This is a genomic window from Rhizobacter sp. Root404, assembly GCF_001425865.1.
Classification (GTDB): Bacteria; Pseudomonadota; Gammaproteobacteria; order Burkholderiales; family Burkholderiaceae_C; genus LMDS01.
In genome coordinates this window covers 111400-167698 of the sequence record NZ_LMDS01000004.1, presented here as the reverse complement: position 1 = coordinate 167698, position 56299 = coordinate 111400, and the positions used below count along the sequence as shown (strand labels likewise).

Annotated in this window: 55 protein-coding genes and 3 tRNA genes (2 of these 58 running past the window's edge); 40 read left to right on the top strand and 18 right to left on the bottom strand. The window is 69.0% G+C overall.

The genetic code is table 11. The annotated features are described in order from the left end of the window. From trpB to ASC76_RS05275, 15 genes are all read left to right on the top strand, one after another. Positions 1-320: the 3' end of a tryptophan synthase subunit beta gene (trpB, locus tag ASC76_RS05345; RefSeq protein WP_056463620.1), read on the top strand. 946 nt of this gene lie to the left of the window's left edge; 320 of the gene's 1266 nt are visible here — the last part of the coding sequence; the start codon falls outside the window, past its left edge; the stop codon is at positions 318-320. After that, on the top strand, positions 317-1114 hold the full coding sequence (gene trpA / locus ASC76_RS05340; protein WP_056463615.1) for a tryptophan synthase subunit alpha: 798 nt from the start codon (positions 317-319) through the stop codon (positions 1112-1114). The genes trpB and trpA overlap by 4 nt, the downstream gene beginning before the upstream one ends. Positions 1115-1124: 10 nt before the next feature. Further along, the gene (accD, locus tag ASC76_RS05335; RefSeq protein WP_056463612.1) at positions 1125-1997 is read left to right on the top strand and encodes an acetyl-CoA carboxylase, carboxyltransferase subunit beta; all 873 of its coding nucleotides are present in this window, start codon (positions 1125-1127) and stop codon (positions 1995-1997) included. Further along, positions 1997-3319, top strand: coding sequence for a bifunctional tetrahydrofolate synthase/dihydrofolate synthase (gene folC / locus ASC76_RS05330; protein ID WP_056463609.1), 1323 nt, complete (start codon positions 1997-1999; stop codon positions 3317-3319). The genes accD and folC overlap by 1 nt, the downstream gene beginning before the upstream one ends. Positions 3320-3436: 117 nt before the next feature. Further along, entirely contained in the window at positions 3437-4168 is a 732-nt protein-coding gene (locus ASC76_RS05325) for an SPOR domain-containing protein (protein ID WP_056463606.1), read from the top strand. A 7-nt stretch (positions 4169-4175) separates the two neighbouring features. Beyond that, entirely contained in the window at positions 4176-4685 is a 510-nt protein-coding gene (locus ASC76_RS05320) for a CvpA family protein (protein WP_235580362.1), read from the top strand. A 36-nt stretch (positions 4686-4721) separates the two neighbouring features. Continuing rightward, positions 4722-6242: an amidophosphoribosyltransferase gene (purF, locus tag ASC76_RS05315; RefSeq protein ID WP_056463601.1), complete on the top strand. Its 1521-nt coding sequence runs from the start codon at positions 4722-4724 to the stop codon at positions 6240-6242. Beyond that, positions 6239-7483 carry an O-succinylhomoserine sulfhydrylase gene (locus ASC76_RS05310; protein ID WP_056463598.1) on the top strand — a complete coding sequence of 415 codons (1245 nt, stop codon included), beginning with the start codon at positions 6239-6241 and terminating at the stop codon, positions 7481-7483. The genes purF and ASC76_RS05310 overlap by 4 nt, the downstream gene beginning before the upstream one ends. Further along, positions 7483-8901 carry a glutamate--tRNA ligase gene (gene gltX, locus ASC76_RS05305; RefSeq protein ID WP_056463595.1) on the top strand — a complete coding sequence of 473 codons (1419 nt, stop codon included), beginning with the start codon at positions 7483-7485 and terminating at the stop codon, positions 8899-8901. Before ASC76_RS05310 ends, gltX begins: the two co-directional genes overlap by 1 nt. A gap of 108 nt (positions 8902-9009) precedes the next feature. Then, positions 9010-9085, top strand: a tRNA-Ala gene (locus tag ASC76_RS05300). 47 nt (positions 9086-9132) lie between these two features. Then, positions 9133-9208, top strand: a tRNA-Glu gene (locus tag ASC76_RS05295). A gap of 148 nt (positions 9209-9356) precedes the next feature. Next, positions 9357-9773: a hypothetical protein gene (locus tag ASC76_RS05290; protein ID WP_056463592.1), complete on the top strand. Its 417-nt coding sequence runs from the start codon at positions 9357-9359 to the stop codon at positions 9771-9773. A gap of 229 nt (positions 9774-10002) precedes the next feature. After that, a complete protein-coding gene (locus tag ASC76_RS05285; protein WP_056463590.1) occupies positions 10003-11406 on the top strand; it encodes a TolC family protein in 1404 nt (467 codons plus the stop codon). 11 nt (positions 11407-11417) lie between these two features. Continuing rightward, entirely contained in the window at positions 11418-12788 is a 1371-nt protein-coding gene (locus tag ASC76_RS05280; protein ID WP_056466907.1) for a multicopper oxidase family protein, read from the top strand. 87 nt (positions 12789-12875) lie between these two features. Next, positions 12876-12952 (top strand) — tRNA-Asp (locus tag ASC76_RS05275). A gap of 67 nt (positions 12953-13019) precedes the next feature. Here the strand turns inward: ASC76_RS05275 and arsH are convergent. The 5 genes from arsH to ASC76_RS05250 form a co-directional block, all read right to left on the bottom strand. After that, positions 13020-13757 (bottom strand): arsenical resistance protein ArsH, encoded by a 738-nt coding sequence (arsH, locus tag ASC76_RS05270; protein WP_056463587.1) that lies wholly within the window; start codon positions 13755-13757, stop codon positions 13020-13022. Next, positions 13729-14832, bottom strand: a complete 1104-nt coding sequence (arsB, locus tag ASC76_RS05265) for an ACR3 family arsenite efflux transporter (RefSeq protein WP_056466905.1) — start codon at positions 14830-14832, stop codon at positions 13729-13731. Before arsB ends, arsH begins: the two co-directional genes overlap by 29 nt. Positions 14833-14834: 2 nt before the next feature. Then, positions 14835-15341, bottom strand: a complete 507-nt coding sequence (locus tag ASC76_RS05260; RefSeq protein ID WP_056463584.1) for an arsenate reductase ArsC — start codon at positions 15339-15341, stop codon at positions 14835-14837. A gap of 19 nt (positions 15342-15360) precedes the next feature. Continuing rightward, a complete protein-coding gene (locus ASC76_RS05255; RefSeq protein ID WP_056463581.1) occupies positions 15361-15687 on the bottom strand; it encodes a helix-turn-helix transcriptional regulator in 327 nt (108 codons plus the stop codon). Positions 15688-15748: 61 nt separating this feature from the next. After that, entirely contained in the window at positions 15749-16477 is a 729-nt protein-coding gene (locus ASC76_RS05250) for a TetR/AcrR family transcriptional regulator (protein ID WP_056463578.1), read from the bottom strand. Between the two features lie 101 nt (positions 16478-16578). Here ASC76_RS05250 and ASC76_RS05245 point away from each other — a divergent pair, with 101 nt between their 5' ends. The 14 genes from ASC76_RS05245 (at position 16579) to ASC76_RS05180 (ending at position 30219) form a co-directional block, all read left to right on the top strand. Beyond that, on the top strand, positions 16579-17763 hold the full coding sequence (locus ASC76_RS05245) for a lipid-transfer protein (RefSeq protein WP_056463575.1): 1185 nt from the start codon (positions 16579-16581) through the stop codon (positions 17761-17763). Between the two features lie 2 nt (positions 17764-17765). After that, a complete protein-coding gene (locus ASC76_RS05240) occupies positions 17766-18209 on the top strand; it encodes a MaoC family dehydratase N-terminal domain-containing protein (RefSeq protein WP_056463572.1) in 444 nt (147 codons plus the stop codon). Positions 18210-18214: 5 nt separating this feature from the next. Then, positions 18215-18682 (top strand): MaoC family dehydratase, encoded by a 468-nt coding sequence (locus ASC76_RS05235; protein WP_056463569.1) that lies wholly within the window; start codon positions 18215-18217, stop codon positions 18680-18682. Beyond that, a complete protein-coding gene (locus tag ASC76_RS05230) occupies positions 18679-19506 on the top strand; it encodes an SDR family NAD(P)-dependent oxidoreductase (protein ID WP_056463566.1) in 828 nt (275 codons plus the stop codon). The genes ASC76_RS05235 and ASC76_RS05230 overlap by 4 nt, the downstream gene beginning before the upstream one ends. Before the next feature lie 13 nt (positions 19507-19519). Beyond that, positions 19520-20674, top strand: coding sequence for an acyl-CoA dehydrogenase family protein (locus ASC76_RS05225; protein ID WP_056463563.1), 1155 nt, complete (start codon positions 19520-19522; stop codon positions 20672-20674). Between the two features lie 5 nt (positions 20675-20679). Then, on the top strand, positions 20680-21495 hold the full coding sequence (locus tag ASC76_RS05220) for an ABC transporter ATP-binding protein (protein WP_056466902.1): 816 nt from the start codon (positions 20680-20682) through the stop codon (positions 21493-21495). Further along, positions 21492-23462 carry a long-chain fatty acid--CoA ligase gene (locus ASC76_RS05215; RefSeq protein WP_235580361.1) on the top strand — a complete coding sequence of 657 codons (1971 nt, stop codon included), beginning with the start codon at positions 21492-21494 and terminating at the stop codon, positions 23460-23462. Before ASC76_RS05220 ends, ASC76_RS05215 begins: the two co-directional genes overlap by 4 nt. Beyond that, complete coding sequence (locus ASC76_RS05210) at positions 23459-24343, top strand: branched-chain amino acid ABC transporter permease (RefSeq protein ID WP_056463560.1); 885 nt, start codon at positions 23459-23461, stop codon at positions 24341-24343. Before ASC76_RS05215 ends, ASC76_RS05210 begins: the two co-directional genes overlap by 4 nt. Then, positions 24343-25395 (top strand): branched-chain amino acid ABC transporter permease, encoded by a 1053-nt coding sequence (locus ASC76_RS05205; protein WP_056463557.1) that lies wholly within the window; start codon positions 24343-24345, stop codon positions 25393-25395. The genes ASC76_RS05210 and ASC76_RS05205 overlap by 1 nt, the downstream gene beginning before the upstream one ends. 40 nt (positions 25396-25435) lie before the next feature. Beyond that, positions 25436-26671, top strand: a complete 1236-nt coding sequence (locus tag ASC76_RS05200; RefSeq protein WP_056463553.1) for an ABC transporter substrate-binding protein — start codon at positions 25436-25438, stop codon at positions 26669-26671. A gap of 6 nt (positions 26672-26677) precedes the next feature. Further along, a complete protein-coding gene (locus ASC76_RS05195) occupies positions 26678-27484 on the top strand; it encodes an ABC transporter ATP-binding protein (protein WP_200947109.1) in 807 nt (268 codons plus the stop codon). Positions 27485-27507: 23 nt separating this feature from the next. Then, entirely contained in the window at positions 27508-28314 is an 807-nt protein-coding gene (locus tag ASC76_RS05190; protein ID WP_056463551.1) for an enoyl-CoA hydratase-related protein, read from the top strand. 3 nt (positions 28315-28317) lie between these two features. Then, the gene (locus ASC76_RS05185; protein ID WP_056463548.1) at positions 28318-29910 is read left to right on the top strand and encodes an AMP-binding protein; all 1593 of its coding nucleotides are present in this window, start codon (positions 28318-28320) and stop codon (positions 29908-29910) included. Positions 29911-30021: 111 nt separating this feature from the next. Further along, positions 30022-30219, top strand: coding sequence for a hypothetical protein (locus ASC76_RS05180; protein ID WP_200947164.1), 198 nt, complete (start codon positions 30022-30024; stop codon positions 30217-30219). Positions 30220-30240: 21 nt separating this feature from the next. Here the strand turns inward: ASC76_RS05180 and ASC76_RS05175 are convergent, their stop codons facing one another. Together ASC76_RS05175 and ASC76_RS05170 are read right to left on the bottom strand one after the other, a co-directional pair. Beyond that, positions 30241-31053: a TenA family transcriptional regulator gene (locus tag ASC76_RS05175; RefSeq protein ID WP_082548799.1), complete on the bottom strand. Its 813-nt coding sequence runs from the start codon at positions 31051-31053 to the stop codon at positions 30241-30243. A gap of 107 nt (positions 31054-31160) precedes the next feature. Then, complete coding sequence (locus ASC76_RS05170; protein ID WP_056463542.1) at positions 31161-33410, bottom strand: ATP-binding protein; 2250 nt, start codon at positions 33408-33410, stop codon at positions 31161-31163. 148 nt (positions 33411-33558) lie between these two features. Here ASC76_RS05170 and ASC76_RS05165 point away from each other — a divergent pair, with 148 nt between their 5' ends. From ASC76_RS05165 to ASC76_RS05150, 4 genes are all read left to right on the top strand, one after another. Continuing rightward, positions 33559-34437, top strand: coding sequence for a DMT family transporter (locus tag ASC76_RS05165; protein WP_056463540.1), 879 nt, complete (start codon positions 33559-33561; stop codon positions 34435-34437). A gap of 154 nt (positions 34438-34591) precedes the next feature. Then, complete coding sequence (locus ASC76_RS05160; RefSeq protein WP_056463537.1) at positions 34592-35215, top strand: OmpW family protein; 624 nt, start codon at positions 34592-34594, stop codon at positions 35213-35215. A gap of 7 nt (positions 35216-35222) precedes the next feature. Next, positions 35223-36317, top strand: coding sequence for a fatty acid desaturase (locus tag ASC76_RS05155; protein WP_082548796.1), 1095 nt, complete (start codon positions 35223-35225; stop codon positions 36315-36317). Between the two features lie 11 nt (positions 36318-36328). Then, positions 36329-37105 (top strand): ferredoxin--NADP reductase, encoded by a 777-nt coding sequence (locus tag ASC76_RS05150; protein ID WP_056463534.1) that lies wholly within the window; start codon positions 36329-36331, stop codon positions 37103-37105. A gap of 9 nt (positions 37106-37114) precedes the next feature. Here the strand turns inward: ASC76_RS05150 and ASC76_RS05145 are convergent, their stop codons facing one another. The 8 genes from ASC76_RS05145 to ASC76_RS05115 form a co-directional block, all read right to left on the bottom strand. After that, positions 37115-38290: a YihY/virulence factor BrkB family protein gene (locus ASC76_RS05145; RefSeq protein WP_235580360.1), complete on the bottom strand. Its 1176-nt coding sequence runs from the start codon at positions 38288-38290 to the stop codon at positions 37115-37117. A 108-nt stretch (positions 38291-38398) separates the two neighbouring features. Then, entirely contained in the window at positions 38399-39598 is a 1200-nt protein-coding gene (locus ASC76_RS05140) for a putative zinc-binding metallopeptidase (RefSeq protein ID WP_082548793.1), read from the bottom strand. An 85-nt stretch (positions 39599-39683) separates the two neighbouring features. Beyond that, positions 39684-39911 carry a hypothetical protein gene (locus ASC76_RS25070; protein WP_157615322.1) on the bottom strand — a complete coding sequence of 76 codons (228 nt, stop codon included), beginning with the start codon at positions 39909-39911 and terminating at the stop codon, positions 39684-39686. A gap of 82 nt (positions 39912-39993) precedes the next feature. Then, positions 39994-40908: a DMT family transporter gene (locus tag ASC76_RS05135; RefSeq protein WP_235580434.1), complete on the bottom strand. Its 915-nt coding sequence runs from the start codon at positions 40906-40908 to the stop codon at positions 39994-39996. Positions 40909-40928: 20 nt separating this feature from the next. After that, positions 40929-41471 (bottom strand): methylated-DNA--[protein]-cysteine S-methyltransferase, encoded by a 543-nt coding sequence (locus ASC76_RS05130; protein ID WP_056463531.1) that lies wholly within the window; start codon positions 41469-41471, stop codon positions 40929-40931. Further along, the gene (locus ASC76_RS05125; RefSeq protein ID WP_056463528.1) at positions 41468-42958 is read right to left on the bottom strand and encodes a DNA-3-methyladenine glycosylase 2 family protein; all 1491 of its coding nucleotides are present in this window, start codon (positions 42956-42958) and stop codon (positions 41468-41470) included. Before ASC76_RS05125 ends, ASC76_RS05130 begins: the two co-directional genes overlap by 4 nt. 68 nt (positions 42959-43026) lie before the next feature. Beyond that, complete coding sequence (locus ASC76_RS05120) at positions 43027-43830, bottom strand: crotonase/enoyl-CoA hydratase family protein (RefSeq protein ID WP_056463525.1); 804 nt, start codon at positions 43828-43830, stop codon at positions 43027-43029. Then, complete coding sequence (locus ASC76_RS05115; protein ID WP_056463522.1) at positions 43827-44447, bottom strand: TetR family transcriptional regulator; 621 nt, start codon at positions 44445-44447, stop codon at positions 43827-43829. Before ASC76_RS05115 ends, ASC76_RS05120 begins: the two co-directional genes overlap by 4 nt. A gap of 149 nt (positions 44448-44596) precedes the next feature. Between ASC76_RS05115 and ASC76_RS05110 the strand changes: the two genes are divergently transcribed. The 7 genes from ASC76_RS05110 (at position 44597) to ASC76_RS26045 (ending at position 53159) form a co-directional block, all read left to right on the top strand. After that, positions 44597-45472 (top strand): branched-chain amino acid ABC transporter permease, encoded by an 876-nt coding sequence (locus ASC76_RS05110; protein WP_056463519.1) that lies wholly within the window; start codon positions 44597-44599, stop codon positions 45470-45472. Positions 45473-45743: 271 nt separating this feature from the next. Continuing rightward, entirely contained in the window at positions 45744-46820 is a 1077-nt protein-coding gene (locus tag ASC76_RS05105) for a branched-chain amino acid ABC transporter permease (protein ID WP_056466887.1), read from the top strand. Then, on the top strand, positions 46817-47620 hold the full coding sequence (locus ASC76_RS05100; RefSeq protein ID WP_056463516.1) for an ABC transporter ATP-binding protein: 804 nt from the start codon (positions 46817-46819) through the stop codon (positions 47618-47620). The genes ASC76_RS05105 and ASC76_RS05100 overlap by 4 nt, the downstream gene beginning before the upstream one ends. Continuing rightward, positions 47617-48396, top strand: a complete 780-nt coding sequence (locus ASC76_RS05095) for an ABC transporter ATP-binding protein (protein WP_056463513.1) — start codon at positions 47617-47619, stop codon at positions 48394-48396. Before ASC76_RS05100 ends, ASC76_RS05095 begins: the two co-directional genes overlap by 4 nt. 8 nt (positions 48397-48404) lie before the next feature. Then, on the top strand, positions 48405-50261 hold the full coding sequence (locus tag ASC76_RS05090) for a long-chain fatty acid--CoA ligase (protein WP_056463510.1): 1857 nt from the start codon (positions 48405-48407) through the stop codon (positions 50259-50261). Positions 50262-50299: 38 nt separating this feature from the next. Further along, positions 50300-51478, top strand: coding sequence for an ABC transporter substrate-binding protein (locus ASC76_RS05085; RefSeq protein WP_056463507.1), 1179 nt, complete (start codon positions 50300-50302; stop codon positions 51476-51478). A gap of 121 nt (positions 51479-51599) precedes the next feature. Then, a complete protein-coding gene (locus tag ASC76_RS26045; protein WP_056463504.1) occupies positions 51600-53159 on the top strand; it encodes a methyl-accepting chemotaxis protein in 1560 nt (519 codons plus the stop codon). Here ASC76_RS26045 and ASC76_RS05075 read toward each other — a convergent pair. The 3 genes in view from ASC76_RS05075 to ASC76_RS05065 are tightly spaced (each overlapping or abutting the next) and all read right to left on the bottom strand, a layout consistent with a single transcriptional unit that may run on beyond the window. After that, the gene (locus ASC76_RS05075; RefSeq protein ID WP_056463501.1) at positions 53156-53629 is read right to left on the bottom strand and encodes a thioesterase family protein; all 474 of its coding nucleotides are present in this window, start codon (positions 53627-53629) and stop codon (positions 53156-53158) included. The two genes, ASC76_RS26045 and ASC76_RS05075, sit on opposite strands and share 4 nt — an antisense overlap. After that, positions 53626-54762, bottom strand: a complete 1137-nt coding sequence (locus tag ASC76_RS05070; RefSeq protein WP_056463497.1) for an acyl-CoA dehydrogenase family protein — start codon at positions 54760-54762, stop codon at positions 53626-53628. The genes ASC76_RS05075 and ASC76_RS05070 overlap by 4 nt, the downstream gene beginning before the upstream one ends. Then, positions 54759-56299: the 3' portion of a biotin carboxylase N-terminal domain-containing protein gene (locus tag ASC76_RS05065; protein WP_056463494.1), read on the bottom strand. Its footprint extends 439 nt past the window's final position; the window shows 1541 of its 1980 coding nt (coding positions 440-1980); the start codon falls outside the window, past its right edge — the gene reads right to left on this strand; the stop codon is at positions 54759-54761. The genes ASC76_RS05070 and ASC76_RS05065 overlap by 4 nt, the downstream gene beginning before the upstream one ends.

Sequence of the window (56299 nt, the reverse complement as noted above, 5' to 3'; positions counted from 1 at the left end):
CGGAGCACGCCTACCTGAAGGACATCGGCCGCGCCGAGTACGTCGGCATCACCGACCAGGAAGCGCTCGATGCGTTTCACCGCCTGTGCCGCACCGAAGGCATCATCCCGGCGCTCGAGTCGGCGCACGCCGTGGCGTATGCGATGAAGCTGGCGCCGACGATGCGGTCCGACCAGCACCTTTTGGTCAACCTGTCCGGCCGCGGCGACAAGGACATCGGGACGATCGCCGACCTGTCGGGGGCCGACTTCTTCTGCCGCCCATCGTGCCAGGGGCAGTCGGCCAAGGGCGGCGACGCGATCGTGAAGGGGCCGAAATGAGCCGCATCAAGACCACCTTCGATGCGCTGCAGGCGAGCGGCCGCAAGGCGCTGATCCCGTACGTCACCTCGGGCGACCCGTTCGGCGACGCCACGGTCGACATCATGCTGGCCATGGCGAGCGCGGGCGCCGACGTGATCGAACTCGGCGTGCCGTTCTCCGACCCGATGGCCGACGGCCCGGTGATCCAGAAGGCCGGCGAGCGCGCGCTGGCGCGCGGCATCGGTATGCCGCAGGTGCTGGACTTCGTGCGCGGCTTCCGCAAGACGAACGACACCACGCCCGTCGTGCTGATGGGCTATGCGAATCCGGTCGAGCGCTACGGCGTCGACCGGTTCGTGGCCGACGCCAAGGGGGCGGGCGTCGATGGCGTGCTGGTGGTCGACTACCCGCCCGAAGAGTGCGAGGATTTCGCTGCGAAGCTGCGTGCCCAGGGGATCGATCTGATCTTCCTGCTCGCGCCCACCTCGACCGAAACGCGGATGGCGCAGGTCGGTCGGATCGCCAGCGGCTACGTCTACTACGTGTCGCTGAAGGGCGTGACAGGCGCCGGGAACCTCGACACCGCCGCGGTGGCGGCGGCGGTGCCGCGCATCAAGACGTTCGTGAAGCTGCCGGTCGGCGTCGGCTTCGGCATCCGCGACGCGAAGACGGCGCAGGCCGTGGCCGCCGTGTCGGACGCCGTCGTGATCGGCACCGCCCTGGTGCAATTGCTGGAAACGCAGACGCGCGAGAATGTCGCCACTGCCGCGGGCCGCTTCATCGGCGAGATCCGCGCCGCGCTAGATTCCTGAAAGGACCGCCATGAGCTGGTTGGAAAAACTGCTGCCCCCGAAGATTCAGCCGAACGAGAGGGGCGAGCGCCGCACCGTGCCCGAAGGCCTGTGGATCAAGTGCCCGCAGTGCGAGACGGTGCTCTACAAGACGGACCTCGAGCAGAACATCAACGTCTGCCCGAAGTGCAGCCACCATCACCGCATCGGCGCGCGGGCGCGGCTCGATGCGTTCCTCGACGCCGAGGGCCGCTACGAGATCGGCCAGGAGGTGCTGCCGGTCGATGCGCTGAAGTTCAAGGACAGCAAGAAGTACACCGAACGCCTGAAGGACGCGCTGGAGAACACCGGCGAGACCGATGCGCTGGTCGTGATGGGCGGCTCGGTGCTGAGCGTGCCGGTCGTCGCCGCGTGCTTCGAGTTCGAGTTCATGGGCGGCTCGATGGGCTCGGTGGTCGGCGAGCGCTTCGTGCGCGGCGTCGAGACGGCGATCGAGCAGAGGACGCCGTTTGTCAGCTTCACCGCCACCGGCGGTGCGCGCATGCAGGAGGGCCTGCTGAGCCTGCTGCAGATGGCCAAGACCAACGCCGCGTTGACGCACCTGGCGAAGGCGCGCCTGCCCTATATCAGCGTGCTGACCGACCCGACGATGGGCGGCGTCTCGGCCAGCTTCGCGTTCGTCGGTGATGTCGTCATCGCCGAGCCGCAGGCGCTGATCGGCTTCGCCGGCCCTCGGGTGATCGAGAACACCGTGCGCGAGAAGCTGCCCGAGGGCTTCCAGCGCGCCGAGTTCCTGCTGCAGACCGGCGCGATCGACACGATCGTCGACCGCCGGGAACTGCGGGGCGTGATCGCCCGCGCGATCGCGATGCTGCAGCGCCAGAGCGCCGACGCGGTGACCTGATGCCCGCATCCGACCCGGCGGGCGTGCCGCCGCGCACGCTCGCCGACTGGCTGGCGCACTGCCTGCGCCTGCACCCGAAAGAGATCGACATGACGCTGGCGCGCGTGCGCCGCGTCCGCGAGCGCCTGGGCCTCCATTTCGCGATGCCCGTGATCGCCGTGGCGGGCACCAACGGCAAGGGATCGACCTGCGCGATGCTGGAGGCGATCGCGCTGGCGGCTGGCTACCGCGTCGGGCTCTACTCGAAGCCGCACCTGGTGCACTTCGAGGAGCGTTGCCGCGTCAACGGCACGATGGTCGATGCGGCAGCGCTGTTGCCGCACTTCGAGGCCGTCGAGCAGGCGCGCGGCGATACGGCGCTGACGTACTTCGAGTTCACGACGCTGGCGATCTTCCGCCTGCTGTCGCAACAGCCGCTCGACCTCGCGATCCTCGAAGTGGGCATGGGCGGTCGGCTCGACGCCGTCAACGCGTTCGATGCCGACTGCGCGATCATCACCAGCATCGACATCGACCATGCCGAGTTCCTCGGGCCCGACCGCGAGACGATCGCGATCGAGAAGGCCGGGATCATGCGCGCCGGCGCGCCGGTGATCGTCAGCGACCCGCGGCCGCCGCAGAGCCTGGTGGACACTGCCGCACGCGTCGGCGCCGACCTGTGGCTGGTCGGGCGCGATTTCAGCTTCGGCGGCGACAAGCAGCAGTGGAACTGGACCGGACGCACGCGCCGCTACAACGGGCTGGGCTATCCGGCGCTGCGCGGCGCGAACCAGTTGCTCAATGCGGCCGGCGTGCTCGCCGCGTTCGAGGCATTGCGGGGACGCGTGCCGATCACCGCGCAGGCGGTGCGGCAGGGCTTCGCCACGGTCGAACTGCCGGGCCGGTTCCAGATCGTCGCCGGCCAGCCGACGCTGGTGCTCGACGTCGCGCACAACCCGCACGCGGTCGCCACGCTGGCGCAGAACCTCGACCAGATGGGCTTCTTCCCCCGCACCCATGCGGTGTTCGGCGTGATGGCGGACAAGGACGTCGACGCGCTGCTCAAGCGCATGGCGCCGCTGGTCGATCATTGGCACTTCACCGACCTGCCGCTGCCGCGCGCCGCGACGGCTGCGCAGCTGGCCGCGAAGCATGCGGCGCTGGGGCTCGCCGGCCCCGGCCCGGTGACGGTCCGGACCCACGGGAGCCCGAAGGAAGCGCTCGCGGCAGCCCTGGCTGCGGCCGACCCCGCTGATAGAATCGTCGTCTTTGGATCGTTCAACACCGTCGGTGGCGTGCTCGCAGACGGCGTGCCCCGTCTGACGGGACAACACGCGGTCTGAGGGCTGCGCAGGCGGCTCGAAGTCCGTCGATCGAGGCGCCTGCGCGGTCATGGCGCATGCCGCGCGACGGGGCAACCTCGCCCGCTCATCTCAGGCCCTCACTGGAACTCGCATCGCATGGGTTTGCTGTCCGTTTTCAAGCGCCGCACCGACACTGCGGCAACCAGCAGCGCAGCGAGCGATACCGCCGACGCGGTCCAGCAGGCGCGAGTGCGTGCCCGCCAGCGGCTGATTGGCGCCGCGGTGCTGGTGGTGATCGGCATCGTCGGCTTTCCGCTGGTGTTCGAGACGCAGCCGCGGCCGATCCCGGTCGACATCCCGATCGAGGTCCCGCGCAAGGAAGGCGCGCCGCCGCTGGTGATGCCGTCGAAGGCGCCGGTCGTGACCGCCCCGGCGTCCGCTGTCGCGCCCGCACCGGTCGCGACGTCGTCCAACGACGTCATCACGGAAACGCGCGAGGAAGCAGGGCGCACCGTCGCGCCCGCTGCGGCGCCCGCACCCAAGCCCGTCGAGGTCAAGCCCGAGTCGAAGCCGGAACCCAAGACGGAGCCCAAGCCCGAGCCGAAAGCCGCCGCCAAGCCCGCGCCCAAGGAAGAGCCGAAGCCGACGGCGGCCGACGCAGGGCGCTTCGTCGTGCAGGTCGGTGCGTTCGCCGACGCGGCCGCGGCGCGCGAGACCCGCGTCAAGGCCGAGAAGCTCGGGCTGAAGACCTACACGCAGGTCGCCAGCACGCCGTCCGGCAACCGCATTCGCGTGCGCGTCGGCCCGTTCGCTTCACGCGACGAAGCGGCCAAGGCGCTGGCCAAGGCCAAGGCCGCCGGCCTGACCGCCGTCGTGCTGACCCTCTGAGGCGCCGGTGAACATCGAGCTCGGCTGGGTGGACATCGGTCTGGCGGCGTTCCTGCTGCTGTCGGTGCTCGTCGGCCTGATGCGCGGGGTCGTGTTCGAGTTGTTGTCGCTGGTCGGCTGGTTCGTCGCCTACTTCGTCGGCCTGTGGCTCACGCCGATGTTTGTGGCGTACATCCACATCGGCGCGCCCGGGTCGATGCTGAACTACGTCGTCACCTTCGCCTGCGTGTTCCTGGTCGCGCTCGTGGTCTGGAGCATCGGCGCCCGGCTGGTGCGCGCGCTGATCCGCGCGACGCCGCTCAGCCCGCTCGATCGATTGCTGGGCGCCGGCTTCGGCTTCGTGCGCGGGCTCGTCGTGCTGCTGATCGTCGCGACGGTGGTCGGCATCTCGCCGTGGGGGCGATCACCGGCATGGCAGAGTTCGCAAGGCGTCGCGTGGCTGAATGCCGTGGTGCATGAACTGCGTCCGGTGTTCACCAACGAGGTTCCTTCTTCACCTTCTTCTTCGACAGCATGACGACTCGCTCGGCGCGCTGAACCAAGGCATCAAATCATGTGCGGCATCGTCGGCGTCATCTCCAAGGGCGCGGTCAACCAACTGATCTACGACTCGCTGCTGCTGCTGCAGCACCGCGGGCAGGACGCGGCCGGCATCGTCACGATGCAGGGCACGAAGTGCTTCATGCACAAGGCGCGCGGCATGGTCCGCGACGTGTTCCGCACCCGCAACATGCGCGGGCTGCCGGGCACCGTCGGTCTCGGACAGGTGCGCTATCCGACCGCCGGCAACGCCTACAGCGAAGAGGAGGCGCAGCCCTTCTACGTCAACGCGCCGTTCGGCATCGTGCTCGTGCACAACGGCAACCTGACCAACGCGCTCGCGCTGAAGCGGGAACTGGTTGACATCGACCGCCGCCATATCAACACCACCAGCGACACCGAGGTGTTGATCAACGTCGTGGCGCATGAACTCGCGCTCGCGACGCGTGACCGGCCGCTGACGCCGGACCTCGTGTTCGACGCGGTGCGCGCGGTGCACAAGCGCATCAAGGGGTCGTATGCGGTGGTCGCGCTGATCGCCGGCCACGGGCTGCTCGCGTTCCGCGATCCGTTCGGCATCCGGCCGCTGTGCGTGGGCGAGGGTGTCGGGCCCGAGGGCCGCGAGGTGATGGTCGCGAGCGAGTCGGTCGCGATCGAGGGCACCGGCCACCAGGTGCTGCGCGACGTGGCGCCCGGCGAGGCGCTGTTCATCGATCTCGAAGGCACCGTGCATGCGCGCCAGTGCGCCGAGAACCCGAGCCTGAACCCGTGCATGTTCGAGTACGTGTATCTCGCCCGTCCCGATTCGATCATGGACGGCATCTCGGTCTACCAGGCGCGCCTGAACATGGGCGAGACGCTCGCGCAGCGGCTGATCTCGACGATCCCGCCGAACGAGATCGACGTGGTGATCCCGATCCCCGAATCGAGCCGGCCGTCGGCGATGCAGCTGGCGCAGCGCATCGGCAAGCCGTACCGCGAGGGCTTCGTCAAGAACCGCTACGTCGGCCGCACCTTCATCATGCCGGGGCAGGGCGCGCGCAAGAAGTCGGTGCGCCAGAAGCTGAATGCGATCGGCGTGGAGTTCAAGGGCCGCAACGTGCTGCTCGTCGACGACTCGATCGTGCGCGGCAACACCAGCAAGGAGATCGTGCAGATGGCGCGCGACGCCGGGGCACGCAAGGTCTACATGGCCTCGGCCGCGCCGCCGGTGCGCTTCCCGAACGTTTACGGCATCGACATGCCGACCAGCGAGGAGCTGATCGCCCACGGCCGCACGATCGAGGAGATCCGCCAGTTCATCGGCGCCGACGCGCTGATCTACCAGGACGTCGACGCGATGAAGCGCGTGGTCGGCGCGTTGAACCCCAAGCTGCGCAGCTTCGAGGCCTCGTGCTTCGACGGCCACTACATCACCGGCGACGTGAGCGCCGCCGATTTCACCGCGATGGCCGAGCAGCGCAAGGCGCAGGTCGATGAGGAAGAGAGCGACGACCGCACCCGGCTCGCACTGCAGAACGGCGAACCCGCATGACGACACGAGACGATGAGAGCCGCCGCATCGCGCGCGCGGTCCTGCCCGAGGGCCTGCGCCGCGAGACGCTCGCGGTGCGCACCGCACTCGCACCGAGCCAGCACGGCGAGAACTCCGAAGCGCTGTTCCTGAGCAGCGCCTTCGTGCAGCCGGATGCCGCGACGATGGCGCGGCGCTTTGCCGAATCCGAGGACTTCACCTACGCGCGCACCAGCAACCCGACGGTGCGCAGCTTCGAGGCCCGCCTCGCGGCGATGGAGGGCGCCGAAGCAGCGATCGCGACGAGCACCGGCATGAGCGCGATCCTGCTGCTCGGCATGGGTCTGCTGAAGGCCGGTGACCACGTGATCTGCTCGCGCTCGGTGTTCGGCTCGACGATCAACCTGTTCGCGAAGGAGTTCGCGAAGTTCGGCGTGCGCACCACCTTCGTCTCGCAGACCGACCTGGGCGCGTGGCGCGCTGCGCTCGACCCGGCCACGCGGCTGCTGTTCGCCGAGACGCCGACCAACCCGCTGACCGAGGTATGCGACATCCGTGCGCTCGCCGAGATTGCGCACGACGCCGGCGCGATGCTCGTCGTCGACAACACCTTCTGCTCGCCGGCGCTGCAGCGTCCGATCGAGCACGGTGCCGATATCGTGATGCACGCCGCGACCAAGTACCTCGATGGCCAGGGTCGCGTGATGGGCGGGGCGCTGGCGGGCCCGGCCAAGGTGATCAAGGACGTGATGGGCCCGGTGATGCGCACCGCCGGCATGGTGCTCGCCCCGTTCAACGCCTGGGTGCTGCTCAAGGGCATGGAAACGCTCGACATCCGCATGCGCGCGCAGAGCGCCAACACGCTGCAAGTCGCGCAATGGCTCGAGCAGCAGGCCGATGTGGAGCGCGTGTACTACCCCGGCCTTGCGTCGCACCCTCAGCACGCGCTCGCGATGCGCCAGCAATCCGGACTGGGCGGGGCGCTGTTGTCGTTCGACGTGCGCGGCGCCTCGCCCGAGGCCGCGCGCGCGAATGCGTTCCGTGTGCTCGACAGCACGCGCGTGCTATCGGTCGCGACCAACCTGGGCGACACCAAGTCCATCATCACGCACCCGGCGACAACCTCGCACGGGCGCCTCACCGAAGACCAGCGCCGCGCTTCCGGCATCGGCCAGGGTCTGGTCCGTCTGGCGGTCGGCCTCGAGCACCCGCTGGACGTCATCGACGACCTGCAACGCGGCCTCTCCACCTTGACCTCCTGATGAGTTCCATCGTCCGCACCCGCATCGCCCCGTCGCCTACGGGCTTCCTGCACCTCGGCACGGCCCGCACCGCGCTCTATTCGTGGGCCTACGCGCGGCATTTCGGCGGCCAGTTCGTGCTGCGCATCGAGGACACCGACGTCGCCCGCTCCACGCAGGATTCGGTCGACCAGATCCTCGCATCCATGCAGTGGCTCGGTCTCGACTACGACGAGGGCCCGATCTACCAGATGCAGCGCCTCGAGCGCTACCAGGCGGTCGTGCAGCAGATGCTCGCGGCCGGCACCGCGTACCGCTGCTATTGCACGCCCGAGGAACTCGAGGCGATGAAGGCCGCGCAGGAAGCGCGTGGCGAGAAGCGTCGCTACGACGGCACGTGGCGCCCACAGCCCGGCAAGGTGCTGCCGCCGGTGCCGGCCGGCGTCGATCCGGTCGTGCGCTTCTGCAACCCGCCGGACGGCGACGTGAGCTGGGAAGACCTGGTGAAGGGCCGCATCACGATCTCCAACCGCGAGATCGACGACCTGATCATCATGCGACCGGCCGCTGGCGGCGGGCCCGATGCGCTCGGCGTGCCGACCTACAACTTCGCCGTCGTCGTCGACGACTGGGACATGGCGATCACGCACGTCTTCCGCGGCGACGAGCACGTCAACAACACGCCCTGGCAGATCAACATCTTCAACGCGCTCGGCGCGCCGCTGCCTCTGTTCGGCCATCTGCCCGTGATCCTCGGCGACGACGGACAGAAGCTCTCGAAGCGGCGCGGCGCGGTGAGCGTCACGGCCTACGAGGAGAACGGCTACCTGCCCGAGGCGATGGTGAACTACCTGGCGCGGTTGGGCTGGAGCCATGGCGACGAGGAACTGTTCAGCCGCGAGCAGATGGTGCAGTGGTTCGACGGCGAGCATCTGTCGAAGAGTCCGGCTCAGTGGGATGCGGCCAAGCTGGCGTGGGTCAACGCGCACTACCTGAAAAACACCGACGACGCGACGCTCGCCCCCCTCGTCGCCGCCCAGTTCGCGCGACGCGGCATCGCGGCGGCAATCGACGACGTGCTGGCGCGTCGCTGCGGTCTGTTCAAGGACCGCTGTGCGACCACCGTCGAACTTGCCGATTGGCTGACGATGTATTTCGCCGACGTGACGCCCTCGACCGACGACCTCGCGGCGCACGTCACCGACGCCGTGAAGCCCGCCGTGCAGACGCTGCGCGGCAAGCTCGAAGCGGCCGAGTGGACCAGGCCCGCGATCGCCGCGGCCATCAAGGAAACGCTGGCCGCCCATGGCCTGAAGATGCCGCAACTGGCGCACGCCGTGCGAGTGCTGGTGTGCGGTCGCGCGCAAACGCCGTCGCTCGATGCGGTGCTCGAACTGTTCTCACGACAGCAAGTGTTGGAGCGTTTGCAGAGCCGCTAAAAAGCTGGCTATAATCGCAGTCTCGCTTGAAATTGCGACGGCTGGACCGGAAGTTTGGAGCAGCGTGTGAATCGTCGATAAGACGTGTTCATGCGATGCAAAGGATCAGGGGGTATAGCTCAGCTGGGAGAGCGCTTGCATGGCATGCAAGAGGTCAGCGGTTCGATCCCGCTTACCTCCACCAACAGGCCAAGGTAAGCCGCCGCAGATCAAGTCGCGATGAAGGTTCAAGTCCCCTTCGTCTAGAGGCCTAGGACACCACCCTTTCACGGTGATTACAGGGGTTCGAATCCCCTAGGGGACGCCACGTTGCACAGCGCGCTGCCGATTTCTCACGAGATCCCAGCCCTGTGAGGCGAGGTCAAGAGTTGAAAGCAAACGGCGCCTCGTGCGCCGTTTCGCTTTTCCGGGCGCTGCAGGTCGCGGCCTCCGCTGCTGCGCAATAATCGCGCGTCGTGCGCTCCTTCCGTCTCATCATCCTCGTCCTGCTGTGCGTGTTGCTCCCGGTGCGGGGCGCCATGGCCGCGACCTTGCTCTGCCCGGGCGGGGCCGGGGCGTCGGTCGCCGCCGCCAGTGCCGCACACGCGCACCACGCCGTGCATGACCATCACGCCGAAGGCACGATGGCGGCCGACCACGCGGCGCATCACCCCCACGCCAGTCCTGAGGTGCCGACCACGGACGGCGCATCCGGCGATCACCCGACCACCTGCCACTTCTGCGCGAGCGGGTGCTGCATGGCGTCCCTGCTCGGTACCGTGCCAACGCTCGGCGAGCCGGTCGTGACGGCGCGTGCCATCTTCCCCACGCTGACGGCGCCCGTCGCGGCCTTCCAGTCGGACGGCCAGGAACGCCCCCCACGAACCAGCTGACCCCTCCAGGCCTCTGCTGAGAGGCCGAATCGGGCTCGCGCGTCCAGCGCGCGAGGATCCGCCGCGACTCCGATGCGGCGGCGAATCAGATGGAAGTGAAACGATGAAGCACATTCGATCAGCCTGGGCGCTCGCCCAGGCGGCCTGCGTGCCCGCTGCCGCTCCGGCGCAGCCGGGCCACACCGATGGAGGGCGGCCGCCACGGTCACCATCTTGTCGGAGACAAGACATGCTGCGCCTGACCGCCACGGCCCTGGCTGCGCTCGTGCTCGGCGGCTGCGCGTCGTTCTCGCCGGACGGGGGCTTCGACCAGGTCGCGCAACTCACCCGCGAGCGCATCGGACAGGCGCCTGTCTATCAGCGCACCGGCGAGCCTGCCGAAACGACGCGGGCGCGCATCGCCGCGCTGCTCGCACAACCGCTCGATGCCGACAGCGCGGTGGAACTCGCGCTGCTGAACAACCGCGCGCTCCAGGCGAGCTACGCCGAGCTCGGGATTGCCGAAGCCGAGTTCGTGCGCGCGGGTCGCCTGGCCAACCCGCGGTTCACCTTCGGGCGCCTCAGCGGCGGCGGTGGCGTCGAGATCGACCGGGCCGTGATGTTCGACGTGCTGAGCCTCTTCGCGATGCCGTGGGCGCGCCAAGTCGAGCAACGGCGCTTCGAGCAGACGCAGTACCAGGCCGCGTTCGACACCGTCGGCGTCGCCGGCGAGGCGCGCCAGGCCTTCTTCGAAGCCGCGTGCGCGCAGGAGCTGGTCGTTTATTTCGAACAGGTCAAGGACGCGGCCGATGCGTCCAACGAACTGGCCAGGCGCATGGTCGCCGCCGGCAACTTCAGCGCGCTCGCACAGATGCGCGAGCAGTCGTTCTACGCCGACGCGACCGCCCGGCTCGCGCGTGCACGGCACCAGGCCGTGGCGGCGCGCGAGCGGCTGAGTCGTGTCCTGGCGCTGTCCGGCGACCAGCTCGCTTTCCGGTTGCCCGAACGCCTGCCCGATCTGCCGGCCGCGCCGGCCGACCTGCGGGATGCCGAACAGGTCGCAATGGACAAGCGCCTGGACGTGCTGATGGCCAGGCGCGCCACCGAAGCCACCGCCAGATCGCTCGGGCTCTCACGGGCGACGCGGTTCGTCAACGTGCTCGACGTGGGCTACCAGAACCAGAGCCAGACCGGTGAGCCGCGCAAGAACGGCTACGAGATCGAACTCGAGCTGCCCTTGTTCGACTTCGGCACCACGCGCGTGGCCAGGGCCGAGTCCACCTACCTGCAATCCCTGCACCGGACCGCGCAGATCGCGCTCAACGCCCGCTCCGAAGTGCGCGAGTCCTATTCGGCCTACCGCACCGCCTACGACCTCGCGAAGCACTATCGCGACGAGGTCGTGCCGCTGCGCCAGCGCATCTCGGACGAGAACCTGCTTCGCTACAACGGCATGCTGCTCAGCGTGTTCGACCTGCTCGCGGACGCGCGCGACCAGGTCGCGAGCGTGACCGGCGCCGTCGAAGCGCTGCGCGACTACTGGATCGCCGAGACGCAATTGCAGGCCGCACTGACGGGTCGCTCACCCGTTTCGGCGCCGACCAACCGTGGCGCAGGCGCGGACGCTCCCTCGGCGCGTCCGGCCGCCCATTGAAGGACATGACCATGACCCATCGCAGGACATTCTTCAAGGCCGCCGGCGCCACCATGCTGGGTGCCGCCGCGGTCAGCCGTGTCGGCGCGGCGCTGCTGCCGGAGGCGGCGACGCAGCCGTCGGCGGCCATGCAGCTCCCGCCATTGCCGCCCAACGGGCGCCCGTACCAACCCATCGTGACGCTGAACGGCTGGTCGTTGCCGTGGCGCATGAAGGACAACGTCAAGGAGTTCCACCTCGTCGCTGAGCCCGTGGTGCGCGAGATCGCGCCGGGCATGAAGGCCAACCTCTGGGGCTACAACGGTCAGAGCCCGGGGCCGACGATCGAGGCGGTGGAAGGCGATCGCATTCGCATCTTCGTCACCAACAAGTTGCCCGAAGTCACCAGCGTCCATTGGCACGGTGTGCTCGTGCCGTCCGGCATGGATGGTGTCAGCGGCCTCACGCAGCCGCCGATCGGCGTCGGCAAGACGTTCCTCTACGAATTCGTGCTGCAGCGCTCCGGGACCTTCATGTACCACCCGCACGCCGACGAGATGACGCAGATGGCGATGGGCATGATGGGCCTGTTCATCGTGCACCCCAGGGACGCGCGGCAGTTCAGGGTGGACCGCGACTTCGGCTTCATCCTGAACACCTACGACATCGATCCGGGCAGTGCGACGCCCAAGGTCAACACGATGCTCGACTTCAACCTCTGGACATGGAACAGCCGCGCCTTCCCGGGCATCGATCCGCTGGTGGCGCGCACCGGGGAGCGGGTCCGGATCCGCGTCGGCAACCTGACGATGACCAACCACCCGATCCACATGCACGGGCCTCATTTCGAGGTGACCGGCACCGACGGCGGTTGGGTGCCGAAAAGCGCGCGCTGGCCCGAGGTGACGACCGACATCGGCGTCGGCCAGATGCGCGCGTTCGAGTTCGACGCGCTCGCCGGCGACTGGGCCTTGCATTGCCACAAGTCGCACCACACGATGAACGCGATGGGCCACGCCGTGCCGACGATGATCGGCGTCGACCAGCGTGAAGTGGCGAAGCGGATCTCGAAGCTGGTGCCCGACTACATGGTCATGGGCGACAAGGGCATGCACGACATGGCCGCCATGGCGATGCCGATCCCCGAGAACACCTTGCCGATGATGACCGGCACCGGTCCGTTCGGGCCGGTGGGGATGGGCGGCATGTTCAGCGTCGTGAAGGTGCGCGACAACGTTGCGCGCGGCGACTTCAGGGATCCCGGGCCCTACCAGCATCCCGCGGGCACGCTGGCCTCCGAATACGTGGCGACCGCCATGCCCGCGACAGTCCGCGCGCCCGCCCCGAAGGCCGACGCCGAGACCTTGCGCGTTCGCAAGCCGTCTGGGCATCACGAGCACTGACGCCGCAGCGGTAGGCAAGAAGCGTCCAAAGCTGTGCTAAAGTAGAGGGCTCGGGTCAAGACCGCCCGAGACGGTCTTGCAGACCATGGAGTGGTAGTTCAGTTGGTTAGAATACCGGCCTGTCACGCCGGGGGTCGCGGGTTCGAGCCCCGTCCACTCCGCCAATATCTCTAATGAAATCAGGCACTTAGCGGTGCCTGTTTTTCTTTGGACTCGCGCCAGGCGGCCGGTTCAGATCGAGCGTTGGTTCACGCGCCTGGACAGTTCATCCGCTGTTTCCCTGCGTTCGCTGTAGCGGTCGACCAGGTAACCCGCGACGTCGCGCGTCAGCAGCGTGAACTTCACCAGTTCCTCCATCACGTCGACGACGCGTTCGTAGTAGGCGGACGGCTTCATGCGCCCGGCCTCGTCGAACTCGAGGTACGCCTTCGCGACCGACGACTGGTTCGGGATCGTGATCATGCGCATCCAGCGCCCGAGCACACGCAACTGATTCACCGCATTGAACGACTGCGAGCCGCCCGACACTTCCATCACCGCCAGCGTCTTGCCCTGCGTCGGGCGGACGGCGCCGACGCTCAGCGGAATCCAGTCGATCTGCGCCTTCATGATGCCGGTCATCGCGCCGTGGCGTTCGGGTGAGGTCCAGACCATGCCCTCGGCCCAGGCGGCGGCTGCGCGCAACTCCTGCACTTTGGGGTGCGTATCGGGTCCGGCGTCGGGCCATGGCAGTCCGGCGGGGTCGAAGATGCGCACCTCGCCGCCCAGCGCGACGAGCAGGCGCGCTGCTTCGAGCGTCAGCAGTTTGCTGTACGAGCGTTCCCGCAGGGAACCGTAGAGCAGCAGGAAGCGCGGCGCGTGGGTCGAGGCGCCGGCGCCGCCCAGCCGGGCGCCGGTCGGCGTGTCGAACAGCGCCATGTCGACATGGGGCAGGTCCGGATCAAGAGGCGACACGGCGGCCTTTCGCATCGTTGGTGGGCTGTCCGGCTTCATACCAGGACTTGCTGTTATTCACGACCTTCACGACCAGGAGCATGACCGGCACCTCGATCAGCACGCCGACCACCGTGGCGAGCGCGGCGCCGGACTCGAAGCCGAACAGGCTGATCGCCGCGGCGACCGCCAGCTCGAAGAAGTTGCTCGCCCCGATCAGCGCCGAAGGGCAGGCGACCGCATGCGATTCGCCCAGGCGCCGGTTCAGCCAGTACGCGAGACCGGAATTGAAGAAGACCTGGATCAGGATCGGAACGGCCAGCATCGCGATGACGAGCGGCTGGTCCAGGATGGCCTGGCCCTGGAATGCGAAGAGCAGCACCAGCGTCGCGAGCAAAGCGGTCATCGACCACGGGCCGATCCTGGCGAGTGCGGCGTCGAATGCCGCCTGGCCGCGCCCGAGCAGCGCCTTGCGACACAGTTGCGCGATCACCACCGGGATCACGATGTACAGGACGACCGACGTGATCAGCGTCGCCCACGGCACCACGATGGCCGACATGCCGAGCAGCAAGGCGACGATGGGCGCGAACGCGAACACCATGATCGCGTCGTTGAGCGCCACCTGCGACAGCGTGAACAGTGCATGCCCGCCGGTCAACCGGCTCCACACGAACACCATCGCCGTGCAGGGCGCGGCAGCGAGCAGGATCAAGCCGGCGATGTAGCTGTCGGCCTGGCCGGCCGGCAGGTAGGGCGCGAACACATGGCGGATGAAGATCCACCCCAACAGGGCCATCGAGAAAGGCTTCACCGCCCAGTTGACGAACAGCGTGACGCCGATGCCGCGCCAATGCTGCTTGACCTGCGACAGCGCCGCGAAGTCGACCTTCAGCAGCATCGGGATGATCATGACCCAGATCAGCAGGCCCACGGGGACGTTCACCCTGGCGATCTCCATGCGGCCGATGGCCTGGAACGGCCCCGGCAGCAGTTGCCCGAGGGCGATGCCGACGACGATGCAGAGCAGCACCCACACGGTCAGGTAGCGCTCGAAGACGCCCATGGGAGCCGACGAGGCGCTGGGTGAGGGCAGGGCGGTGGGCGTCATCATCAGCTGCGACCGATGTCCACCAACGCGGCTTGCAGTGCAGCACGGTCCATGGTGTCCAGGGGCAGTGCGAGCAGCTGCAGCATGCGGTAGCCGAGGGCCTGGCGCGTCGATTCGAAGGCCCGGCGCTGACCGTCCTCGCCGCCTGCCGCGTTCGACGGATCGGGGTAGCCCCAGTGCACCTTGACCGGCTGACCCCCGGTGCCGCCGAAGAAGACCGGGCAGGTCTCCGAGGCAGCGCTGTCACACACGGTGATCACGATCGACAGGGGCGGCGCGCCATCCCGGCTGAATTCGTCCCAGCTCTTGCTGCGGCAGGCGTCGGTGTCGATGCCGGCGTTGTTCAGCGCTTCGATGGCGAACGGGTTGATGCGACCGCTGGGTGCGCTGCCGGCACTGAAGGCGCGCACGTCGCGGCCGAGCCGGGAGGCCCACGCATTCAGCATGCCCTCGGCGAGCACGCTGCGCGCGGAGTTGTGGGTGCACAGGATGAGGACGTTGGTGGTCATGGGGTCGTGGGGGTGAGTCTCAGCAGTCGGCACAGTGCGCTGCCGGCGTTGCCGCGCACGTTGTCCCCTGGCAGCAATGGGCGGTGAGGTAGCCCATCAGATCGTTCATCTGCGTGATCGACGGCCGGTAGATCAGGTGGCGGCTTTCGCGCTCCTGCGTCACCAGGCCGGAGTGGGTCAGTTCCTTCAGGTGGAACGACAGCGTCGAGGCAGGAACGTCCAGCAGGGCGGACAACGCACCTGGTGTCATTCCGCTCGGCCCCGCGCCGATGAGGGCGCGAAATATGCGCAGGCGAACCGTCTGTGCGAGCGCGGCGAGCGAAACGATGGCGGCTTGTTCTTCCATGTTTCCATTTTCATGGAAAAGTGGCGTCCGGTCAACCGGCCTTGTTGTGTGGGCCAACCGGTCAGCGCTGCGCGGTCTTCCGGCGTCGGGGCGCCAGACCCTCGCGAAAGATCGCGAACAGACGCTCCCCGACGTCGTCGGCACTGAGTTCGCCATCGGCGCGAAACCACGACGTCATCCAGTGCAACGTGCCGAAGAGGCTGAACGCCGCCAGCTTGGGGTCGCACGCTGCGATGGACCCGTCGTCGATGCCAGCGGCAATCATGCCGCGCACGGCCTGATCGATACGCCGGAAGGCGGGTGCCACCTGGGAGCGGCTGTCCGGGTCCAGCGGGGTGGTCCCTGACAGCACCAAGCACTTGCCGAAGTCGCCCGTCAACACCTGCACGTAGCTGCCGACAAAGATGCGCAGTTTCTCGAGCCCGTTGCTCCCGGTCTCTTCGGCCAGGGTGATGGCGGGCTCGATCTGACCCATCGCATGGTGCAGGATCTGCAGCAGGATGTCGTCCTTGCTCTTCACGTAGTAGTACAGGCTCGGCTTGGTGACGTTCAGCAAGGTCGCCAGGTCGTTCAGCGAGGTGGCATAGAAGCCCCGCTCGTTGAACAACCGCGCGGCCGTACGCAGGATCGCCAAGCGCTTCAGCGCCGACTGCTCCTCCTTGTTCTGGACTTCGTAGCCCCATCGCGCGGGTGACTTGCGGCTGTCGACGGCGATTGTCGACGCGGCCGCGGGCGTTGCTTTCGAGCGCGCCTTGGCAGGGCGGTGGGGCAGGGCAGTCTTGGTCGTCATGGTCGCATTGTAGGTACTCGGGAAACTACTGAACGTTTTCTATTGGACAAAGTTACCGACCGGTAAGTACCATTGCCTCAGATTAGAAAAAGGATGCGGCAATGGAACACAAGGCGAGAGTGGCGGGCGTCGGAATGGTGCAGTTCGCGAAGCCCGGCGCGAGCGACTCCTACGACGTGATGGGTGCGGCGGCGGTGCGCCAGGCGCTGGCCGATGCGGGCGTCGGCTACGAGCTCGTGCAGCAGGTCTACGCCGGCTATGTCTACGGCGACTCCACCTGCGGACAGAAGGCGGTCTACGGCGTCGGCCTGACGGGCGTGCCGATCGTCAACGTGAACAACAACTGCTCGACCGGCTCGACCGCGCTGTTCCTCGCGCGCCAGGCCATCGAGGGCGGCGCGGCCGAGTGCGTGCTGGTGCTCGGCTTCGAGCAGATGCAGCGCGGCGCGCTCGGCTCCGCATGGCCCGACCGGCCGACGCCGTTCGTCGACTTCGACACGCTCACCGCCGAGCTCGTTGGCGACGTGGACGTGCCCTTTGCGCTCAAGTATTTCGGCGGTGCCGGCCAGAGCCACATGCGCAAGTACGGTACGCCGCTCGCCACCTTCGCGAAGATCCGCGCCAAGGCGAGCCGGCACGCCGCCAACAACCCGCTGGCGCTGCTGCGCACCGTGCTGACCGAGGACGACGTGCTGCAGTCGCCCGCGCTCTGGCCCGGCGTGATGACCCGGCTGATGGCGTGCCCGCCGACCTGCGGTGCGGCTGCAGCGCTCCTGGTGTCGCCGGCCTTCGCACGCCGCCACGGGCTGCGCGCCGACGTCGCGATCGCGGCGCAGGCGATGACGACCGACACGCCCATCAGCTTCGAATCGCGCGACATGATGGACGTGGTGGGCCATGACATGGCGCGCCGTTGCGCCGCGATGGTGTACGAGGCTTCCGGCATCGGCCCGCTGGACGTGAAGGTGGTCGAGCTGCACGACTGCTTCGCGCAGAACGAACTCATCAGCTACGAGGCGCTCGGGCTGTGCCCGCCCGGCGGCGCCGAGAAGTTCGTCGACGACGGCGACAACACGTACGGTGGCCGCGTCGTCACCAACCCGTCCGGCGGATTGCTCTCGAAGGGCCACCCGTTGGGCGCGACCGGCCTCGCGCAGTGCTACGAACTGACGCACCAACTCCGCGGCACGGCGGAGGCACGCCAGGTGCCCGGCGCCAAGGTGGCGCTGCAGCACAACCTCGGGCTCGGCGGCGCGTGCGTCGTCACGATGTACCAGGCGGCCTGACGATGATCGACAGCAAGCACATCGGCCGCGCGTTCGCGGCCAGCCGCGCCGAAGTGGAGAAGGGGCGCCTGCGCTTCTTCGCGAAGGCGATCGGCGAGACCGATCCGGTCTACACCGACGAGGCCGTGGCGCGCGCCGCCGGCCACGCCTCACTGCCGGTGCCCCCCACGTTCCTGTTCAGCCTCGAGATGGAAAAGCCCGATCCGTTCGCGTGGATGGACGAGATCGGCATGGACCTCACGCGCATCCTGCACGGCGAACAGAGCTTCACGTACCACCGGATGGCGTACGCCGGCGACACGCTCACCTTCGAGTCGCATGTCGCGGACGTCTACGACAAGAAGAACGGCGCGCTGACCTTCGTGGTGCGGGCCGTGAAGGTCACCGACCAACGCGGCGCGCACGTCGCCGACCTGCGCAGCAGCATCGCGCACCGCAACACCTGACCCCGATGAACGCACGCCATTCCCCCGCGCCACCGGCTGCCCCGGCGTTCGACGCCGTCAGCGTCGGCGACGCGCTGCCGCCGCTCGAATTGCCACCGATCAACCGCACGACGCTCGCGCTGTTCGCCGGCGCGTCGGGCGATCACAACCCGATTCACATCGACATCGATGTCGCGCGCCGCGCCGGCATGCCGGACGTGTTCGCGCAGGGCATGTTGTCCGCCGCGTACCTCGGCCGCCTGCTGACCGGCTGGGTGCCGCAGCGTTGCCTGCGCCAGCTCAACCTGCGCTTCACCGGCATCACCCACCTGGGCCACCGGCTCACCTGCACCGGACGCGTGACGGAGAAGGCCGAGCGCGCCGGCGAACGGCTGGTGCGGGTCGAAGTCGCGACGACCACCCAGTACGGCGACAAGAAGATCATCGGCGACGCCTGGATCGCGCTCGATGCACCTGGAGATACCGCGCGATGAGCACACTGCAAGGCAAGGTGGCGATGGTCACCGGTTCGGGTCGCGGCATCGGCCGCGCAATCGCGCTCAAGCTGGCCGGGGAGGGCGCGCGTCTGGTCGTCAATGACCTGGACGCTGAGCCGGCGGAGCAGGTCGCGCAGGAGATCCGCGCGCTGGGCGGCGAGGCCGCGGTGTGCGTCGGCAGCGTGACGGCGCCCGACTTCGCCGAGCGCTTCGTCAAGACCGCGGTCGACACCTACAGCGGCATCGACATCATCGTCAACAACGCCGGCTACACCTGGGACGCGGTGATCCAGAAGATGACCGACGAGCAGTGGTACGCGATCCTCGATTGCCACCTCACCGCGCCGTTCCGCATCCTGCGCGCCGCGCAGCCGGTGATCCGCGCGCTGCACAAGGCCGAGGCGGCCGAGGGCCGGGCGGTGTTCCGAAAGGTCGTCAACATCTCGTCGATCGCGGGCCTGGGCGGCAACGCGGGCCAGGCCAACTACGCAGTGGCCAAGGCCGGCATCACGGGCCTGACCAAGACGCTGTCGAAGGAATGGGGCCGCATGCTGGTCAACGTCAACACCGTGGCCTACGGCTTCATCCGCACCCGACTCACCGAGGCGACCGAGGCCGACACGTCCGTGACGATCGAGGGCCGCGACATCAAGGTCGGCATCAACCCGGGCCTGCTGAAGACGATCGAGTCGGGCGTCCCGCTGGGCCGCGGCGGCACGCCGGCGGAAGCCGCGGGCGCGGTCTACCTGTTCTGCATCCCCGAATCGAACTACATCTCCGGCCAGACGATCGTCTGCGGCGGTGGGTTCACGATGGGCTGAGGTCGCGGACGTCATGGATACCACCACCCGCCCCGCCTGGATGAGCGAAGGCCACGAGCTGCTGGCCGACACGGCGCGCCGCTTCGTGCGCGAGGCCATCGAACCGAACGACGCGCGCTGGCGCGCCCAGCACCGGGTCGACAAGTCGGCGTGGCAACGGGCCGGCGAACTGGGCCTGCTGCTGACCGACGTGCCGGGCGCGTACGGCGGCATGGACGGCGATTTCGGGCACGAGGTCGCGATCTACCGCGCGCTGGCCGAGTCGCCGGAGATGGGCTTCGCCGCCGGGCGCATGGTCCATGCGATCGTCGCGCACTACGTGCTCGCGTGCGGCACCGAGGCGCAGAAGGCGCACTGGCTGCCGAAGATGGCCGCGGGCGACTGCATCGGTGCGATCGCGATGACCGAGCCCGGTGCCGGTTCCGACCTCAAGGGCATCCGCACGACCGCGGTGCTCGACGGCGACCACTACGTCGTCAACGGCTCGAAGACCTACATCTCCAACGCGCTCAACATGGGGCTGCTGGTGCTGGTGGCGAAGACCGATCCGGCGGCCGGCTCCAAAGGCGTCTCGCTGCTGCTGATGGACCCGCACGCGACGCCCGGCTTTCGCTGCGGCCAGGTGCTCGACAAGATCGGCATGCACGCGCAGGACACCTGCGAGCTGTTCTTCGATGATTGCCGCGTGCCGGCCGCCAACCTGCTAGGCGACGCCGAGGGCCGCGGCATGTACCAGCTGATGGACCAGCTGCCCTACGAGCGCGCCTTGATCGGCGTCTACTCGGCGGCGCTGATGGAGCGCGCCGTCGCGCTCACGGTGGACTGGTGCAAGCAGCGCCAGGTCTTCGGCAAGCCGCTGATCGAGCTGCAGAACACCCGCTTCCAGCTGGCCGAGGCGAGCACGCGGACCGAGGTGGCGCGCGTCTTCGTCGACGACGTCATCCGTCGCCTGATCGACGGCTCGCTCGACGGCACCACCGCGTCGATGGCCAAGTGGTGGGTCACGCAGACCTACGGCGAGGTGGTCGATTCATGCCTGCAGCTGTTCGGCGGCGCCGGCTACATGAACGAGGTGCCGATCGCGCGGATGTACGCCGACGCCCGCGTGATGCGGATCTTCGGCGGCACCAACGAGATCATGAAAGAGCTGATCGCTCGCGCGCTGTGATGACGATGGCCACGCTGCAAGCATCGCCGCATGTCGCCGCCGCACCGGTCGGCGAGGCTCACGTGCTCGAGGCGCGCTCGGTCACGCTGCGCTTCGGCGGCGTCACGGCGCTCGAGGGCGTGTCGATCGGCGTGCGCCCCGGCGAACTGGTCGCGCTGATCGGCCCGAACGGCGCAGGCAAGAGCTCGTTCCTCAACGTGCTCTCGGGCTTCTATCACCCTCAGGCCGGCGCGGTGCACTACGCCGGGCAGGACGTGACGCGCTGGCCGGTGCACCGGATCGCCGCGGCCGGCGTGGCGCGCACGTTCCAGGGCACGCACCTGCTGGCGCACATGAGCGTGCTCGACAACATCCTGATCGGCCGCTACGCGCACATGCGCACCACGCTGCTCGAGGCCTTCGCATGGTGGCCGTTCGCGCAGCGCGAGGAAGTGTCGCACCGCGCGGTCGCCGAGGAGATCATCGACTTCCTGGAGATCGAGCACATCCGTCACCAGCCGGTCGGCACGCTGGGCTACGGCATGCGCAAGCGCGTCGACCTGGGCCGCGCGCTCGCGATGGAGCCGAAGGTGCTTCTGCTGGACGAACCGATGGCCGGGATGAACGCCGAGGAGAAGGAAGACCTCGCCCGCTTCATCCTCGACATTCGCGAGTTCAAGCAGACGCCGGTCGTGCTGGTCGAGCACGACATGGGCGTGGTGATGGACATCGCCGACCGGGTCGCGGTGCTGAACTTCGGCCGCAAGATCGCCGACGGCACCCCGGCGGAAGTTCAGCGCGACGCCGGTGTGATCGCCGCTTACCTCGGGAGCGGCCATTGAGCGCGCGCGATGCTTCAAGCCTGTCGAGCGACGGTCCGCGAACCGTACCGCAATGGCTCGCGCACAACGCCCGCGAACGTGCCCGGCTCGTCGGGCACCGCTACAAGTGCCGCGGGATCTGGCGCGAGTTCAACTGGGCGCAGATCCACGACCGGACGGTGGGCATCGCGTTCGGCCTGCTCGCGCTCGGCGCGAAGGCTGGCGACACCGTGATGCTGATCGGCGAGAACCGGCCCGAGATCTTCTGGGCCGAGTGGGCCGCGATGGCGATCGGCGCCAAGACCGTGACGCTGTACCCGGACGCCTCGGAGCAGGAGCTTCGCTACATCGCCACCGATTCGCAGGCGGTCTGCATCTTCGCCGACGACCAGGAGCAGGTCGACAAGGCGCTGCCGGTCGCTGCCGGGCTCGACGGCCTGGCGCACGTCGTCTACTGGGAGCCGGGCGGGATGCAGGCTTACCGCGATCCCGCGCTGCGCAGCCTCGAGCAGATGATCGAGTCGGGGGCGGCGCTGCGGCTCGCCGAACCCGGACGCGTGGACGCCTGCATCGCAGCCGGCCAGGCGGACGACATCGCGTTGCTGGCGTACACCTCGGGCACCACCGGCAACCCGAAAGGCGTGATCACCACGCACCGCGCGTTGCTCGGTTGCGCCGAGCAGTTCCAGAAGGCGCTGCAGGTCGAGCCGCACGGCGAGTACCTTTCGTACGTGCCGCTGTCGTGGATCACCGAGCAGTGGGTCGGCGTGGTGATGGGAATGATGCTGCCGCTGCGCGTCAACTTCGCCGAGCGGCCCGACCAGGTGCAGGAGGCCATCCGCGAGCTGGCGGTCGACGTGCTGTTCCTCGGCCCGCGCCAGTGGGAGAGCCTGGCCGCGGGCGTCCACACCCGCATGATCGACGCGGGCCCGGTGCGGCAGGCGATGGTGAAGTGGGGCCTGGGCATCGGGCGCGCCGTCCACGTGGCGCGCATCGAAGGCCGCGAGCCGCCGCGCTGGCCCCGCCTGCTGCTGCCGCTCGCCGAGATGCTGGTGCTCGGGCCGCTGCGCGACCAGCTCGGCCTGAAGCGCGTGCGCATCGCGATGACCGGCGGCGCCGCCACCGCGCCCGACGTCGTGCGCCTGTTCGCGGCGATGGGCGTGCGCATGCGCAACATCTACGGCTGCAGCGAGTACGGCCTCGTCTCGGCACACGTCGGCGACAGCTACGACCCCGAATCGGTGGGCACGCCCTGCGTCGACGCCACGCGGATGGCCGGGCCGCTCGAGTACCGCATCACCGACGAAGGCGAACTGCAGCTGCGCGCCGGCCTCGGCTTCGCCGGCTACTGGAACCGCCCCGACAAGACGGCCGAGAAGTTCGACGGCGAGTGGTTCCGCACCGGCGACGCCGTGAGCCGCACGCCGGCCGGCGCACTCGTCTACTACGACCGCCTCGAGCACATGAGCGCGCTGACGACAGGCGAGCGCTATCCCAAGCAGTACATCGAGATCCGCCTGCGCTTCTCGCCGTACATCAAGGAGGTGCTGGTGATCGGCGACGCCCGCCACGGCTTCGTCACGGCGCTCGTCAACATCGACGACGTCGTGTTCGCCCGCTGGGCCGAGCAGCGCAACCTGGGCTTCACGACCTTCACCGACCTGTCGCAGAAGCCCGAGGTGCTGACGCAGATCGCGCTCGAGATCGCGCAGGTCAATGCGCGCCTGCCGGGAAATGCCAAGGTCCGGCGCTTCGCCAACCTGCCCAAGCCGCTGGACGCCGACGAAGGCGAGCTGACCCGCACCCGCAAGCTCAAGCGCGAGTTCATCGAGGAGCGCTACCGCGCGCTGGTCGACGGGCTGTACACGGGTCTCTCGACCGTGGACGTCGCGATCCCCGTGAAGTACCAGGACGGCCGCAGCGGCGTTCTGGCCGCGAGCGTGCGGATCGGCGATGTCGACGCCGAGGCGCTGGAGATGCAGCCATGAACGACTTCCTGAACTACGTGCTGAACGGCGTCTTGCTCGGCCAGCTCTACGCCTTGCTGGCGCTGGGCTTCGTCGTGATCTACCGCGCCAGCAAGGTCTTCAACTTCGCGCAGGGCGAGCTGATGCTGGTCGGCGCGTTCACGGTCTGGACACTGACGCTCGGCCTGGGCCTGCCGACGCCGATCGCGCTGGTGCTGGCCTTCGTCAGCGCGATCGCGTTCGGCTACCTCATCGAGCGGTTGTTCTTCACGCGGCTGATCGGCGAGTCGGTGTTCTCGATGGTGATGGTCACGGTCGGCCTGGTGATCCTGATCCGCGGGCTGATCCTCGTCATCTGGGGCTCCACGGAACGCCAGTTCCCGGCGCTGCTGCCGGTCGCCCCGATCATCGCCGGCGACTTCATCTTCCCCACCTCCCTGGTCGTGGGCGCCGGCTTCACGGCCGTGCTGGCGATCGGGCTGTGGTGGTTCTTCAACCGGTCTCGCTTCGGCCTCACGCTGACCGCGGTGGCGGAGGACCCCCAGACCGCCATCGCGATGGGCATCTCGGTCAAGCGCGCGACCACGCTGGCGTGGATGCTGGGCGCCGTCATCAGCACCGTCGGCGCGATCGTCTACCTGAACGGCCGCACGCTCAGCCTCGTCTCCGCGGAGATCGGCCTGGCCGCGCTGCCGGTGGCGCTGTTCGCGGGCCTGGAATCGATCCTCGGCCTGCTGCTGGCCGGCGCGATCATGGGCATCCTGCAGACGCTCGTCGCGGCCTATGTCGACCCGCTCATCGGCGGCGCGGCGTCCGGCATCGTGCCGTACGTGTTCATGCTGCTGATGCTGTTCGTCCGACCGACCGGCCTGTTCGGCTGGCGCAGCATCGAAAGAGTCTGATGGACCCGTCCGGCATCTTCTTCACCCGCTACGCGGCCGACCGCTCGCTGGTGCGCACCAAGTGGCAGCTGGCCGCGCTGCTCGCGTTCCTGGCGCTGCTGCTCGTGCTGCCCGCGTTCGTCGGCGGGCGCTGGGTCAACATCTGCTATTCGATGTTCATCACCGCCATCGCCGTGATGGGCCTGCAGATCTGCACCGGCTACGCGGGCCAGATCAATCTCGGGCAATCGGCCTTCATGGGCGTCGGCGCGTTCGGCTGCGCGATCGCGATCGGCTACTGGCACTGGCCGGTGCTGCCGGCCATCCTGTTCGGCGGCATGTCGGCCGCGGCGTTCGGCGCGCTCTTCGGATTGTCCGCCGCGCGCATCAAGGGCTTCTATCTGGCGCTGACGACGCTGGCCGCGCAGGCGCTGTTCCAGTTCCTGATCCTGAACCTGCCGGCGGCGTGGTTCGGCGGCGCGGGCGGCGTGCACATCGAGGACGTGGCGATCTTCGGCATCAGCCTCGAGAACGACGTCGCGCTGTACTACCTGACGCTGGCGGTGCTGATCGTGATGCTGGCCGGCGCGTTCGGCATCGTTCGCTCCCGGCACGGCCGGGCCTTCGAGGCGGTGCGCGACGACGACGTGGCCGCCGGGATGATGGGCATCGACGTGCTCGTCGCGAAGATGCGCGCGTTCCTCGTCGGCGCGTTCTACGGCGGCATCGCGGGCAGCCTCTGGGTCGTCGCGCTGCGTCATGTCTCGGTCGAGCAGTTCACGCTGTTTAACTCGATCTGGTTGATCGCGATGATGATCGTCGGCGGCCTCGGCTCGATCGTCGGCGCGCTCGTCGGCACGGTGCTGATCCAGCTGGCGCGCGAGGGCGTCGTCACGCTCGGCCCGGCGCTCATCACCGTGCTGCCGTCGATCGGCCAGGACTTCGTGTTCGCGGGCATGAACGTGCTGCTCGGCGGCATCGTGATCCTGTTCCTGCTGTTCGAGCCGAAGGGACTGATGCACCGCATCGCCATCCTCAAGGGCGCCTTCCGGCGCTGGCCTTTCCCGTACTGAGACTGCGCTCTCTCGCAGCAACCCCTCCAGGAGACACACCATGATCACGAGACGACAGGCCACGCTGGCCATCGCGGGCGTCGCGACGCTTCCGAGCTCGATGCGCGCGTTCGCCGCGGCACCGAAGACGACGACCTATCTCGTGCCGTCGCTGTCCGATTTCTCCGGCCCCTTCGCGTCGGTGATGCCGCTGTTCGCGGGCGGCCGCGAGGCGGTCGGCAAATGGTGGAACACCGAGGTCGGCAGCAAGATCGGCGTGCAGTTGGACATCAAGGCCTACGACACCCGCTACGACACCGCGCAGACCGCGAGCCTGTGGCCCGGCATCCTGGCGGCCAAGCCGCTGATCGGCTTCGCGCTCGGCGGGCCGGACACGGCAGCGCTGCAGCAGCGCCTGCCCAACGACAAGGTCGTGATGATCCTGGGGTCGGCCAGCAACGGGTTCGCGTGGCGGCCCAACCAGTGGGTGCTGTCGACGCGCCCGACCTTCGTGCACGAACTGAGCGGCTTCGTCGACTGGTTCCAGAAGAACAAGGCCGGTGGCACGCGGCCGGTGAAGATCGCCATGGTCACGACCGAGGCCTCGCCGACGTTTGCCGACATCGGCCGCGGGATGGTCGCCTGGGCCAAGGCCAATCCGAAGACCGTCGACCTGCTGGAGGTGATCTATGCCGAGCCGGCACCGGCCGACCTGACGCTGCAGATCCGCCGCGTCGTCAACGCCGGCGCCGAGGCGATCCTCGCGCCGGCCTCGCCGCAGCAGGCGGTAGCGGTCAAGCGCGCAATGACGGCGCTCGGCAAGAGCGTGCCGATCGTCTACAGCATGCACAACTCACCGACCTTCCTCGCCAAGGCGATGGGCGGCATCGAGACCGCGGAGGGCGACTACGAAGCGCAGTCGGGCGTCATCACCTCCGCCGATCCGACCGAGGCGAAGAAATTCTTTGACATGCTGACCGAGAAGTACGGCCTGAAGACGGGCTGGTCGTCGATCGTCGGCGCGGGCATCGGCCAGGCGCTGCTGATCTGCCGCGCGGTCGAGGTGGCCGCCAGGAAACACGGCCCGGACAAGCTCACCGGCGAAATCATGCACCAGACGCTGATGGAGAACACGTTCACGTCGAAGGACCTGTTCGGCTTCGCGAACGACATCACCTATTCAATCTCGGCGCCGTTTCCCGTCTACACGCCGAAGGTGAACATCGGACAGGTCAAGGGCGGCAAGATGACGACGGTGGCGACGGGCGTGGCGATCCCGAAGCTCGAACGCTGGTAGGCCGGCATGGCCCCGACCTCCATCCTCGCGGTCGAGAACATCGAGGTACTCTACTCGGAGGTCATCCTGGCCTTGAAGGGCGTGAACCTGCGCGTCGACGCCGGTCGGTGCACCGTGCTGCTCGGGCCGAACGGTGCCGGCAAGAGCACCACGCTGAAGGCCATCTCCGGCATCCTGCCAGTGGAAGACGGCGCGATCTCCGCCGGCTCGGTGCGGCTCGACGACGAGCCCGTCACCGGCAGCAACGCGCAGCACATGGTGCGGCGCGGCGTGATCCATGTTGTCGAAGGCCGCAAGGTATTGCGCCACCTGACCGTCGAGCAGAACCTGCTGATCGGCGGCCATTCGCTTGCCGGTGCGGCGCGCGTGCGGGAACGGCTGGCGAGCATCTACGAGACCATCCCGCGCCTGGCCGACCTGCGGCAACGCACTTCCGGCTACCTGTCCGGTGGCGAGCAGCAGCAGCTGCTGATCGGCAGGGCGCTGATGAGCGAGCCGCGGCTGATGCTGATCGACGAGCCGTCGCTCGGACTCGCCCCGCTGATGATCGAGGAGATCTTTCGCCTGCTGGCCACGCTCAAGGCGCAGGGCATGTCGCTGCTGATCGTCGAGCAGAACGCGCAGGCGGCGTTGGCGCTCGCGGATCACGGCTACGTGATGGAGGGTGGCCGCGTCGTGCTGGAAGCGCCGGCGGAGCAGTTGCGCGGCAATGAGGACATCCGCGAGTTCTACCTCGGGATGGGCGAGGCGGGCGAGCGCAAGAGCTACCGCAACGTCAAGCACTACCGGCGGCGCAAGCGCTGGCTCGGCTGAACGCACGCGAGGAGAGGGCGGCGATGAACACGATCGATCGGATGGTGTCCTGGCGCATCGAGGACGACATCGCGTTCCTCGTGCTGGAGCGCCCCGACCACGCCAATGCGATCGGCCTGGTCATGGCGCGTGCCCTGGCGCGCGCGATCGACGAGGTCCTGGCGGCGCAACCGCGCGTCATCGTGCTGCAGGGACGCGGGCGCGTGTTCTGCGCAGGCGGCGACATCACGGAGTTCTCCGCGGCGGCAGACGATCTGGGAACGCTGGTCGATGCGATCCTCGACGTGCTGCACCCGGCGTTCCTGCGCCTGTGCAACGCACCGATGCCGGTCATCGCCGAGGTCGGTGGACCGATCGGCGGCGCGGGCGTGGGCTGGGCGTTGGCCGCCGATTTCGTGCTCGCCAGCCCCGCGATGAAGCTGCGGACCGGCTACGCCGCGCTCGGGCTGTCGCCGGACCTGGGCAGTTCGTGGTTCCTGGCCCGGCGCGCCGGCGCGGTGCGCGCCCAGCGCCTGCTGATGCTCAGCGAGCCAGTCGACGCCGAGCGTTGCCTGGCCTGGGGCCTGGTGGACGAGCTGCACGCGCCAGACCAGCTGGCCGCGGCCGCGCTGCAGCTCGCACGGCGGTTGGCGGCGTCGTCCAGGCCATCCATCGCGGCGATCAAGACGCTGTGCCGCGGCCCGGCCTGGGCGGGCCTCGAGGCCCATCTCGCCCGCGAGCACCGCCTCCTGCTGGCGTGCGCCAGCGGGGCCGATGGCAGGGAAGGCGTCGGCGCCTTCATGCAGCGGCGTGCGCCAGAATTCGCGCGTCACCCCGATTCCGAAGACTGAATCATGTACAGCCAGCTCGACAACCCCCGCGCCTGGATCCTGCCCGCGGCACTGGCGGAGATCGCCGGTCGCGCGCCCGACCGACCGTGGCTGGCCGACAGCGAGGGCGGCACGCTCACGTTCGGCGAAGCCCTGTCGCACAGCCGACGGGCCGCGGGCTGGTTCCAGGCGCTCGGAATTGCGCGCGAGGAACGCGTCGGCGTGTTCCTGTTCAACGGCTGCGACTTCGTCACGGCGTGGCTGGGCCTGGGCCACCTGGCCGCGACCGCGGTGCTGTTCAACACCGAACTGCGCGGCAGCTTCCTGCGGCATCAGATCGCGGACTCCGCGGTGCGCTGCCTGGTGATCGACGCCGAGCTGGTCGACACGCTGGCGCAGATCGCGGACGAGTTGCCGGCACTGCGCACGGTGATCGTGGTCGGCCCGCCTGCCGCGGCCGCCGCCTTGCCGGGGCTTCAGGTGCTGAACTGGCCGGCGTGGCAAGACGTGTCGGACTGGTCCGGGCCCGGCCCGTCGCCCGAGGACATCGCCTGCGTCATGTACACGTCGGGCACCAGCGGACCGAGCAAGGGCGTCCTGATGCCGCATGCGCACTGCGCGCTGTACGGCATCGGCACAATCGAGTGCCTGCAGCTCGCGCAGGGCGATCGTTACTACATCTGTCTGCCCTTGTTCCACGCCAACGGACTTCTGATGCAACTCGGAGCCTCGTTGCTGGCGGGCATTCCGGCGTATGTCCGGCGCCGGTTCAGTGCCCGCGAGTGGCTCGCGGACATCCGGACCCGGCGCGCCACCGTCACCAACCTGCTCGGCGCGATCGCCGGCTTCGTCATTGCGCAACCGCCCGCGCCGCAGGACCGCGACCACGAGCTGCGCGCGGTGCTTTCGGCGCCCAACCTGCCGGAGCACGAGGTGCAGCTGCGCGAGCGCTTCGGCGTGCGCGACGTGTTGTCGGGTTACGGCATGACCGAGGTCAACATCCCGATCTGGGGCCGGCTCGGGTGCTCGGTACCCGGTGCGGCCGGTTGGACGCATCGCGCGCATTTCGACGTGCGCATCGCCGACCCCGAGACCGACGTCACGTTCGGAAGCGGCGAGATGGGTGAAATCCAGGTTCGGCCGAAAGTGCCCTTCGGGTTCATGGCCGCCTACCTGAACGCGCCCGAGAAGACCGTGGAAGCCTGGCGCAACCTGTGGTTCCATACCGGCGACGCCGGCACGATGCGCGAGGACGGCCTCGTCACTTTCGTCGACCGGATCAAGGATTGCATCCGCCGCCGCGGCGAGAACATCTCGCCGGCCGAGGTCGAACGGGTCGTGGCCGCGTTGCCCGGGGTGGCTGACGTGGTGGCCTACGCCGTCCCGTCGGACATGCCAGGTGCCGAGGACGAGATCATGCTCGCGCTGGTGCCGGAGCCGGGCGCGACGCTCGACTGCGCATCGCTGCTGCGCATGGCCGCCGAACGACTGCCGCGGTTCTCGAGACCGCGCTACCTGAAGGTCGTCGCGGAACTGCCGAAGACCGCGACCGGAAAGGTCCAGCGCGCGGTCCTGCGCAAGCTCGGCATCGAAGGGGCGTTCGACCTCGGTTCCTGAATCGCCGCAACCCGCCCCGGTCCTACAGGCCGACAAAGGTCTGACCGACACGAAACCGCTGGCCGACTTCTAAAGTGGGTTCACCACTTCCGGGAGTTCGCTGTGAAGACCTTGACCACCATCGCTCTCGCCGCCGCCATCGCGGCGCTGTCCGGTTGCGTCGTTGCCCCGGCGCGCGGCTACTACCAGAACCGGGACCATTCGTACGACCGCGGCTATCAGAGCCGCGACGGCCACTACTACCGCCACGATCGCGATCGCCGCTGGCGTGACGGCGACCATGCCGGCGGGACCGACGCGCGCGACTGAGCCCGGCGCGCCGCCCGCCGCTCACGCCGCGTCGAGATCGTCGAAGCCGAGCGTCGAGGCGTTCGAGGCGGTCTCGTCGAACGAGCCGTGCGCGGCGGCCATAATCGCGCTGTCGAGCGACATCTCCATGTAGCGGTAGCTCGCCCGGATTGCGCGGCGCACCGACGCGATCTCGGCCGGTTGCGGCGCGTGCCCGAGCAGCGTCGCGACGATGTCGAGCGCCTCCCACGGGTGGGTGTCGTCGTACTCGGCGTGCACCTTGAGCCAGCGCATCGCGGGCGCGCGGATCTCGTCAGGCAGCGATCGGGCGTAGGTATCGCGCGAGCAGACGACGCACGACCATTCGCCCGTCGCGCCTTCGACCGCATAGTTGGTGGCGGCCATCGCCACCGCGAGGCTTTCGGCGTCGCAGACGTACCAGCACCAGTGCGCCAGGGCCTGGAGTTCCTCGGTGTCGCCGCCGGCGCGCAGGTCGGCCAGGCTGAGCCCGACGGAGCCGGCCCAGGCCGCCCAGTGCTCGGCGTGCTTCTGTTCGACCCGGATGTTCTGGATCAGGTAGCGGCGCGCCATGTCCTCGCCCACACTGTCGCCGTACCCCATCTTCTTGAGGTTCATCGCCATGAACCGTGGGAACTGCTCGATGGTCGGCCACACGCCGATCATGAAGCGCTTCATCGCGGTGGGCGGGAGCTTGGCGTCGCGCATCAGCGAAAACAGTTCGTGCTCGACGACGCGCCGCTTGTGCACCGTGGTTTCATGCACGACGCGCTGCAGCCAGACCGGGTAGCTCCCGATGCTCTTCAAGTCGCCGGAGCGACGAAATTCGTTCGACATGCAACCCCCAACGTTGTTGATTCTGTGAAACCCGTCGCAAAAATCGTACCGGCCGGGTCGCGAACGGGCAATCGGCGCAGGCGCCCGTGTGGTCGCGCTGCCACGAATTACGCGATCACACGTTGCGCGTAGCTGTCGAGTGTGGCCAGCAACTGCTGGAAGTCGATCGGCTTGGTGAGGTAGGCCTCGAACCCGGACTCCATCGCGGCACGGATCTGTTCGGGTAGCGCGTCGGCGGAGAGGGCGACGAGCGGCACCTCGCGCGTCGCACGGTCGGCCCGCAGGGCGCGCGCGAGTTCGATGCCGGTCATGTCGCCGAGGTTCATGTCGACGAGCATCAGATCGGGCGGATCGAGCAGGGCCATCTCGATCGCCTGTGCGCCGTTGGAGGCCACCCGCAGTGTCACCGAACTGCGCAGCCGCACCAGTTGCCGCACCAGCTCGGCGTTGACCTCGTTGTCCTCGGCGTAAAGAACGCACAGGTGGCCGGTGCCGCGGGCCGCGGGCGCATCGGGCAGCTCCATGCGCGAGCCGGGCGCGGGCGGTTCCGTCAGTGGAAGCGCCAGGCTGGCGATGGTGCCTTCGTTCACGCGGCTCGACAGATTCAGCTCGGCCCCCATCATGTGCGCGAGCTGGCGCGACAGCACCAGACCGATGCCCGTGCCTTCGACGGTCGACGCCTCGGCGCCGAGGCGGTTGAACGGCTGGAACAGCTTGTCGAACTGCTCCGCGGAAATCCCGCGCCCGGTGTCGATCACCCGCACGATGCAGCTCTGCGCGGAAATTTGCCAGGTCAGCCGGACGTTGCCCCCGGGCCGGTTGTACTTGACCGCATTGCTCAACAGGTTCACGAGGATCTGCCGCAGACGCACCGCGTCCGCCCGGACCCAGATCTCGGGCAGCGGGCCGGCCGGGCGCGCCGCAGGCCCGGCGCCGTCCTCTTCGGGCACGACGAAGACCTCGATGCCGGCTTCGGTGACCAGCGGCGAGACCATCGTCGCGGCCTCCTCGATCACCTTCAGCAGCGACACCGCTTCGGTCGCGACGGCCATCTCGCCGGATTCGATCCGCGACAGGTCGAGCACGTCGTTCACCAGCGCCAGCAGGTGCGCGCCCGCGCTCTCCACGTGCTGTGCGCGTTCGAGCTGCTCCTTCGACAGCGGGCGCACCTGGTCGGTGCGCATCAGCTGCGCGAAACCGATCACCGCGTTCAGCGGCGTGCGCAGCTCATGGCTCATGCGCGAGAGGAACTCGGACTTGGCCCGGTTCGACGCTTCGAGCGCCTCGTGCGCGCGGCGCTCGGCATCCGCGGTGTAGCGCGCCGTCACGTCGCGCAGCACCACGGTGGTCAGCGCGCCGCGCTGCACCCGCAGGCGTGACAGCGAGGCCTCGACCGGAAAGCGCGTGCCGTCGCGGCGCCGGCCCGTCAGCTCGCGCAGGGAGCCCGGCGCCAGCGCGAGCGGCTCGGCCGCCGCGCCAGCCGTGGTCGCGCCGGTGTCCACGAACTGGTCGATCGGCTTGCCGAGCGCCGAAGCGGCGTCGGTGCCGAACATGGTTTCGGCGGCGCGGTTGAACAGCACGATGCGGCGGTCCTCGTCCACGGTCACGACGCCATCGGTCACCGCATGGATCAGCCGCTCCATGCGCAGCTCGGCGGCGGCCTGCAACCGCGCGCTGCGGCGCACGAAGATCAGCCCCGAGACGGTCAGCAGCGCGGCGATCAGCCCGTTCAGGCCGAGCAGCAGCGTCTGCGTGGTGCGCGAGGCCTCGCCGAGCTGCGCCGAGAACAGGCTCGTGAGCTGGGTCAGCCGGTCGTTCATCAGCGGGGCCTGCCGGCGCATCTCGAGCACCGCCGGCGCCTGCGCATCGCCCGCGAGGATGCGCTCGCGCGCACGCTCGACCATCGTGATGACTTCCTGGATGGCCCGGTCCCCCTCGGTCCAGGTCGCGATCGGCCGCGACATGAAGGGCACGTGCTGGAACAGCCGGAACATGCGCACCAGCCCGTCGATGTCGTCGGGGTGGTTGCCACCTTGCAGAAAGCCGCGCTTGGCGGCCGCGATGTCGGGCTGCGCCCGCTGCAGCGCCTCGCGCGCGGCGCGGTCGCCGAGTGGCATCGACAAGGCGGCGCTGAAGCGCTGGAAGTCCGCCTCCTGCTGGCGCTCGACGTAATCGAGCAGGTAGATCTGGGCGTCCTTCTGACCTTTCGAGTACAGGCTCTCGCCGGTGACGTAGGCGCGAACGGTGGAGAGCAGCTGGATGCTGACGGCGGCGACCGACGCCTGCAGCAGCGTCATCGCGACGAACACCGCGACGATCGGCCAATAGCGCGGACCGGGTTCAGCGTTCGCGATCACGTGAAGGTCTGGGGAGTCAGGATGTTCATTCGCTCCGAGGGGCTCCGCCGATGGCCGTGGGCGCCGAAGCGTCCATCGGCGGGCCAACGGGCGGGACGATAGCATTCCTGTGCTCGAGTTCCATCCCCAACCACGAGGGCGCGCGTGAATGAATGCCCGACCATCCCCTGTCCCTGGCGCGTCGCACACCGGCGCGCGCGTGGTCGTGCTGACCGCGACGGCCATGGTCGCCTTCGCCGCCAATTCGCTGCTTTGCCGCCTGGCCCTGAGCCGGACCGCGATCGACGCGGCGAGCTTCACCGCGATCCGCCTGGTCGCCGGCGCCGCCGTGCTGGTGCTGCTGAGCCGGCGCCCCGGCGCGGCGGACACGGGCCGCGGCGACTGGACCTCGGCGCTAGCGCTGGCGGCCTACGCGGTGTGCTTCTCGTGGGCGTATGTCGGCTTGCCGGCGGCGACCGGCGCGCTGCTGCTGTTCGGCGCGGTGCAGCTGACCATGATCGGCTGGGGATTCGCGCGCGGCGAGCGGCTGGCGGCGCTGCAGGCGGTCGGCCTGCTGGCGGCGGGCGGCGGGCTGCTCGCGCTGCTGCTGCCCGGCGCGCATGCGCCGGCCTGGGGCCGGGCGGCGCTGATGCTGGGTTCGGGGGTCGCCTGGGGCATCTACTCGCTGCGCGGGCGCGGCGCCGGTGACCCGCTGGCGGTCAACGCCGGCAACTTCTGGCGCGCGGCGCTCCTGTCGCTGGCGCTCCTGCCGCTGTTCTGGGCGAGCGTCTCGGTCGACACGGCGGGCCTGCTGTATGCCGTCGCGTCCGGGGCGGTCGCTTCGGGCATCGGCTACTCGATCTGGTACGCCGCGGTGCGCGGCCTGAGCGCGACGGGGGCGGCCTCGGTGCAGCTGTCCGTGCCGGCCATCGCGGCGCTCGGCGCGGTCGCGCTGCTGGGCGAACCGCTGACGCCGCGGCTGGTGGTGGCGTCGATCGTGATCCTCGGCGGCATCGCACTCGTCATCGGCGGCCGCAGCAACCGTTGACCTGCATCAACGGTCGGCGTCGCCCGCACCGGCGCCTGAGACCGCGGCGCAACACCCGCGACCAACCCTTGACCCGTCTCAAGGTGGCGGCGCGGGGTCGGGTCTGAAATGACCATCGACAACAACAGTCGATCATTTCAAACAGGACCCGATCATGAGAACCCGCCGTTTCGCTACCGCCGCCACCGCCATCCTGCTCGCAGGGGCCACGGCGTGGCCCCTCTCATCCCAGGCGCAGGACATGCCCTTCCTCGTGCGCGTTCGCGCCGTCGATCTGCAAAGCGCCAACACCGATTCGACCGGGCTGGACCTGTCGATCAACAACAAGATCATTCCCGAGATCGATTTCTCGTACTTCATTACGCCGCAGTGGGCGCTCGAGCTGGTGCTGACCTACCCGCAGAAGCAGACCGTCCGCGCCGGCGGCACCGAGATCGGCTCGCTCAAGCACCTGCCGCCGACGCTGACCGCGCAGTACCACTTCACCGGGCTCGGTGCGTTCCAGCCATACCTCGGCGCCGGCGTGAACTACACGCGCTTCTCCAACGTCACGTTCGTCCCCGCGGTGCAGACGGCGTTGCAGCCGAGCCTGAGCAAGAACAGCTTCGGCCTCGCGTTGCAGGTCGGCTTCGACTACGAGTTCATGAAGAACACGACCTTCAACCTCGATGTCAAGAAGGTGCAGATCCGCACCGACGTGAGTTCGGCGGGCACGAAGGTGGGCACGTTCAAGGTCGATCCGTGGCTGATCGGCGTCGGCCTCGGGCGGCGCTTCTGATCCGCGCATGACTTCGCTCTCATCGCCGGCCGTCGACCGGTCGGTCGCCGCCGTCATCCCGCACCGCAAGGAGATCCGCGCCTGGCTGGCGCCGATCACCGCGCGCAGCACCGTGCGGGCGCTTGCGCTTACGGTGATCGACGTGCTGCTGTTCGGCGCCTTCATGGCGGCCGTGCTGCTGGCGCAGCAGGCCGGTTTCCAGGTGCTCGCGGGCATCGGTGCCGGCGTGGTGATCAGCCGCCTGTTCATCCTCGGGCACGACGCCTGCCACCAGAGCTTCACGCCGCACCGCGACCTGAACCGCTGGCTCGGGCGCCTCGTGTTCCTGCCGTCGCTGACGCCTTACAGCCTGTGGGAGGTCGGTCACAACGTCGTCCACCACGGCTACACCAACCTGCGCGGGTTCGACTTCGTCTGGCAGCCGCGTTCGCTCGCGGAGTTCCGCGCGCTGTCGCCTTGGCGGCGCGGTCTGGAGCGCATCTACCGCAGCGGCTGGGCACCGTGGCTGTACTACCTCGTCGAGATCTGGTGGGCGCGCATGTTCTTTCCGAGTCGCGCCACCATGCCGACCCGGCGCGCCGTGTTCACCTGGGACTGCCTGCTCGTCTCCGCGTTCGCCGTCGCGTGGGTCGGCGGCCTGGCGTTCGCCGCGGCGCGCACCGGCCAGTCGACCGCGTGGCTGCTGACTGTCGGCTTCGCGCTGCCGTTCCTGGTGTGGAACGGCATGATCGGCTTCGTCGTCTACGTCCACCACACGCACCCCGGCGTCGCGTGGTACGAGGACAAGAAGAGCTGGTCGGCGTCGCAGCCCTTCGTCTCGACGACGGTGCACCTGACCTTCCGCTCCGCGATGGGCGCGCTGCTGCACCACATCATGGAGCACACCGCGCACCACGTCGACATGAGCGTGCCGCTGTATCGCCTGCGTCGCGCTCAGGCGCTGCTCGAGAGCCGGCTCGCCGGCGCGATCGTGGTGCAGCCGTTCTCGTGGCGCTGGTACGCCGACACGGCGCGCCGCTGCAAGCTCTACGACTTCGAGGCGCGTCGCTGGACCGACTTCTCGGGCCGGCCCACCGCTGCAGCGCCTCCCCACGTTTCCTGACCGGAGAACCCATGGCCGCCTTCGACATCCAGCACGTCCTCTCCGTCCATCACTGGAACGAGACGCTGTTCAGCTTCACGACCACGCGCGCGCCGAGCTTGCGGTTCGAGAGCGGACAATTCGTGATGATCGGCCTGGAGGTCGACGGTCGTCCGCTGCTGCGGGCGTACAGCATCGCCAGCCCGCACTACGCCGAGCACCTCGAGTTCTTCAGCATCAAGGTGCAGGACGGTGCGCTGACCTCGCGGCTGCAGCATCTTCAGGTCGGCGACCCGGTGCTCGTCGGCCACAAGCCGACCGGCACGCTGGTGCTGTCCGACCTGCTGCCCGGCCGGCACCTGTACCTGCTGGCCACCGGCACCGGCCTGGCACCGTTCATGAGCCTGATCCGCGACCCCGAGGTCTACGAGCGCTTCGGCAAGGTCGTGCTGGTGCATGGCGTGCGCGAGGCGAGCGATCTCGCGTATGCGCAGTTGATCGAACACGACCTTCCGCGCGACGAGTTTCTCGGCGAGGCGATCTCCAAGCAGCTGATCTACCTGCCGGTCGTCACGCGCGAGGCGTTCCGTCACCAGGGGCGCCTGCCCGACCTGATCGCCAGTGGCGCGCTCGCGCACAAGGTGCGGCTGCCGGCGCTCGACCCGGCCCGCGACCGCGCGATGCTGTGCGGCAGCCCGGCGATGTTGCGGGACACGCGCGAGGCGCTCGACCGGCTCGGCTTCCAGGTGTCGGCGGGGCTGGGCCAACCCGGCGGCTACCTGATCGAACGCGCGTTCGTCGAGCGCTGAGTTCGTCGTTCAGGTCGCGCCGCGCAATCGCGACGTGACGGTGCGGCGCAACCACCGGCGCACGCCCCACGACAACGTCAGGCCGATCGCGACCGAGGCCAGCGTGCCGGCCAGGCCGCGCGTCGGCCGCGACGCGGGGCTCGGACCGTCCAGCGGCGCGCCGCCCGGGGTGGGTGCGCCCACCGGCACCGCGGTGGCCGCGCGGACCGTCTCCTCCAGATCGAGCGGTTCGCGTTCGACTGTCGCACGGGCATGTGCGTGCGCCTCGTCGGGCGCCGTCGCCGTCGGTGCCTGCAAGTGCCGCTGCGAACCGAAGGTGCGGGCGAACACCCAGGTGAACTCGGCACCGAGCAGGAAGATCTGCGCCGAGTAGTACACCCAGACGAACACCACCGCGATGGACCCCGCAGCGCCAAAGCCCGAGGCCACGCCGCTCTTGCCGATGTACAGCCCGATCAGGAAGCGGCCGAGGCTGAACAGCAAGGACGTCACGAGTGCGCCGACCCACACGTCGCGCCACTGCACCGCGACCCGCGGCATGAACTTGTAGATCAGTGCGAAGCCGCAGGTGGTGATCGCGAAGCCGACGATGAAGTTGATCACCTGAACCAGCACTTCCCAGCCAATGAAGTACGAGCCCCACCAGCGCCCGAACGCCGCGACGCCCGCGCCGATCACCAGCGACACCATCAGCAGGAAGGCGACGCCGAGGATCAGGCCGAACGACAGCAGACGCGTCCGCAGCAGCTTCCAGGGCCCGCTGCTGCCCGTTCGCACCGGGGCGCGCCAGATGCGGTCGAGCGCGTCCTGCAACTCGCCGAACACCGTCGTCGCGCCGATCACCAGCACGACGACGCCGATCACCGTGCCAAGCGTGCCGGCGGCCGGCGTGCTCATGCCGGCCAGCATGTCCTGGATGCCTTTGGCGGCCTGCTCGCCCATCAGCCCGTTCAGTTGTGCGAAGACTTCGCCGCGCACCGCCTCGGCGCCGAAGACCAGGCCGGCCACCGAGATCACGATCAACAGGAACGGCGCCATCGAGAACACCGTGTAGTACGACAGGGCCGCGCCCATGCTGGGCGCGTAATCGTCGATCCAGGCATTGACCGCGCCCTTCGCGAGCGTCCACGCCGACTTGAAGTTCAGCGTGGGCGGATCGTCGCGATCCGGTGTTGCGTCTGTCACGACCTTGTCCATTCCAGTCCCCCGTCGTCGGCTGCGCCCGATCCGCTTCGCGGCGTCGAGACCGAAGCTTCGCCGGTCATGCACTGCCCCCGCGTGGGAGCATGCTGATCACGCCCGTAGGACTGCGGCGCTTGCCGGTTCGTCCGCCGGCGTGGCAGGCGGGTCGTCGGCCGGCGCGGCGTCGTTCGCCGCGACCGCTTCGTCCTGCACCGGCTCGATCGCGGCTGGCGAAGAGAAGTTCATCGGCATCTCGCCGCGCCCCGCCGCGCCGATCACGCGGTGGATGAAATCGAGCTTGGCGACGACCGGCGCAGGGACGACGAACGGGTAGCTGTCGTGCAGGCCGAGCGCGCGGTTCATCGCGTTGCAGAACTGCGAGACCGGCAGCCACTGCTCGATGATCGACGGCTCGACCGAATCGCCGTCGCTCGGCACCGGCTGCGCGACCAGCGCCGCACCGCCGGGCACGGCATGGTCCAGGTGCAGGCCCCAGGCGGCGGCGGTCTCGAGGCCGTCGACCATGTGCAGGTAATGCGCCCAGCACTCGGCCCAGTCCTCCCACGGGTGCGAGCTGGCGTAGGCGCTGATGTAGTTCAGGTTCCAGTCCGGCACCGGCGAGGCGTAGTGCTGGCGCAGCGCGGCGTCGTAGTCGGCGCGTTCGTCGCCGAACAGGCTGCGGTACTCGTCGATCCAGGCCGTGTTGTTGATCAGCCGGTCCCAGTAGTAGTGGCCCGATTCGTGGCGGAAGTGGCCGACGAGCGAGCGGTAGGGTTCGTGCATGTCCGTCCGCATGCGCTCGCGGGCCGCATCGTCGGCCTCGGCGATGTTCAGCGTGATGATGCCTTCGTCGTGCCCGGTCAGCACCCGGTCGTTCGGGTCGACCTGCTCCAGGAACTGGAACGACAGGCCGTGCACCGGGTCCAGGTGGCGGCTCGGGGCCGGCAGCTTCAGGCGGATCAGCGTGTAGAAGAGCCGCCGCTTCGCGAGTTCCAGGTTCGCCCAGTAGACCCGGTTCTCGGGCTTGGCCAGCGCCGGGATGATGCGCGTGGTGCGGCAGGACACGCACAGCGGCGACGGGTCGTCCGCGCCGACCATCCAGTTGCAGACCGACTCGGCCGTGTAATTGCTGCAAGGGCGCTGCGCCGGGCCCTCCGGGCCGAGGCGCTGCCAGGTGCCGTCGTCGGTGACCTCGAACGCGACCATCTCGTCTTCGGCCGGCACGAAGCCGAGGCTGGCGCCGCAGGATTCGCAGCGCAGGTTGTCGAAGAACACGCGCTGGCCGCATCGGCCACATTGGAAGAGCTTCAAGAAACGACTCCGGACAGGAACAGGGTGCACGCCACGCGGCAAGGGGCGGGCCGGCGCGTTCGGGCGACGGAACGGGTGGGATCGATCACGCGTTCCAGTCGAGACGGGCGGCAGAAGCCGGCGCATGCGCGCTCGGCCGCGTGTCGTCGGAACTGCCATCGCTGCCGGGTGCCAAGCCTTCGCGCGCGTCCGCAGCCGCGTTCTCGAGCAGGCGGATCCGGTCGTCCGGGCCGGCCCGTCCAGCGCGACCGCGACCTGACACGACGGCGGCCACTGCGGCCGCGATTGCTGCGAGAACCCACGCCGTGCCCATGCGTCACCTCGTATGACGAGCGAAAACGGCAGGGTAGCGGGCCGCGCACCGGTCGTCGAGCCGCGGCCTGCGCGCGGTGGTGTCAGCCACCATCGCGGGTCGTTGTAGGACCGCGCAGACGGGAAATCCCCGCCGCCGTGTCGGCCGCGCGCGACTCGCGTGGCTTGAGCAAGCCGGTCGCCAAGGCGGTGCCGACCAGGATGACGGCGCATCCCAGCAGCATGGCCAGGGTCAGCGCCTCGCCGAGGAAGATCCAGCCCCACAGCACCGCGAAGGCCGGGATCAGGAAAGTCACTGCGATCGCGTTGGCCGGCCCGACGTGGGCAATCAGCCGGAAGTACAGCAGGTACGCTACGCCGGTGCACAGCACGGCGAGCATCGCCGTCGTCATCCAGGCCTGTGGCGATGGCGTGGCCACCGGCCACCACAGCGCTGCGGGCACGGCCATCACGAGCGCAGCCGCCAGCTGGCTGCCGGCGGCTACCGCCAGTGGCGGCACGCCGGACAGGTGCCGCTTGGTCACGCTGGCCGAGAGCCCGTAGAACAGCGCTGCCGCGATGCACGCCGGCGCCGCCCAGCCGCTGCCGCCGGTCTTGAAGCCGGCGCTGTCCCACGCCAGCCCGAGCACGCCGGCGAAGCCGATGGCCAGGCCGACGACGCGCGCAGTCGTCAGCCGGTCCTTCAGCCACGCCCAGGCGATCAGCGCGCCGAACAGCGGCGACGCGGCGTTGAAGATCGCCGCGAGGCCGGCCGTGATCGACAGCGCCGCATACGCGAACAGCAGGAACGGCAGCGCCGAATTGGTGATTCCGACGACGAGGATCGGCCGCCAGTGCCAACGCAGTGCGCCAAGCTGGTGGCGCGCGGCCAGCAGCGGCATCAGCACCAGCGCGGCGCCGGTCACGCGCAGGGCCGCCAGCGCGACCGGACCGAACTCGCCCGCCCCCATGCGCACGAACAGGAACGACCCGCCCCACAGCGCCGCCAGGGCGACCAGCTAGAGCAGGTTGCTGCGCTTCATGCGTGGGCCTGCGCGCGCGTTTGCGCCAGCGCGGTCGCGCGTTCGAGCGCGAGCAGCGCGCGCTTGCGGTCGACGCCGCCGGCGTAGCCGGTCATCGAACCGTCGGTGCCGACGACGCGGTGGCACGGCACGATCACCGACAGCGGATTGCGACCGACCGCACCACCGACGGCGCGCACCGCCGACGGCGAGCCCAGGGCCTTGGCGATCGCGCCGTAGCTGGTCGTGCCGGCGCTCGGGATCGCGAGCAGCTGCTGCCACACGGCACGCTGGAAGTCGGTGCCGAGGAGATCGAGCGGCAAATCGAAATCGTCGCGCTCGCCGGCGAAGTAGGCGAGCAACTGGTCCGCCGCGCGGCCGAGCAGCGCGTCATCGGGCCGCCGCACCGCGGTGAACGGGGCCGGGTGGTGCTTCTGGCCTTCGAACCAGGCGCCCGCCAGGCCGCGTTCGGTGCGCGCGAGCAGCAGCTTGCCGAGCGGCGTCGCGAGGGTGGTCTGCGCGGTGCAGGCGGCGGCGAGGGTGGTCAGGGTCGTGCTCATGAGGTCGTCGTCTCCAGGGAATTCCAAAGCCGCAGCACGGCATACGCGCGCCACGGTTGCCAGGCCTGCGCCTGCGCGTCGGCCTCGCGCTGACCGGCGGTGCCGAAGCGCTGCCGCATCGCCTTCAGCACCGCCACGTCGTTGGGCGGGAAGGCGTCGGGCCAGCCGAGTGCGCGCATCGCGATGTAGTGCGCAGTCCACGGTCCGATGCCGGGCAGCGCGCACAGGCGCTCGATCAGCGGCTCGGGTCGCGCCCGCGTGATCACCAGCGGGCTCAGCTCGCCCCAGGCCTGCGCGATCGCCTGGATCGCGCCCGCGCGGGTTCGGATGATGCCGAGCTCGGCGATGCGCTCGAGCGGCGCGGCGGCCAGCCCCTGCGGCGCCGGGAAGGTGCGGATCACGTCGGGCCACGGCGTACGCAGCGGCTCGCCGAAGCGCTCGACGAGACGCCGCGCCAGCGTGCGCGCCGCGGCGACCGTGACCTGCTGGCCCAGCACCGCGCGCACCGCGAGTTCGAACGCGTCGAGGCTGCCTGGCAGGCGCAGCCCCGGTGCACCGGGGATGTCGGCCAGCACCGCGTCGATCGCCTGCGGTTGCGCGTCCAGGTCCAGCCAGCGCCGGGCCGCGGCGACGACCCGCCCGCTCGCCGCGGCCAGTTCGGGCGCGAAGCGCAGCAGCACGACCGGAGCGTTCGCTGCGAACTCGGCCTCGATCCAGCCGGCGACCGGCGCCAGCGTGCCGGCGCGCAGGCTGCGGCGCACGCTGCGCTCGCCGACCACCTCGACCTCCGGCACCGCGCGCAGCGCGATGAAGCGCAGCAGGGCGGCCACGTCGTAGGGCGCGCGGTACGCGAGCTTGACGGTGATCGCGGCGCCGCGGTCGAACTCGTTCTCGTCGGCCTCGCCGCGCAGCCGACTCGGGCTCATGCGGTAGCTGTCCGCGAACGCCGCGTTGAAGCGCCGCAGGCTGTTGAAGCCGCTCGCCAGCGCGACCTGCGCGACCGGCAGTCGCGTGTCGGTCAGCAGCTGCTTGGCGAGCAACAGGCGCCGCGTCTGCACGTACTGCAGCGGCGTGACGCCGTGCTCGGCCTGAATGATGCGGCGCAGGTGCCGGTCGCTGACGCCGAGCCGCGCGGCGATGTGCACGAGGCTCGGCGGCTCGCCGCTCGCCGCCTGGGCGTCGAGCGCGTCGGCGGCCTGGCGGGCGAGGGTGCGCGAGGCGTCCATCACCGTCCACGGCAGACCGGCGCCGGGCGCGATCTCGGGGCGGCACTTCATGCACGGGCGGAACGCGGCCGCCTCGGCCTGCGCGGGCGTGTCGAAGAAGCGGCAGTTCTTGCGCAGTGGCGTGCGCACGCGGCAGATCGGCCGGCAGTAGACGCCGGTGGACGTGACGCCGACGAACAGGCGTCCGTCGAAGCGTGCGTCGCGGGCCGTGATGACCTGGTAGGCGGCGGTGTCGTCGAGGAGGGCGGCGGCGTTCGGCATGGGGTCGATTATCGCGACCGTGCCGCGGCCGACTGGCCGTTTTCGGACATGTTCCCGGCGGTGCCGGATCAGCGCTTGTCGTCGTCGAAGCGGCCGTGGCGGCCGGTGCCCTCGGTGAAGCGCCGGGCGCCCCGTACCGATTCGCCCGACGCGAGCGTGCGCTGGCCGAGCGCGAACTCCTGCGCCAGTGCCGCCTGCAGCGGCAGCCCGTGCTGCGCCATCACGCTCACGCGGTCGTTGCGAAGGCACTGCTGCGGGAACACGGCGATCTGCCGCGCCAGCTCGATCGCGGCGGCCAGCGCCTGCCCGGCCGGCACGACGCGGTTCGCCAGGCCCAGTGCGAGCGCTTCGTCGGCCGCGACCGCGCGGCCGGTCAGGATCAGGTCGAGCGCGCGGCTTTCGCCGATCAGACGCGGCAGGCGCACCGTGCCGCCATCGATCAGCGGCACGCCGAAGCGGCGACAGTACACGCCGAACACCGCCGTCGCGCTCGCCACCCGCAGGTCGCACCACAGCGCGAGCTCGAGGCCACCGGCGACGGCGTGCCCCTCCACCGCGGCAATCACCGGCTTGCTCAGCTGCAGGCGCGTCGGGCCCATCGGGCCGATCGCGCGCATGTCCGCATCGAGCGGATTGGCGCGCGACGCCTCGCCGAAGCCGCCCGCCACCGCCTTCAGGTCGGCACCGGCGCAGAACTGGCCGCCGGCGCCCTGCAGGATCGCGAAGCAGGCGTCCGCATCGGCGTCGAAATCGAGAAACGCCTGCCAGAGCGCGCGCGCAGTCGGGCCGTCGACGGCGTTGCGCACCTGGGGCCGGTTCAGCGTGACGGTCCAGACCGGCCCGTCGCGTTCGATCTGGACCGTGTCGCTCATGCCGGGTGCAGCACCAGTGCCACCGTCTGCGCGGCCAGTTCGTCGAGATCGACGCGATGCGTCGCGGCGCGCGCGGACTTCGGGCGCGCGCGGTACCAGGTCGCGGAGAAGTTCATCGCGCCGAGGATCATCAGCCGCGCCAGCTTGGCGTCCGCGCGCAGCAGGCCCTGTTCGTGCAGTTCATCGAGGGTGCGCTGCCAGATCGCGTCGTAGCGATCCTTCAGCTCGATGATGCGGCGCTTGTACTGCGCCGGCAGCGAGCGCCAGTCGTACAGCATCACCGGGATGAAATCGCTGCCGGTGTCGTGCAGGATGCCGTAGTGCGTGCGCACCAGTTGCCGGAAGCGCTCGGTCGCCGACAGGCTGGGATCGACCGCGTCGGTGGTGCGGTCCAGCCCGAGGCGCAGACCTTCTTCCATCACCGCCATCAGCAGTTCGTGCTTGTTCGCGAAGTGATAGAAGGGACTGCCCGAGCGCATGCCCACGGCGTGCGCGATGTCGCGAATCGTCGTGCCGTCGAAGCCCTTTTCGCGGAACAGCCGAGCGGCGACGCGCACCAGATCGGCACGCCGGTTGTCGGGGCCTTCGGTGGCGGGGGGGCGGGGTTTGACCGGCATGGGTTTCGGGTTTGTACGCTGACGCGCCGCAATCGACTTCGATACAAAGCAACTGCTTGCTTGGCAAGCCGAGCATATCAACAAGAAGCAGCTAGCCGCAACGATCGCCGCCACGAGCATCGCATGCAGGCCGTCCTGGAGACTTTGGGGTGCAGGCTCTTCAGATCGTCATCAGCGGCATTGCGCAAGGCTGTATCTACGGCCTGATCGCGCTCGGCGTGGTGCTGATCTACAAGGCCACCGAGACCGTGAGCTTCGCGCAGGGCGAGCTGATGATGCTCGGCGCGTTCATCGGCCTGATCGTGATGAGCTCGCTCGGCTTCCCGTTCTGGCTCGCGTTCGCAGCGGCGGTGCTGGCGATGGGCGCGTTCGGCATCGTGCTCGAGCGGCTCGTGATCCGGCCGATCCTGGGCCAGCCGGCGTTCTCGATCGTGATGCTGACGATCGGCATCGGCTACGTCGCGCGCGGCGCGATCACGATGGTGCCGGGCATCGGCACCGAAACCCACACGCTGCCGGTGCCCTACAAGGACCAGGCCTGGAACGTCGGCGCGCTGGTGCTGAACGTCGAGCAGATGGTGATCATCGCGGCCACCGTCGTGCTGAGCGCGGTGCTCTATGCCGTCTTCAAGTACAGCAAGGTCGGCGTCGCGATGCAGGCGGCCTCGCAGAACCAGATCGCGGCGTACTACATGGGCATCCCGGTCAAGCGGTTGAACGGGCTGGTGTGGGGGCTGGCGGCTGCGGTCGCCGCGGTGGCCGGATTGCTGCTCGCGCCGATCACGTTCGTGCACGCGAACATGGGATTCATCGGGCTGAAGGCGATGCCGGCGGCAGTGGTGGGGGGCTTCGGCAGCTTGCCGGGGGCGCTGGTCGGTGGATTGATCATCGGGATCGTCGAGTCGTTGTCGGGGTTTTATCTGCCGGAGGGGTTCAAGGACATCGCTGCTTACGTGGTCGTGCTGATCATGCTGGTCGTCAAGCCGAACGGGTTGTTCGGCGAGAAGTTGCGGAAGAAGGTGTGATGGGGCGGCTGGCTTTCGGTGGCAGCGCGTCGCGGCAGGCGGCACCCGGCAGGGGCTCATTCGGTGGCGGTCGCCGCGACGAAGTCAGTCCACCAAGCGCGCTGCGCGCGCCGGCCCCGAAGCTGTGCTCCTCACCGCCACCCAAATCGCCCCTGCCGGGTGCCGCCTGCCGCGACAACCACCACCTGAGCTTCTCCACCGAACCGCTCCGACGGTTGCAGCAATGGCGCAGCCCACCCGGGCGCGCCTTTGCCGCTCTGGACAGTTGATCATGCGTTTCATCTTCAAGACCGACTACGCGCAGGACATCAAGCTCGCCAAGCACGGCGGCCATGTCTTCTGGTACTCGGCACTGATGCTGACGATGCTCGCCGCACCCTGGGTGTTCTCGGAATACTGGCTGGCCCAGCTGACCTTCGTGCTGATCTACTCGGTCGTCGGCTTGGGATTGATGCTGCTCTCGGGCTTCACGGGCCTGTTCTCTCTCGGCCACGCCGCATTCCTCGGCGTCGGCGCGTACACCCAGGCGGCGCTCACGAACGCAGGCGTGCCGGCGCCGATCGCGCTCGCGATTGCGGGATTGATCTCGGCGGCAGTGGGCATGGTGGTAGGGCTGCCGGCGCTGCGCGTGAAGGGGATCTACCTCGCGATCGCGACGCTCGCGTTCGGGTTCATCGTCGAAGAGGTGTTCGCGCGCTGGGAGCGCGTGACGGGCGGCAACGCCGGCGTCCACATCAAGGCGCCCGACGTGTTCGGGCTGGTGCTCGACACCGACGAGTCGTTCTACTTCGCCTGCCTGGTCATCACGGTGCTCGCAACGCTGGCGGTGCTGAACCTGCTGCGTTCGCCGACCGGCCGTGCGTTCGTCGCGATCCGCGACTCGGAAGTGTCGGCGCAGAGCATGGGCATCCACCTCGCGCGCTACAAGACGCTGTCGTTCGCGATCTCCGCCGCGCTGGCCGGCATCGGCGGCGCGCTGTACGCACACAAGCTGCAGTTCATCTCGCCGGACCAGTTCAACATCCTGCAGTCGGTCGACCTGGTGCTGATGATCGTGATCGGCGGCATCGGCTCGATCCACGGCGCGTTCCTCGGCGCGATCTTCCTGATCACGATGCCGCAGGTGATCAACCTGTCGAAGGACTGGCTGCCCGCGACGATCAGCCAGGCGCCGGGGCTGCAATGGCTGGTCTACGGGCTCGTGCTGATCGCGTTCGTGCTGTTCGAGCCGCTTGGGCTGTACGGGCGCTGGCTGAAGATGCGGACCTACCTGCAGATCTTTCCGTTCTACCGCAAGGGCATGTTCCAGCGGCAGAAGAGCTACCTCAAGTCGGACCGGCTCAAATGAGCGACGTGCTGCTCTCGGCGAAAGACCTGAGCGTGCGCTTCGGCGGCGTGCTCGCGGTCAGCAAGGTCAGCTTCGACGTCCGGCGTGGCGAGGTGTTCACGCTGATCGGGCCGAACGGCGCCGGCAAGACGACGGTGTTCAACCTGATCTCGCGGCTGTACACGCCGACCACCGGTTCGCTCGTCTTCGAAGGCCAGCCGCTGGCCGAGAAGGCGCCGCACGACATCGCCAGGCTCGGCATCGCGCGCACCTTCCAGAACATCGAGCTGTTCGAGCACGCGAGCGTGCTGCAGAACCTGCTGATCGGCCGCCACACGCACCGCCAGACCGGCCTGTGGAGCGAGCTGCTGTTCACGCGCAGGACGCGCGCGGCCGAGATCGCCGCGCGCGAGAAGGTGGAGCAGGTGATCGACCTGCTCGATCTGCAGCACCACCGCGAGTCGCTGGTCGCCGGGCTGCCGTACGGCGTTCGCAAGGTCGTCGAGCTGGCGCGGGCGTTGTGCACCGAGCCGAAATTGCTGCTGCTGGACGAACCGTCCTCGGGCCTGAACGTCGAGGAGACCGACGACATGGCGTTCTGGATCGACGACATCCGCAACGAGCTCGGCATCACGGTGTTGATGGTCGAGCACGACATGGCGCTGGTCTCCAAGGTCTCGGACCGCGTGCTGGCGATGAACCAGGGCGAGGTGCTGGCGCTCGGCACGCCGGCCGAGGTGCAGCGGCACCCTGGCGTGATCGAGGCCTACCTCGGGTCGGTCGACGACATGGCGAGCTTGCGCAGGAAGGTGACCGCATGAGCGCCGACGAGCCGATCCTGAAGCTGCTGAACGTCGAGAGCGCCTATGGGCCGATCCGCGCGATTCGCGGGGTCAGCCTGCAGGTCCGGCCCGGCCAGATCGCGACCGTGCTCGGCTCGAACGGCGCCGGCAAGTCGACGATCCTGAAGACCATCTCCGGCATCATCGACCCGCGCAAGGGCAGCATCGCGTTCAAGGGCGAGGACATCACCGCGCGCGACCCGGCGCTCATCGTGCAGCGCGGCCTGTCGCACGTGCCCGAGGGCCGCGAGGTATTCCCGCTGCTGTCGATCCACGACAACCTGATGATGGGCGCCTACACCCGGCGCGATCGCGACGGCGTCGCGCGCGACCTCGAGGTTGTCTACGGCTACTTCCCGATCCTGCGCGAGCGGGCCGGGCAGGACGCCGGACTGCTCTCCGGCGGCCAGCAGCAGATGCTCGCGATCTCGCGCGCGCTGATGGCGGCGCCCGAGCTGATCCTGCTCGACGAGCCCAGCCTTGGCCTGTCGCCGCGGCTCACGCGCGAGATCTTCGAAATCGTGATCCGCATCAACCGCGAGCGCGGCACGACGATCCTGCTGGTCGAGCAGAACGCGAACATGGCACTCAACGTGGCCGACTTCGGCTACGTGCTCGAGAACGGCCGCATCGTGATGGAGGACAGCTGCGACAAGCTGCGCGAGAAGGACGACATCAAGGAGTTCTACCTTGGCATGAAGGAATCCGGCGTGCGCGGCGAGCGGCGCTGGAAGAAGAAGAAAACCTGGCGTTGATCGACGACATGAGCAACCTCTGGGACCTGAGCCACCTGAAGCCACGCGAGGATGTGGTCGTCGAGGGCGACACGCTGTCCGCGATGTTCTGGAACGCCGCCGCGCAGCGGGCCGGGCGCGTGTTCATGCGCCAGAAGAAGCTCGGCATCTGGCGCGAGTGGACCTGGGACCAGACCGCGCAGGCGGTGCGCGAGATCGGCAACGGCCTGCTGGCACTCGGCTTCGATGCCGGCGACTGTGCCTCGATCGCCTCGAACACCGTCGTCGAATGGGTGCTCGCCGACCTCGCGGTGCTGAGCTGCGGCGGCGTCTCGAACGGCATCTACCCGACCGACGCGGCGCCGCAGGTGCACTACCTGTGCGAGGACTCGCGCACCCGCGTGCTGTTCGTCGAGGACGAAGAGCAGCTCGACAAGGCGCTCGAGGTGCGCGCGCGCCTGCCATTGCTGCGCAAGATCGTCGTGTTCGACCCGAAGGGCCTGCGCGAATTCGCCGACCCCGACGTGATCGACCTGGCCGCATTGCGTGCGCTCGGCCGCGCGCATGCGCAGGCGCACCCGGGCGAGCTCGATGCGCGGGTTGCCGCGTGCCGCCCCGAGGACCTGGCGATCCTGGTCTACACCTCCGGCACGACCGGCAAGCCCAAGGGCGCGATGCATTCGCACCGCGGCCTCGTGTACACCGCGCGCGGCTACAACCGCATCGTCGCGCAGGACGAGTCGGACGAGCGCATGTGCTTCCTGCCGCTGTGCCACATCGCCGAGCGCATGGGTGGCGAATACTTCGCGCTCTACACCGGCTCGAAGCTGAACTTCGTCGAGAACCCGGAGACGGTGCCCGAGAACGTGCGCGAGATCGCGCCGACCGTCTTCACCGCAGTGCCGCGGATATGGGAGAAGTTCTACAGCGGCGTGATGATCGCGCTGCGCGAGTCGGGCCGGGTGCAGCAGCTCGCATACGCATGGAGCATCGGGGTCGGCCAGCGCATCGCCGACCGCGTGCTCGCCGGCGAACCGGTTGGCGCGGCGCTGAAGCTGCAGTTCGCGCTGGCGCGCGTGCTCGCGCTGAACAACGTGCGCAAGCTGATCGGCATCCACCGCGCCCGCTTCTGCGTGACCGGCGCGGCGCCGATCTCGCCCGACCTGGTCAAGTGGTACCTCGCGCTCGGCGTGCCGATGGTCGAGGTCTGGGGCATGACCGAGACCTGCGGCGCCTCGACCTACACCCCCGCCGACCGGATCAAGCCCGGCATGATCGGCCCGGCCTGCCCGTTCAACGAGGTCAGGCTCGACCCGGCCACTGGCGAGTTGCTGGTGCGCGGCCCGAACGTGTTCATGGGCTACCTGAACCTGCCGGACAAGACGGCCGAGACGATCGATGCCGACGGCTGGCTGCACACCGGCGACGTCGGCCTGGTCGACGCCGACGGCTACTTCCGCATCACCGACCGGATGAAGGACATCATCATCACCGCCGGCGGCAAGAACATCACGCCGAGCGAGCTCGAGAACGACCTGAAGTTCTCGCCCTACATCACCGACGCGGTGGTGGTCGGCGACAAGCGGCCGTACCTGACCGTGATCGTGATGATCGACCAGGAGAACGTCGAGAAGTACGCGCAGGACCGCGACATCCCGTTCAGCAACTACACCAGCCTGACGCTGAGCGCAGAGGTGCAGGCGTTGATCCAGGGCGAGGTCGAGCGGGTCAACAAGAAGTTCGCGCGGGTCGAACAGATCAAGAAGTTCTGGCTGCTCGACACGCAGCTGAGCGCCGAAGACGACGAGCTGACGCCGACGATGAAGTTGAAGCGCAAGCTCGTCGAGAAGAAGTACGCGGCCCGCATCGACGCGATGTACGGCTGACGCCGAAGTCACTCATTCATCACCCAAGGAGACAGACGATGAAGACCGTTCTCACATTCACCGCCGCGGCACTGGCGCTGGCGACGAGCGCTGCCTTTGCGCAGTCCAAGGCCCCGCCGCAAGGCGTGAGCAAGGACGAGATCGTCGTCGGGTCGATCCAGGACCTGTCCGGCCCGATCGCCGGCTTCGGCAAGCAGGTGCGCAACGGCATGCTGCTGCGCGTCGACGAGATCAACGAACAGGGCGGCATCAACGGCCGCAAGATCAAGCTGATCGTCGAGGACTCGGCCTACGACCCGAAGAAGGCGGTGCTGGCGGCGCAGAAGCTGGTCAACCAGGACAAGATCTTCATCATGGTGGGCCACATCGGCACGGCGCAGAACAACGCGGCGATGCCGGTGCAGTTCGAGAAGAACGTGATCAACTTCTTTCCGGTGACCGCGGCGCGCGAGATGTACGAGCCGTTCAACCGCCTCAAGTATTCGTTCGCGGCGACCTACTACGACCAGATGCGTGGCGCCGTGCCCAGGCTCGTGAAGGAGAAGGGCGCCAAGAAAGTCTGCACGATGTACCAGGACGACGAGTTCGGCCTCGAGGTCGTGCGCGGTGGCGAGGCGGGCCTCAAGACCATGGGCATGGACTTCGTCGAGAAGACCAGCTTCAAGCGCGGCGCGACCGATTTCTCGTCCCAGGTGGCGCGCATGAAGGCGGCGGGTTGCGATTTCGTCGTGCTCGGCACCATCATCCGCGAGACGATCGGGGCGATCGCCGAGAGCCGCAAGACCGGCTTCAGCCCGACCTTCCTCGGCTCCAGCGCCGCCTACACCGACCTGATCCACAAGCTCGGCGGCAAGGCGATGGACGGCCTGTACGCGACGATGACGGTGCAGAACCCCTACCTGGACGACGCCTCGAAGGCGATCAGCTTCTGGGCCGCGAAGTACAAGACCAAGTTCAGCGAGGACCCGACCGTGTTCTCGGTCTACGGCTACAACGCGATCGACGCGTTCGCGGTCGCCGCGGCCAAGGCCGGCGCCGGGCTGAACACCGACAGCTTCATCAAGGCGATGGACAGCACCAGCTTCGCGAGCGACATGTTCGGCAGCGCGCCGGCGACGTTCACCGCGACCAAGCGGCTCGGCAGCGACGTGTCGCGCCTGTCGCAGCTGCAGGATGCGCGCTGGAAGGTGATGTCGGAGTACTTCAAGCCGCAGTGAGGCGCAGTCGGCCTTCCGTCACATTTTCGATAATTGCGGCTCAGGACAAGCCGAAGGCTGCCGATAGGACATGAGGCGCGCCGCAGCGGCGCGGCCTCGTCAACCGTCCTGGAAGCCTCGAATGAATTCTCTGCGTACCTGGTTGCGCCGCCTGACGATCAAGACCCGCATGCGCAGTGCGGTCGGCCTCGGGCTGGGTCTGTTCCTGCTCGTCGGCGCCGTCGTGCTGGCCGGTGGGGCGCACTTGAAGGCGCTGAACCGCGATCTGGTCGCGCAGGCGGTCACGCAGCAGCGGCTCGTCGGCGACCTGCGCGGGGCCCTTGGCGACGTGCGCCGCTGGGAAAAGGACATGGTCATCAACTACGAGGATGGCGTCGCCGTCTTGAAGGCGCGCGAGGCCTGGGCGGCCTCGATCGCCGCGGCGCGCAAGGGCCTCCAGACGCTGCTGGCGACCAAGGACGACGCGAACGCGCGCCAGGCGCTGGAGCGGCTCGACGCCTACGCCAAGGCCTCCGAGCCGGTGCTGCAGCAGATCCAGAACGGTGCGTTCGACACCGCCAAGGTGGCCGACAAGATGCTCGGCAAGGCCAAGGAACACGTGACCGCCGTCGAGCGCGCGCTCGATGCGGTGTCGACGGCGTTGAACGCCGAGACGGCGGCGGCCCAGGCGCGGTTCGACCGCACCATCCTGCTCGTGCTGGCCGGGTTCGCGGGGACGCTGGGCGTCGCCGTCGTCGTGATCGTGCCGCTGACGCTGGCGAACACCGCGTCGATCGTCGGCCCGATCCGCGCCGCCAGCGAGGCCGCGCAGGTGATCGCCGACGGCGACCTGACCCAGCCGATCGACACCGAGGGCAGCGACGAGCTCGCCGACATGCTGCGCTCGCTCGCGCGGATGCAGGCGGCGCTGCGCGTGCTCGTCGGCGAGGTGCGCAGCACCAGCGACAGCATCGGCACCGCCAGTGCCGAGATCGCCACCGGCAACCAGGACCTGAGCTCGCGCACCGAGCAGACCGCGTCGAACCTGCAGCAGACTGCGTCGTCGATGGCGCAGCTGACCGACACCGTCAAGCAATCGGCCGATTCGGCGCGCCAGGCCGATCAGCTGGCCCGCTCGGCGGCCGACGTGGCGGCCCGCGGCGGTGCGGTGGTCGCCGAGGTGGTGACGACGATGGAAGGCATCAACGCCAGCTCGCGCAAGATCGCCGACATCATCGGCGTGATCGACGGGATCGCGTTCCAGACCAACATCCTGGCGTTGAACGCGGCCGTCGAAGCGGCGCGCGCGGGCGAGCAGGGCCGCGGCTTCGCGGTCGTCGCCGGCGAGGTGCGCAGCCTGGCGCAGCGCTCGGCGGCGGCGGCGCGCGAGATCAAGGGCCTGATCGGCGATTCGGTCGAGAAGGTGGCGGGCGGCTCGCGCCTGGTGACCGATGCGGGTCGGACGATGCAGGAGATCGTCGGCTCGGTGCAGCGCGTCAGCGACATCATTGCCGAGATCACGTCGGCCGCGTCGGAACAGAGCGACGGCATCGGCCAGGTCAATGGCGCGGTCGGACAGCTCGACCAGATGACGCAGCAGAACGCCGCGCTGGTGGAGCAATCGGCCGCCGCGGCCGAGAGCCTGCAGGCGCAGGCGGTGACGCTGGCCCGTGCGGTCGGCGCGTTCAGGGTCGCCGCCTAGGCGACGATGTAGGCGGCGGCGCCGGTGCTGACCAGCGTGCCCTTCGCGTCGATGAATTCCATCCGCGTCGAGGCCAGTCGGCTGCCCAGCCGCAGCACCGAGGCGCGCGCCGTGAAGCGCGGGCCGATCGCGGGCCGCAGGTAGTCGATCCGCAGGTCGATCGTGCCGAGCTTGCCGAAGCGGGCCAGCCGGGCCTCGACCGGTTCGTCGAGATGGCGCGCGCCGATCGCGGCCATCACCGCGAGACCGGCCATCGCGTCGAGCGTCGCGCTGATCACCCCGCCGTGCAGGCGATGGTGGGTGAAGTGGCCGATCAGCTCGGGCCGCATCTCGATCTCGCCGGCGACCGCCGCCGCCTCCATCGACGTGACGCGCAGGCCGAGCAGCCGGTTGAAGCTGATGCGCTCTTCGAACATCAGCGCCAGCTGCGCGACGAAGGGCGGATCGAAGATCGACGAGGTGATGGTCATACGCCCAGCTGGCGCGCCGCCAGTTCCTTCATGATCTCTTCGGCGCCGCCGCCGATCATCATCACCTTGACCTCGCGGTAGATGCGCTCGCTGCGGGTGCCGCGCATGTAGCCCATGCCGCCGAGGATCTGCACCGCGGCGTCGGCGCACCACTGCATCGTCTGCGTCGCGTGGTTCTTCAGCAGGCACAGCTCGGCGATCCAGTCGGCGTCGGTTTCGCCGGTGTCGAGGCGGTCGACCATCGCGTGCAGCCAGGCGCGCGTGCTCGCCAGGCGCATCTTCATGTCCATCAGCTTGTGGCGCGTGACTTGGTGCTCGACCAGCGGTGCGCCGAAGGTCTGGCGCTGCCGCGCCCAGTCGAGTGCCTCGTCGAAGCAGACCTGCGCGAACGCTGCCGCGCCGGCGGCCATCAGCAGCCGCTCGCCGTTGAAGTTCTCCATGACCATGCGGAAGCCGGCGTTCTCGTCACCGATCAGGTGATCGAGCGGCACGCGGCAGCGGTCGAAGTGCAGCTGCGCGGTGTCGCTGCACCACCAGCCCATCTTCGCGAGCGGCGTGCGCGTGAGGCCGGGCGTGTCGCCGGGCACGGCGATCAGCGAGATGCCGGAGGCCCCCTTGCCGCCGGTGCGCACGGCGAGCGTGATCCAGTCGGCACGCAGGCCGGACGTGATGAAGGTCTTGTCGCCGTCGACGACCCAGTGGTCGCCGTCGCGACGCGCGGTGCAGCGCAGCCGCGCGACATCGGAGCCGCCCGACGGCTCGGTGATCGCGAGCGCGGCGATTTGCTCGCCGGCCAGCACGCCGGGGATGACGCGCTGCTTCAGCGCGTCGCTGCCGTGCGCCAGGATCGGCGGCAGCCCGATGTTGTGGGAGAACAGGCTCGCCATCAGCCCGCCGCTGCCGGCGCGGGCGATCTCCTCGGTCGCGATCAGGCGGAACCAGGTGCCGGCCGGCGTGCCGCCGTACGCCTCGGGGTAGCCCAGGCCGAGCAGGCCGAGCTGCGCGGCGCGACGGTACAACTCGCGCGGGAAGCTGCCCGCCTCGTCCCACGCGTTGACGTGCGGCACGATCTCCGCGTCGACGAACGCGCGCACGTTGTCGCGGAACAGCGCGTGGTCGGGGTCCCGTGTCATCGCGCGATCTCGATCAGCACCTGCCGCGCGCCGACCTGGTCGTCGACCCGGGTGTGCAGCGCACTCACCGTGCCGTCGAACGGCGCGACGATCTGGTGCTCCATCTTCATCGCCTCCATCACCAGCAGCAGCGCGCCGGCCTGCACGGTGGCGCCGGCGACGGCATGAACCTGGGTGACGCGACCGTGCATCGGGGCGCGCAGCGCACCGGCCGTCGCGGTCTGCGCGCCTTGCGTGCCGATCAGACGCAGGTCGCGCAGCGCGGCCTCGGCGCCATCGCACAGCCACCAGGAATCGTGGCCATCGTGGACGCAGCGGGCCTTGACCGGGCGGTCGTCGACGAGCGCGCTCACCGTGGAGCGGCTGTCTCGAACGAGCCCGGCCAGCGTGTGCGTCGCGTCCCCGCACTGCGCGACCAGCATCCCGGGCGAGCCGGTGAGCCGCCAGGTCTCTGGCGTTCCGTCGACCTCGACCGGCACGAGCGTGTCGACCCGGTGCGACGAGGTCCAGCCGGCCCACAGCGTCGGCAGCGCGGCCGGCGGCAGCACGGCATGGGTCGCGGCGGCAAGGGCGCGCAACCAGGAGGGCGCGTCGTCGGCGCGCGCGGCGTCGTCGCCGAAGTGCTGGCCCAGGAACGCGGTGGTGACGTCGTCGCGGGCGAACGCCGGATGGCGCAGCACGCGCGCGAGGAACGCGCGATTGGTCGTGACGCCGAGGCAGGTGGTCCGATCCAGCGCGTCGGCGAGCTGGTGGCGTGCGGCGCCTCGGCTCGTGCCGTGCGCGACGACCTTCGCGAGCATCGAGTCGTAGAACGGGCTGATGCTGCAGCCGGTGGCCAGCGCGTGGTCGCAACGGACTCCGCGCGGTGGCTGCCAGTGGTGCACGGTGCCGGACTGCGGCAGGTAGCCGTGGGCCGGGTCTTCGGCGCACAGGCGTGCCTCGATCGCATGGCCGCCGGCCTCGAAGCGGGCGAGGGCCTCGTCCTGCGTCAGGGGCAGCGCTTCGCCGGCGGCGATGCGCAGCTGCCACTCGACCAGGTCGACGCCCACCAGCGCCTCGGTGACCGGGTGCTCGACCTGCAGCCGCGTGTTCATTTCCATGAACCAGAACGCGCCGCGCTCTTGCCCCTGGCTGTCGAGCAGGAACTCGACCGTGCCGGCGCCGACGTACCCGACCTCGCGGGCGACCGCGACGGCGACTTCGCCCATGCGCCGGCGCAGCGCCGGCGACACGGCCGGTGACGGCGCCTCCTCGATCACCTTCTGATGCCGGCGCTGGATCGAGCAGTCGCGTTCGCCGAGGTGGATCACCTCGCCGTGGGTGTCGGCGAAGACCTGGATCTCGACGTGCCGCGTGCTCAGCAGCGCGCGCTCGATCAGCAGCCGGGCATCGCCGAACGCGGCCTGCGCTTCGGCGGCGGCGGAGGCGAGTGCGGCATCCAGCGTCGCGGCGTCCAGCACGAGGCGCATGCCCCGCCCGCCGCCGCCCGCACTGGCCTTGACCATCAGCGGGAAGCCGGTGCGCAGCCCCGCGTCGC

Excerpts from the sequence above, each read along its gene's own strand:
- ASC76_RS05280 (WP_056466907.1), top strand. The coding sequence starts at position 11,418 with ATGACCCATCGCAGGACATTCTTCAAGGCCGCCGGCGCCACCATGCTG.
- ASC76_RS05285 (WP_056463590.1), top strand. The coding sequence starts at position 10,003 with ATGCTGCGCCTGACCGCCACGGCCCTGGCTGCGCTCGTGCTCGGCGGC.
- ASC76_RS05260 (WP_056463584.1), bottom strand. The coding sequence starts at position 15,341 with ATGACCACCAACGTCCTCATCCTGTGCACCCACAACTCCGCGCGCAGC.
- ASC76_RS05205 (WP_056463557.1), top strand. The coding sequence starts at position 24,343 with ATGGACCCGTCCGGCATCTTCTTCACCCGCTACGCGGCCGACCGCTCG.
- ASC76_RS25070 (WP_157615322.1), bottom strand. The coding sequence starts at position 39,911 with ATGGGCACGGCGTGGGTTCTCGCAGCAATCGCGGCCGCAGTGGCCGCC.
- ASC76_RS05105 (WP_056466887.1), top strand. The coding sequence starts at position 45,744 with ATGCGTTTCATCTTCAAGACCGACTACGCGCAGGACATCAAGCTCGCC.
- ASC76_RS05185 (WP_056463548.1), top strand. The coding sequence starts at position 28,318 with ATGTACAGCCAGCTCGACAACCCCCGCGCCTGGATCCTGCCCGCGGCA.
- ASC76_RS05095 (WP_056463513.1), top strand. The coding sequence starts at position 47,617 with ATGAGCGCCGACGAGCCGATCCTGAAGCTGCTGAACGTCGAGAGCGCC.
- ASC76_RS05175 (WP_082548799.1), bottom strand. The coding sequence starts at position 31,053 with ATGTCGAACGAATTTCGTCGCTCCGGCGACTTGAAGAGCATCGGGAGC.
- ASC76_RS26045 (WP_056463504.1), top strand. The coding sequence starts at position 51,600 with ATGAATTCTCTGCGTACCTGGTTGCGCCGCCTGACGATCAAGACCCGC.
- trpA (WP_056463615.1), top strand. The coding sequence starts at position 317 with ATGAGCCGCATCAAGACCACCTTCGATGCGCTGCAGGCGAGCGGCCGC.
- ASC76_RS05070 (WP_056463497.1), bottom strand. The coding sequence starts at position 54,762 with ATGACACGGGACCCCGACCACGCGCTGTTCCGCGACAACGTGCGCGCG.
- ASC76_RS05210 (WP_056463560.1), top strand. The coding sequence starts at position 23,459 with ATGAACGACTTCCTGAACTACGTGCTGAACGGCGTCTTGCTCGGCCAG.
- ASC76_RS05125 (WP_056463528.1), bottom strand. The coding sequence starts at position 42,958 with ATGCCGAACGCCGCCGCCCTCCTCGACGACACCGCCGCCTACCAGGTC.
- ASC76_RS05075 (WP_056463501.1), bottom strand. The coding sequence starts at position 53,629 with ATGACCATCACCTCGTCGATCTTCGATCCGCCCTTCGTCGCGCAGCTG.
- ASC76_RS05130 (WP_056463531.1), bottom strand. The coding sequence starts at position 41,471 with ATGAGCACGACCCTGACCACCCTCGCCGCCGCCTGCACCGCGCAGACC.
- ASC76_RS05235 (WP_056463569.1), top strand. The coding sequence starts at position 18,215 with ATGAACGCACGCCATTCCCCCGCGCCACCGGCTGCCCCGGCGTTCGAC.
- accD (WP_056463612.1), top strand. The coding sequence starts at position 1,125 with ATGAGCTGGTTGGAAAAACTGCTGCCCCCGAAGATTCAGCCGAACGAG.
- ASC76_RS05225 (WP_056463563.1), top strand. The coding sequence starts at position 19,520 with ATGGATACCACCACCCGCCCCGCCTGGATGAGCGAAGGCCACGAGCTG.
- ASC76_RS05160 (WP_056463537.1), top strand. The coding sequence starts at position 34,592 with ATGAGAACCCGCCGTTTCGCTACCGCCGCCACCGCCATCCTGCTCGCA.
- ASC76_RS05220 (WP_056466902.1), top strand. The coding sequence starts at position 20,680 with ATGGCCACGCTGCAAGCATCGCCGCATGTCGCCGCCGCACCGGTCGGC.
- ASC76_RS05250 (WP_056463578.1), bottom strand. The coding sequence starts at position 16,477 with ATGACGACCAAGACTGCCCTGCCCCACCGCCCTGCCAAGGCGCGCTCG.
- arsB (WP_056466905.1), bottom strand. The coding sequence starts at position 14,832 with ATGACGCCCACCGCCCTGCCCTCACCCAGCGCCTCGTCGGCTCCCATG.
- ASC76_RS05190 (WP_056463551.1), top strand. The coding sequence starts at position 27,508 with ATGAACACGATCGATCGGATGGTGTCCTGGCGCATCGAGGACGACATC.
- purF (WP_056463601.1), top strand. The coding sequence starts at position 4,722 with ATGTGCGGCATCGTCGGCGTCATCTCCAAGGGCGCGGTCAACCAACTG.
- ASC76_RS05195 (WP_200947109.1), top strand. The coding sequence starts at position 26,678 with ATGGCCCCGACCTCCATCCTCGCGGTCGAGAACATCGAGGTACTCTAC.
- ASC76_RS05115 (WP_056463522.1), bottom strand. The coding sequence starts at position 44,447 with ATGCCGGTCAAACCCCGCCCCCCCGCCACCGAAGGCCCCGACAACCGG.
- ASC76_RS05245 (WP_056463575.1), top strand. The coding sequence starts at position 16,579 with ATGGAACACAAGGCGAGAGTGGCGGGCGTCGGAATGGTGCAGTTCGCG.
- ASC76_RS05200 (WP_056463553.1), top strand. The coding sequence starts at position 25,436 with ATGATCACGAGACGACAGGCCACGCTGGCCATCGCGGGCGTCGCGACG.
- ASC76_RS05310 (WP_056463598.1), top strand. The coding sequence starts at position 6,239 with ATGACGACACGAGACGATGAGAGCCGCCGCATCGCGCGCGCGGTCCTG.
- ASC76_RS05100 (WP_056463516.1), top strand. The coding sequence starts at position 46,817 with ATGAGCGACGTGCTGCTCTCGGCGAAAGACCTGAGCGTGCGCTTCGGC.
- ASC76_RS05150 (WP_056463534.1), top strand. The coding sequence starts at position 36,329 with ATGGCCGCCTTCGACATCCAGCACGTCCTCTCCGTCCATCACTGGAAC.
- ASC76_RS05230 (WP_056463566.1), top strand. The coding sequence starts at position 18,679 with ATGAGCACACTGCAAGGCAAGGTGGCGATGGTCACCGGTTCGGGTCGC.
- ASC76_RS05240 (WP_056463572.1), top strand. The coding sequence starts at position 17,766 with ATGATCGACAGCAAGCACATCGGCCGCGCGTTCGCGGCCAGCCGCGCC.
- ASC76_RS05120 (WP_056463525.1), bottom strand. The coding sequence starts at position 43,830 with ATGAGCGACACGGTCCAGATCGAACGCGACGGGCCGGTCTGGACCGTC.
- ASC76_RS05165 (WP_056463540.1), top strand. The coding sequence starts at position 33,559 with ATGAATGCCCGACCATCCCCTGTCCCTGGCGCGTCGCACACCGGCGCG.
- ASC76_RS05325 (WP_056463606.1), top strand. The coding sequence starts at position 3,437 with ATGGGTTTGCTGTCCGTTTTCAAGCGCCGCACCGACACTGCGGCAACC.
- gltX (WP_056463595.1), top strand. The coding sequence starts at position 7,483 with ATGAGTTCCATCGTCCGCACCCGCATCGCCCCGTCGCCTACGGGCTTC.
- ASC76_RS05155 (WP_082548796.1), top strand. The coding sequence starts at position 35,223 with ATGACTTCGCTCTCATCGCCGGCCGTCGACCGGTCGGTCGCCGCCGTC.
- folC (WP_056463609.1), top strand. The coding sequence starts at position 1,997 with ATGCCCGCATCCGACCCGGCGGGCGTGCCGCCGCGCACGCTCGCCGAC.
- arsH (WP_056463587.1), bottom strand. The coding sequence starts at position 13,757 with ATGCGAAAGGCCGCCGTGTCGCCTCTTGATCCGGACCTGCCCCATGTC.
- ASC76_RS05255 (WP_056463581.1), bottom strand. The coding sequence starts at position 15,687 with ATGGAAGAACAAGCCGCCATCGTTTCGCTCGCCGCGCTCGCACAGACG.
- ASC76_RS05090 (WP_056463510.1), top strand. The coding sequence starts at position 48,405 with ATGAGCAACCTCTGGGACCTGAGCCACCTGAAGCCACGCGAGGATGTG.
- ASC76_RS05085 (WP_056463507.1), top strand. The coding sequence starts at position 50,300 with ATGAAGACCGTTCTCACATTCACCGCCGCGGCACTGGCGCTGGCGACG.